The following is a 57,671-nucleotide window of genomic DNA, read 5'->3' as shown; positions in this document are numbered from 1 at the left end:
AGGGCTATACCCGGGCCGCGCACGGCAATATCGGCGTGTGCATCGGCACCTCCGGCCCGGCCGGTACCGACATGATCACCGGCCTGTATTCGGCCATCGCCGACTCGATTCCGATCCTGTGCATCACCGGGCAGGCGCCGACCGCGCGGCTGCACAAGGAGGACTTCCAGGCGGTCGACATCTCGTCCATCGCCGCGCCGGTCACCAAGATGGCGGTGACGGTGCTGGAACCGGCGCAGGTGCCCGGCGCGTTCCAGCAGGCATTCCACCTGATGCGCTCCGGCCGTCCGGGTCCGGTGCTCATCGACCTGCCGATCGACGTGCAGCTCGCCGAGATCGAATTCGACCCCGACACGTATCAGCCACTGCCGGTGTACAAACCGGCGGCGACGCGCGCGCAGGCCGCCAAGGCGCTGGACATGCTGACCGCGGCGGAGCGCCCGCTGCTGGTCGCGGGCGGCGGCATCATCAACGCCGGCGCCGAGGACCTGCTGGTGGAACTCGCCGAGCTGCTGCGGGTTCCGGTGGTGCCGACCCTGATGGGCTGGGGCATCATCCCCGACGACCACGAGTTGCAGGCCGGCATGGTCGGGCTGCAGACCTCCACCCGCTACGGCAATGCCACCCTGCTGGCGTCGGACTTCGTCATGGGCATCGGCAACCGGTGGGCCAACCGCCACACCGGCGGGCTCGAAACCTACCGCAAGGGACGCACTTTCGTGCATGTGGACATCGAGCCCACCCAGATCGGCCGGGTGTTCCCGCCCGACTACGGGATCGCCTCCGACGCCAAGGCGGCGCTGGAGCAGATGCTCGCGGTCGCGAAGGAACGCGAGCAGGCCGGAACCCTGCCGGACTACTCGGGCTGGGTGGCCGACTGCACCGAGCGCAAGCGGACCCTGCACCGCAAGACGCATTTCGACAATGTCCCGGTGAAGCCGCAGCGGGTGTACGAGGAGATGAACCGCGCATTCGGGCGCGACACCCGCTACGTGTCCACGATCGGGCTGTCGCAGATCGCGGGGGCGCAGATGCTGCACGTCTACAAGGCGCGCAACTGGATCAACTGCGGCCAGGCCGGACCGCTGGGCTGGACGGTGCCCGCGACGCTCGGCGTGGTCGCGGCGGATCCGGAGGCGAATGTCGTTGCGCTGTCGGGTGATTACGACTTCCAGTTCATGATCGAGGAGCTCGCCGTCGGCGCCCAGTTCAACCTCCCGTATGTGCACGTGCTGGTGAACAACTCCTATCTGGGCCTGATCCGGCAGGCGCAGCGGGCCTTCGACATGGACTACTACGTGCAGCTCGGCTTCGACAACATCAACGCCGACGATTCGATGGGCCAGGCCAAGGGCTACGGCGTCGACCACGTGCGGGTCGCGGAGGGCCTGGGCTGCAAGGCCATTCGAGTCGACAGCCCCGACGAGATCGCCCCCGCCTTCGATCGGGCCAAGCAGATGGCCGCGGAATTCCGGGTGCCGGTGGTGGTCGAGATCATCCTCGAGAAGGTCACCAATATCGCGATGGGCGCCGCCGATATCGACAAGGTCACCGAGTTCGAGGATCTCGCCGAGACCGCCGAGGATGCCCCGACGGCCCTGCTGCCGCTGGCGTGATCCGGCGTTGCGGTCACCGACCACCCCCGAGCCTACCGAGTGAATGTATGTTCGAGTGCGTATGCTGATGGCGTGAATCTCCGACTCCGTCCGGGATGTCCTCGTGGCAACCGTGGGTAGGCGACGGCGCAACCCCCCTCGGGTTGTCGGTGCCCCAGCGGGCGCGCGGATCCGTACTCGGTTGCGTCTAGGACCTGGGGAAGAGGCAGCGCTGCGCGAAATCGGCCAGTTCAATGGTCGGTTGTATCGCCGCGAGCTCGCCGCACGGATCGCGCAAGGCACCCTGGACCGCACACGGCAAGCCGACTACCGCGCCGACCGCAAGCGGGCCCTGACCGCCGAGACGTCGTCGCGGTGGGCCGGGGCGATCACTCGATCGGTGGAGGACCAGTACCAGTCGGGTATGCGTGCGTTGGCTGCACACGCGCGCAGCCTGGATTCAGCTGTCGCGACGCTCGCGGCACGGTGCACGCTCGCCCCGAACGAACGCGATGGGAAGGTCGCGGGCTATCGAGACACCGCGGAACGTTTCGCCAAGACTCGACGCCTCGCGGCCCTGCGTGTGGTCGCCGAGCGCGCTCGGCGCAATCTGGCCGAGGGACGTCCGTCGATTGTGGTCGGCGGGAAACAGTTGTGGCGCAACCGTAACCATCTCGCCGACGTACCCATGTCCGAGGCCGGGTGGCGACAGCAGTGGGATGCGGCACGAATGTTTCTCACCGCCGACGGGGAAGCTGGCAAGGTGGGTGGGAACGAAACCATCCGTGTCGCACCCGAAACACGGCGGCTGCGCGTCAAAGTTCCCGCCGCCCTGGCGGATCGGTTCGGGACCCACCTCGAGATCGCCGCTCCGGTGACCTTCTGCCATCGCAGCACCGAGTGGACGGGGCGCATCGCAGCACGCCAGGCCGTGCGCTACGACATCGTGTTCGACCCGACCCGGGACCGCTGGTACCTGGATGCGTCGTGGTCGTTAGCGCCCACACCGACCGTACCGCTCACTGCGATCCGAACCGGGCCGGTGCTGGGGGTTGATCTCAACGCCGGGCATCTGGCCATTTGTGTTCTCGACCGGTATGGCAACCCCGTCGGCGAGCCCGCCACGATCGCCCTGCCAGGACATGGCCTGTCCTCGTCGCGGCGGGACGGGCACCTACGTGCTGCGCTCACCGCGCTGTGCGATCAGGCCGTACTCACCGGGTGCACTGCGATCGTGATCGAGGATCTCGACTTTGCCGATGCCCGCGGCACAGGCCGGGAAACCATGGGTCGCGGCCGCCGCGGCAAACGATTCCGCCGTGTGGTCGCCACCATCCCCACCCGCCGGTTCCGAGAACGACTGCGTGCCATAGCCACACGGCTCGACATTGCCGTCGTAGCGGTCGATCCGGCCTACACCAGCAAGGTCGGTGCCAAGCATTGGCGCACACCGCTGCAGGAGCAGACCCAGACTTCCGATCGTGCGGTGACCGTCCATCACGGAGCGGCGGTCGCGATCGGTCGACGCGGACTCGGGGTGAAGCTCTCGCGCCACTCGAGCGGCCCCCGCCACGCACAGCGGAGCGTGGCGGGCCAACCGCCGAGCCTGGCGAGAGCCACCGCCCAGAGACGCGTGGCGTGTGAGAAGCCCTGCCCCGCCCTCGACCCCCTCGGGAGGCCGGACCGGTCCGGCAGCAAGCACCACACACCTGCGGCCAAGACCGTTCGGGCCGCAACCGAGAGATATCCTCTATCACTCACGGATTAGGAACGGTGCGATGCACTGGGATCAGATGACTGCCACGGCGCACGACCTGCGCAAACGCGCTACCCGGCTGCGTCGCGGCGTCGGCCAGCTCGGGGTGATCGAATCGATCCTCGACGCGGCGGACGGGCCGTGGCTCGGGGCGATGGATGCCGACGGGCGCGGCACGGCGGAGCTGCGAATGCACCTCGCCGGGCGCTATCGCCTCACCGCCGTCGTGACCAGCGCCGGAAAACTGAGCCTCGCGCAGATGAACGCCCCCGTTTCCGGACCTGCCGCCGAACGCGTGCTCTCGTCGAAGCCCGCGCTCCGGCGCGGCTGGGACGAATCCATGCCGATGCCGAAGCAGCCCGAGTGGCTCGATCACGTCGTGGAATGGGTGTCGAACGCGAGCCTGCACGTGGGCCGCCGGGCGGTCCTCGAATGGCAGCTCGAGGGCGCCGACCGGAAGCTGACCTCGATGAACGACACCATCGACAGCCTGCGCATCAGCCTGCTGGAACGCGAGCAGATGCGCGACGAACTGGCCGTCGAGGTGGCGGAAATGCGCGCCGAGCTGGAATCCCTCGAGAGCCGGGAGCCGACCGATGACCAGTGACAATGCCACGCGGCTCGCGGTGCTGATCGATGCGGACAATGCGCAACCCGGAATCGCCGACGGGCTGCTGGCCGAGGTCGCCACGTACGGCACCGCGCACGTGAAGCGCGCCTACGGCGACTGGACGAGTTCGAATCTCAAGGGCTGGAAGGAACAGCTGCTGGAGCAGTCGATCCAGCCGATCCAGCAGTTCGGCTACACCACCGGGAAGAACGCCACCGACTCGGCGATGATCATCGATGCGATGGACCTGCTCTACACCGGCAACCTCGACGGATTCGTCATCGTCTCCAGCGATAGCGATTTCACGCGGCTGGCCAGCCGCATCCGCGAATCCGGCCTGACCGTCTACGGTTTCGGCCAGCGCAAGACGCCCAAGCCCTTCGTCGCCGCCTGCGACAAGTTCATCTATACCGAAAACCTCACCGGCACAACGGAAGAGGTCGCCACCGCCAAATCCCGCAAGACCGCGGCCAATCAGCTGAAGGGCGACGCCAAACTGATGAACCTGCTGCGCAACGCCGTGGACGCGGCCTCCGACGACTCCGGCTGGGCCATGCTGTCGGGCGTCGGCTCGATCATCAACAAGCAGCGCCCCGACTTCGACCCCCGCACCTTCGGATACACCAAGCTCGGCGAGTTGTTCACCGCGACAACGCTGTTCGACCTGGAGGGCCGCAGCCCGGGCGAGGGCAAGCCGGAGGTCACCTACGTCCGCGACATCCGGCATCGGCCCGAGAAGTAGGGACCGCACCATCGTGCGATGACGCGATGGCAACGCATGCCCCGATCACTTGGGGGTCCCTCGGCCGAGGTGTAGTGGCATAGGCTGCGCAAATGGTCTTGTCGGGCGCACGAATTCGCGCGTTGTGTGTCGCTGCCGCCATGGCGGTCTGCGGGCTCGCGGCGGCCCCGGCGCAGGCAGCCGCGGAGTGCGGCGGGTGGCAGGTCGAGACCGTGGCGCACGGTTTGGGGGAGCTGGAGAATCTCGAGCCCGACGGCCGGGGTGGGTTCTATCTGTCCGGGGCCTCGAGCGTGACGCATATCGATGCCGCGGGGCAGGTGGGCGTGGTGCTCGAGAATATGGGCGTGCCCCGCGGCCTGCGGCTCGACGGCTCGATCCTGTCCGTGGTCGGCGGGCGGGACGGCAGATTGTGGCAGTTGGACACCGCGACAGGCGAAGTGACCAAACCTGCGGCGTTCGCGGGCAACGGGCTGCTGCGGCTGCCCGGCGGCGATCTGCTGACGACCTGGGTCGGCACCGAGGGTGGCCCGTCCCAGGGACTGACCCGCTATCTGCGCGACTCCGGCACGGTCGTCCCCAACTGGTCGCCCGTGCCGCGTTCGGAAGGGCTGGCGCTCAGCCCGGACCACCGCGCCGTGTACACCGACGACCTGCTCACCGGCGAGATCATCCGCGTCCCGCTGGACACACCGGATCGGTGGACGATCGTGACGAGGCTACCCGGGGTGTTCGCGGGCGTGGACGATCTGACCATGTCGCAGGCCGGATCGCTGTATGTCGCAGCCCATTTCGAAGGCGCGATCCACCGTGTGGACCCGGACACCGGCGCTTCGTGTGTCATTGCCTCGGGCCTGTCGAGCGGGTGGACCGGGCCGAGTTCGGTGCGCATCGCCCCGGACGGCGAGGGCTGGGCGCTGTACACCACGGGTTTTGACGGCACTCTGCGCCGCCTGCGACCTCCCGCCGACGTGGACCTGTCGCCGGTCCGATCCTGAAGCATTACGGCACAACAGGTCTAGATCCTGCTCGGCTGACCTGGCCGCTGGCCGACGCCGCCGCCGAGCGGCGCAGGTCGAGCGGTTCTTCGGTCGGCGCTGATCCGCCCTCAATCTCCCAGCGGGAAGAGGCGTTCGGCGTCCGGACGGAACGTGAAACGACGTCGATCGAAATCCCAGAACCGGTAGAGCGGCCACTGCGCAGTGTGCGACACCAGGGCACCGGCGATGATCACGTAGTGCGGCCACCGGATCGGGATCTCCTGCCGCCGCGCCGTGCGCAGTCCACCCCGGTGGAACTGCAGGCACCGCCGCGGGGCGAGCCTCCGGCGGCGAGACGAGGTCCGCACGCGCATATTCACGAGCTGGTGGATGACCTGCCCGTGTTTGACCAGGCAGATCGCCAGGTCCAGATCGTCGACGACATCCGGCCGGGTCGATGTATCGCCCCGGACCTTCTCCCACGCCGTGCGCCGGATCGCCATCGACGGGCCGTACATATTGCCCACGCGCCCACCGAGTTTGCCGAGTTTCCGCTGCAGCAGAATGCCGAACTCGAGCAGGCCGCCGACCGGCGAATCGTGATAGGTCGCAATACCCGTCACCGCGGCGCAATCGGGAGTGTCGTCGAAGTGCCGCCGTATGACCTCACCCCAGTCCGCGGCTACCAGCGTATCGGCGTCGGTGCGCGCGATGTATTCGCCGCGCGCCTCGTCGAATCCGGTGTTGCGGGCCCGGGCGACCCCGCGCCGGGATTCCGTGACGACAAACACTTTCGGATGTTCGCGAGAATATTTCTCGACGAGCTGACGAGTACCGTCCGTGCTGCCGTTGTCGACCACCACGATCTCGTCGACGGCCGCCTGTACGGCCAGTTTGTCCAGTGTTCGAGCGATGCTCTTCGCCTCGTTCAGTACGGGAATCACAACAGTGAGCACGATTGGCGGATTGGCATCTACCACAAAACTGTCCACATCTACTTGCAGGTCGATCATCGCTGGCGGGATAGCCGAATCGAAGTCCTTCGATTATCCGAGGTTATCCCGGCTGGTAAGCGGTATCCTATTCCCGCTGTAGATAAACACAAACATTTACGAAAATTACTGCGCCATGTAACATTTCCGTGTGTCGCAACTCGGCCATCGTCGCAATTGAGCTACTTTTCGATGATGCTCACCGAGCGGGTCGCCGTGTCGTCGCTGTAACCACCACGACGACGGCCGCGACGATCGAGGCGGCACAGGCGATCATGGCGGCGGCGGTGATGCTGGTGGTGGCGTACGGCGAGGGGCGGGCGCCCGGCAGCACCAGGTCGCCACCGGCGACGGCCCACTGGATCCACGAGCCGATCTGGCCGCCGGCGTCCCAGCCGCGCTGCGTCATGTCGTACAGGTCCGAAGCCCGGCTGTTGAGATGACGCAGCGTCAACAGCACGAACAGCGCCGTGGCCACACCGGAAGCGGCGGCGACACGCGACAGCGCCCGCGAGCGAATCCCGAGGTTGATCCCCACCACAGTCACCATCACGATGATGGCGGCGGTAGTGAGAATCGCCCACGTGCCGTTGATATTCGCGGTGGTCGGGCCCGATTTCGACCAGCCCATCATGTAGCTGGTGGTGGCCTGGATGCGGCCGAAGGCATTCGCGCGCGCCACACCGTCCGGTCCGGTGACGGTGAGCCAGGGCACAAACAACAACCCGAACGTCACGACATTCGCGCCGGCGGCCGCCAGATAGCCCCCGTGTCCCCGTAGCCGGACTGTCCAGCGCCCGGCACGCGCCGAGTGCCGTTCGCGCAGCAGGCCCGCCCAGCTACGCGGGGTCGCCGGTGCCCGGGAGTTCCCACGACCCGTCAGCGTCGACACCCGTTCGCGCAGTACGGCTTTCCACCCACCCTCGCGGCCCGGATCGCACCTCGGGTGGTCGGGAACCTCACATGTCGTCGACCCGGAGGGCTCGGCCGGTGCCGCGGTTTCGGAACGAGGATTTTCCTTCAGTTGCCAAGGAGTCGGGCGGGTCATCGCCGCCACCCACGGCGGACATCACGTGCCGAACCGTCCCAAATATGTTTCTGCACAACGGATGTCATAGACCGGACCCCACGACAGACCATTCCGGCATGGTAGGCAGCACATTCCGGTTCGATCGCCGCTCCATACGTCCCTTTAACGCTTGCGGCCCCGCACCGTTCGTTTCCCACACGGAATCTTTGCGGCCGACCTCGCCACCTCACACGGTCGCGAGCACATCCTCGAATGCTGCCTCCGCGGCCCCGAGCAGCTTCAGATCGCCCCCGAGCGACGACTTCTCGATGCGCACCCCGCCGAGCGCCCGGCTGACCATGCTGCGCTCCCGGACCTCCCGCCGGGCGCGCTCCACCACGGCATCGGGCAGCGCGGTGAACAGGTCGCCCAGCACCACCAGCTCCGGGCCGAGCACGTTGACCACATTGACCAGGCCGAGGATCAGCCAGTCCACGTACTCCCCGAGCCGGGCCACCGGATTCGAATCACGGTGCAGCTCTCGCAGTTCCGCGACGATCGCACCCCTCGGACTCCCCGCCGCCAGCCCGAGCGCGCGGCGCAGCGCGGCCTCCCCGACCTCGGTCTCCCAGCATCCGACGTTGCCGCAGTGGCAGTCGCGCCCGCCCGGATGCACGGTCATATGGCCGATTTCGCCGAGATATCCGGCCGATCCACGCAACAGCGCGCCCTGGGCGATGATGCCGCCGCCCACTCCGACATCGGCGGAGACGAACACCGCATCCGAGGCCCCACGCCCCGCCCCGCGCACGAACTCCGACAGGGCACCGAGCTCCGCGTCGTTGCCGACCACCACCGGCACACCCAGCGTGGCGGCCATGTACCGTCCGAGCGGCACATCCAGCCAGCCGAGATTCGCCGCACCGTGCACCATTCCGTCGGATCGGCGCACGATGCCCGGCACCGACACCCCCGCCGCCACCGGACGCAGCCCCAGATCCTGCGCCAGCAGCGCGGCGGATTCGGCGACGTGGCACACCACCTCGTCCGGATCGCGTTGCCGCCCACGCAGATTCCAGCTGTTGCGCCCGAGGATCTCACCGCCCAGCCCGACCAGCGCGATCCCGGCATGTTCCACCTGCACATCCACCGCCAGCACCACCACCGCCTGCGGCTGCGGCAACACCAGCAGCGAGGGCCTGCCAGCCCCCTGCGCGAGCCGCGGCACCCGCTCGGCCACCACACCGTCCCCCGCCAGCCCGTCCACCAACATCTTGATCGTCGACCGATTCAGCCCGAGCTCCGCCGCCAGCGCGGCCCGCGTCGCGGGCCCGCCGGTATGCAGCCGCCGCAGCAACGAGGCCCGATTGAACCGCCGCACCTCATCCGGCCGCGCAACGGTCATCGCCCGATCATCAGCACAGCCACCCTCCCGCACCCCGGCGTTCGCGCACTCCCCACTGGCTAACGCACCCTTCGCAGCGTGTGCGGGGACGTGCACGGGGTGCGACTCGAGCTGGTGCACCACTGCGAGGTGCGCCCGCAGGTGTGCTCCCTCGTGTTCGCGCACCCCCCATTGGCTCACGCACCCCCTGCAACAGCTGCAGCGGGTGCGAGAACACGCAAAGGGTGCGACAGGGCTGGGACACCGTTGGGAAGTGCGTCCACAAGTGTGTGCCCTCGTGTTCGCGCACCCCGCATCGGCTCACGCACCCACTGCGACGGTTGCAGAAGGTGCGGGGAGGGTGGGGCCGCGGGGAGGTGCTCATCGGCCCGATGCTGCGGCGCGGCGGCGGGAGACGGCGTCCACTGTGGCGGCGAGGAGCAGCACCAGGCCGGTGACGATGGAGACCACCGCGGCGGGCTGGCGCAACAGGCCCAGGCCGTTGGAGATCACCGCCAGCACCGCGCCGCCAATCACGGCATCGGCTACCCGGCCCTTACCGCCGAACAGCGAGGTGCCGCCGATCACCGCGGCACCGACGGCGAACAGCAGCGTGTTCAGCCCGCCCGCCTGCGGATCCACCGACCCGACCTTGGACGAGTAGACGATGGCGCCGACGGCCGCGCATCCGGAGCAGATCACGAAAACGCTTGCCCGCAACTGGATCACATTGATACCGGCCCGCCGCGCCGCCTCCCGATTGCCGCCGGTGGCGTACGCGTGCCGCCCATAGGTGGTGCGGTTGAGCACGTAGGTGCCGATGACGAGCAGTACCAGCACGATCGGCACCACATACGGCACACCGGAGATCTCGATCAGCGGGCTCGGCGAGCGGTTCACCGTGAGCAACGCCGTCGCCACCACCGCCAGCACGACCAGCACCGCCACCCGGCCCACCACCAGGGGGGTCGGCTGCGTCACCAAACCCTTTGCCCGCCTGCGGAAATGACCTCCGAGAGTCACGACGGCCCACCCGCCGCCGGCCACCACGCACAGCACCCAGCTGCCCAGCACCGACAGGTTCCCGTTCGCCACCTGGTCCAGCACGTGGGAGGAGCTGATCCCCAATACCCCTCCCTCGCCGATCAATTGGAGGATCGCACCCTGCCAGGCCAGGAACAGCGCGAGCGTCACCACGAACGACGGCATCCCGATCCGGGCCACCAGAAATCCGGTGATGCAGCCGATGGCGATCCCCACACAGACCGCCAGCAGCATCTCGATCCACGGATCGGCGTGCATCCCGGTCACCGTGATCGCGACGCCGAGCAGCGACATCGCCACCCCCGGCCAGATGCGCAGCAGCGCCGCGAGCACCGCGGCCAGCACCAGCAGCCCGTTGAAGACGATGAAGACCGAATTGCCCATGCCCGCCAGCAGATTTCCGTTCTCGACGTAATGCATGGCCAGCACCGCGCCCGCCACCCCGGACGCGGTGCCCGCGGACAGGTCGATCTCGCCGAGCAGCAGCACGTACACGATGCCCATCGCGATGATGGTCTGTCCCGCCCCCTGCGCGAGCAGGTTCGCGATGTTGTTGAGCGAGAAGAAGACATCCGACAGCGACGCGAACAGCACGACCAGCACCACCAGTCCCAACAGGGCCGGGAGCGAGCCGATCTCGCCGCCCCGTACCCGCGCGAGGTAGCCGCGCACCGCCTCACCCGTGGATACGGTCGTGGTGTCGATGCCGAAATCGGACACCGCCGCATTCGAAACTTGCGTCATCACATCGTCTTCCTGCTACAGCACCGCGGATTCCGGCCGGGCCAAACCCAATTCGCCGGAGCGGCCCGCGGTGATCAGTTCCACCACCTGGTTCTGGGTCACCTCGGCCGCGCGCACCTGGGCCGCCGTCCGGCCCAGGTACAGCACCGCGATCCGATCGGCGACCTCGAACACATCGGCGAGGTTGTGGCTGATCAGCACCACGCCCAGCCCCTGCTCGGCGAGGCGCCGCACCAGATCGAGCACCTGCCGGGTCTGCGCCACGCCGAGCGCCGCGGTCGGCTCGTCGAGCAGCACCAGGGTGCTGTTCCACAGCACCGATTTCGCGATCGCCACGGTCTGCCGCTGTCCGCCCGACAGCGCCGACACCGGAGTGCGCACGGATTTCACCGTGCGCACCGACAGCGACGCGAGGGTGCGTCGCGCCGCCTCCTCCATGCTCGCCTCGTCCATGAACCACGGCCGCCCCCGCTCGCGGCCGAGGAACATGTTCTGCACGATGTCGAGATTGTCGGCCAGCGCCAGATCCTGGTACACGACCTCGATGCCCAGCGCGGCAGCGTCTTTCGGCCCGCGAATCTGCACCGGCTCGCCCCGGAACCGGATGGTCCCGGACTCGGCACCGTGAATGCCTGCGATGCACTTCACCAGCGTCGACTTCCCCGCACCGTTATCACCGACCAACGCGGTCACCTCACCGGCCGGTGCGACGAGTTCCACATCATGCAACACGTGCACGGCCCCGAAACTCTTGTTGAGCCCGGAGATCTGCAGCAACGGTTCACTCATTACGCAATCCCGAGTTGCGTGCAGATCTGCGCGACGTCACCCGTGCACAGCTCGCTCGCCTTGACGTATCCCTGGTCCACGACCTGCTTCACCTCGGTGCGGGTGATCGAATGCGGGTCCAGCAGTACCGATTTCACCTCGCGCTTACCCTTGGGGTCCTGGCTTGCCGCCGTGGCCAGGGCATCGGCGGCCGCCTTGTCGCCCTTGGCCAGCGCCACGGCCAGCTTCGCGGCCGCGTCCGCCTCGTCCTGGATCGGCTTGAACACCGTCATGTACTGATCGCCGCGCAGCACCGCCTTCAGGCCCTCGGTGGTGGCATCCTGGCCGGTCACCGGCACCTTTCCGGCGAGGGCGTTCTTCTTCAGCACCGTGATGATCGCGCCGGCCAGGCCGTCGTTGGCGGCCACCACGCCGTCGACCTTGCCACCGTTGCCGGTGAGCAACTGCTCGAAGGTCTGGCCGCCGCGCTGGTTGTCCCAGCCGTCGATGGGCTGGCTGTGCACCAGCTTCAGCGCTCCCGAATCGTAAAGGGGTTGCAACACCTTGCGCTGGCCCTGCGCGAACAGGGTGGCGTTGTTGTCGGTCGGAGCGCCCTCGATCTCGATCACCTGTGCGCCCGGCTTGTCCTTCAGCGCATCGGCCACCCCCTGGCCCTGCAGCTGACCCACCCGCACGTTGTCGAAAGAGACGTAGTAGTCGGAGGATCCGCCGAGATTGAGCCGGTCGTAGTCGATGGTGGGGATGCCCGCCTTCTTCGCCTTGTTCGCCACCGCGGTGCCGACCTCGCTGTTGATCGCGGCAATCAGCAGCACCTTGACCCCCTGCGCGATCATGCCGTCGGCGAGGGTGGAGAACTTCTGCACGTCGCCCTGGGCGTTCTGGACGTCGGCGTCGAATCCCTGGGCGCGCAACGCCTTCTGCAGCATCGGGCGGTCGAAGCCCTCCCAGCGGGCCGAGGTCGCGGTCTCCGGCAGGATCACGCCCACGGTCCCCTGGCCCCCGCCGCCACCGGGGCTCGTGGTGGTGTCGTCACTGCGCGTGGTGTTGGAGCCGCACGCGGCGAGCGTGAGCAGACCGGTGAGCGCAATCGCCACGGCCCCACATGTTTTCGTCCTCATCAGGTGAACCTTTCGAGCGGCGGCCGCCCGAGTGCCCGGCTCGGGGTGGGGCCCGGCGACGGCGGCCATATGTTGTAGGCAACAACTTATGGCACCGATAATGCGACCGGGATCACAATTGGACAACGGTACGAATCAGTCGCTCCGGACAACGGCTCAGCAACCGCCCGGTATCACTTTCGGAACACCCTCGATTCCCGAATCCTGTTGTGAACGCAACTCTATGGCCGTAGCGTGACTTGGTTGTGCGCGCCGATCCTCGTGTCTACCTGTGCCTGGCGGAGGCGGGTTTTCGCAGGCAGTGGCACTATCGCCTCGCCATGTTCGCAGGCATGTTCACCAATGTGGTGTTCGGGCTGGTGCGTGCCTCGGTGCTGCTGGCGGCGGTGCGGTCCACGACCGAATTCGGTGGCTACACCTCGGATTCGATCGGCGCGTACGTGTGGCTGTCCCAGGGGTTGCTGGCCGCGCTCGGGGTGATGGGCCCGCCGCTCGAGATCGTCGACCGGATCAAGAACGGCGACGTCGCCATCGACTTCCTGCGGCCGGTCGATATCCAGTTCTCCCATCTGGCCGCGGATCTCGGCCGCGCGGGCTGCACCCTGCTGCTGCGCGGGCTGCCCAGCGTCGCGGCGGGCATGTTCACCATGAGCCTGGGCCTGCCGCACACCGGCATGCCGTACCTCCTGGGCGCGGTGAGTGTCGTGCTGGCGGTGACGATTTCGTTCCTGCTGCTGTTCGCGGTGAGCCTGGTCGGCTTCTGGCTGGTGGAGACGCGCGGGATCCGGCTGCTGTACCAGATCGTCTCGACCTTCCTGGGCGGGTTGTTCCTACCCGTTCACCTGTTTCCCGGCTGGCTGTACGTGTTCGCGAACCTCACCCCGTTTCCCTCCCTGCTGCAAACTCCGATCGATGTGCTGTCCGGGCGGGCGAGCGGATCGGCGGCCGTGCACGTGATCGGAATCCAGGTGCTGTGGGTGATCGCCGGAATCACCCTGGGCCGACTGCTGCTGCGGGCGGGGCGGCGGAAGCTGGAGGTCCAGGGTGGCTGATTCGGACCTAGCACTCGGAACTTCCTCGGAAGCTCGTGTGGCACATGGCAATTGGCTACGACCGTATGCGGCGGTACTGCGCTCGCGCATGCGATCGCAACGTGCCTACCCGCTGTCCTTCGCCGCCGATCTGCTGTCCTCACTGCTGATCGGCCTGGTGGAGTTCGCCGAGGTGTGGGTGATCTACCACAACGTCCGGGTGCTCGGCGGACTCGATCTGGACGCGATGCTGCTGCTGTTCGGGATGTCCAATCTCGCCTTCGCCCTGGCGCAGATCGCGGTGGGGCACACCGACACCCTGCCCACCTACATTCGGATGGGCACCCTCGACGCCTTCCACCTGCGACCGCAACCGCTGCTGCTGCAGCTGATCACCAGCGATATCTCGCTGCGCCGCCTCGCCCGCGCCGGAGTGGCCGCGGTGGTGCTGTGCACGGGCCTGGTGGTCAACGACATCGATTGGACGGCAAAGACATTCATACTCCTGCCGCTCTCACTGGCGACCGGGGTGGCGATCTTCGCCGGGCTGTTCGTGTGCGCGGCCGGGCTGCAGTTCTTCCTCATCGACGGTTCCGAGCTGACCAACAGCTTCACCTACGGCGGTTCCTTCGCGTCGCAGCAGCCGTCCGCGGTGTTCTCCTCGCCGATGAAGCTGCTGTTCGGATTCGCGGTGCCGGTGGCCTTCGTCGCCTACCTGCCGACGATCGCGATTCTTCGGCTGCCCGGCCCGCCCTGGCTGCCATCGGCACTGGCGTGGGCGACGCCGATCGCGGCACTGTGGATTTGGATTCTCGCGCTGACGTGCTGGCAGCTGGGTGTACGGCACTACCAGGGAGGCGGCGGATGAACGCGATCGAGATCACGGATCTGACCCGGCAGTTCGTGCTGCGGCGCAAGGAGGACGGGCGCTGGCGCCGCCGCCGCGAGGTGCTGACCGCGGTCGACCGCATGAGCTTCCGGGTCGAATCCGGTTCCGCCGTCGGCTATATCGGCGCCAACGGGGCAGGGAAGTCGACGACCATCAAGATGCTCACCGGCATTCTCGTGCCCACCTCGGGCTCGGTGCGCACCTGCGGGCTGGAACCGGTGCGGCAGCGCCGCGAACTGGCCGGTCGCATCGGGGTGGTGTTCGGACAGCGCTCGCAACTGTGGTGGGATCTGCCGCTGCGCGAATCGTTCCGGATCCTGGCCGCCATCCACCGCCTCGATCCGGACGCCGCGCGCAAGCGCATCCACGAACTCGTCGAACAGCTGCAGATGGCCGACACCCTCGACACACCCGTGCGCCAGCTGTCGCTGGGGCAGCGCATGCGCGCGGAAATCGCCGCGGCCCTGCTGCATTCGCCCGAGCTGCTGATTCTGGACGAGCCCACCATCGGACTGGACGTGCTGGCCAAGCAGCGGTTGCGCGAATTCCTGTCCTACGAGCGGATCCAGCGCGGCACCACGCTGCTGCTGACCACCCACGACATGGGCGATATCGAGCGGCTGTGCGAGCGGGTGCTGGTGGTCGACCACGGACGGCTGGCGTACAACGGTTCACTGACCGGATTGGCCGCGACGGTGGGGATGCGGCGCGTGCTCGTGGTCGACCTCGCCGCACCCACCACCGATCTCGTCGGCCTGCCGGGCGCTCAGCTGGTGTCGAGCGAAGGCGGCGGCATCCGGCAGCGGCTGGCCTTCGACCCCGAGTCCACCACCGCCGCACAACTTCTCACCGCCGTCTCCGCCCGCACCGAGGTCCGTGACCTGTCCATCGAGGAGCCCGACATCGAGGATGTGGTGCGCCGAATCTACGACGCCGCCCCGGGACCGCTGGGACCCTGGCCCGGCTCCGGCTCGCTCGGCCCCTGATCCGGCGCCGGCTCGCTCGGCCCCGGTTCCGGCGCGGGCTCGCCCGGCCCGCGCAGCGGCGCACCCGCACTCGATGCCACCACCGGCTCCGGCTCGCGCGGGCCCTGGTCCAGGCGGAACGGCGGGTACTCGTCGCGCATCAGCGTGGCGTAGGAGTACACCCGGATCATCCACCGGTTCAAGCCCATCACGAAGGCGAACAGGCCACCCGGGTACCGGCCCGTGAACAGCAGGCCGACGACCGCGATCAGGAGCAGGATCGTCAGCAGCCCGATGAAGCCGCCGCCGCCGTAGTCGCCGTCGTCGCCGCCCCACGATTGCCAGCCCCCGCTGAAGGCCCAGAGCACCAGATAGTGCGGAATCGCCAGCAGCCACCATTTGATCAAAACCAGTCCGCGGCTGAGCCGTTCGGGATAATCGACCTCGAGATCGGCCGGATAGTCGTCCCGCGACTGCAGACTGAACGGCGGATAGCGATCCGTGCCGAGCGCGGACAACGCATAGAACTCCACGCGCCAGGACCACCGCAGCACACCGACGTTGAAGTCGAAAAGCGCACGGGGATAACGGCCCGTGAACAATATGGCAAAGAAGGCGATCACCGTGACGACGGCGAACGCGATGTGCAGAAAGAACAGCACGATGTAATGCGGAATGGCCAGAATCCATTTGACGATCCACTGCCACCGCGACAGACCGGGGTCGAGGTCACCGCGCACACGAACCGGGTACGCGGGTGCTGAAGAATTCATGATCACGCTCCTTCCGGGCGTTCTCGGCTCATGCCCGAGCCGTATGCGATCAATTGTTTCCCATCCGCCCGAAAATCTATGGGACTTTCCACGCTGGACGTGTCAACAGCGGCGCGCCGCGGGGCGTGTCGCATTCGCGCCACCTGGTGCCGTAAGGCGCGATACGTGTTGCGGAACCGTGCCGGGTATGCCAGGTTGCTTCTGATTCTCCGTGGCGTGCACCGGAGTGTCGGCGTCGAGCGGAAAGCGAGGAGTACAGGTGCGATTCCGCCGAACGCGGTTGTTGCCGACAGGTAGCAAAAAGCTCACAGCGGCGGCCCGGTTGCTGCGGCCGCGCACAATTCTCGGGCAGTTGACCCGGGTCCTGGTGGCATCGATCGCGCTGGCGCTGGTGCTGCTCGGGGTGATCGTCGCGCGCGAGGTCGGGTCCTATCGCGACACCGACGCCACCGCCCGCGCGGTCTCGCTGGCGCTGTCGGCGCAGGATCTGATGCACGAACTGCAGCGCGAACGCGGCCTGACCAACGGCCTGCTCGGCGGCGACGCGACGCTGCGGCCGGCCCTCGACAACCAGCGTGCGGCCACCGACGCGGCGCGGCGGTCGCTCGATGCCGCCCTGCTCGCCGACGCGCCCGGCGCGAGCCGCGTCCGTACCGCGCTCGGGCAGCTCACGGCCCTCGGCGGCACGCGGGACGGGGTCGACGCCCGCAACACCGACCGCCCCGGGGCCTTCCAGTTCTATACCGGCGCGATCGGGACACTCGGTCAGGCGCGACCGGGCCTCGACCATGCCCGCGACGAGAGGGTGTGGCGCGGGCTGCAGGCCCTGTACTCGCTCGGCGACGCCAAGGAATTCACCGCGCAGGAGCGCGGATTCCTCAACGGCGTGTTCACGGCGGGCGGATTCGGACCGGGCGAATACTCGCAGTTCCTCAACATCCGCGCGGCCCGGCAGGCCGCGGTGACGGCCTTCGAGCAGAATGCCGACCCGAACCAGCGGGCCGGATTCGACGCGGTGGCACAGTCGGGCGACGCCGTCCGGGCCGCCGAGACCGAAGCCGTGGCACTCGCCGCCGACCACGGCCCGCTGCCGCGGCCGGTCGCCGCCGCCGACTGGTGGACGCAGATGACCTCGGTCATCGACGCCCAGCGCGGCGTGCAGAGCACCGTCGGCACGGCCATCGAGCGCCGGGCCGATCAGCTCCGCACGGACGCCGCGATCAAGCTCGGCGTGTACACCGGCGCGGCCGTCCTGGCCCTGCTCGCGCTGGTCGTGCTGGTGGTCGCCAGTGCGCGCGCCATCGTGCGCCCGCTGGCCGCGCTGTCGACCGAGGCCGACGACGTGGCCTCGCGACGGCTACCCGGGCTGATCGACGCCTGGCACACGACCTCGGGCGCCGAGCCCGATCCCCCGCGTCCGGTGCGCACGCCCGCCGGCGCCAGCACCGAAATCGTGTCGGTGGCCGAGGCATTCGACCGCGTGCAGGCCACCGCCTACGAGCTCGCCTCGCAACAGGCGCTGCTGCAACGCAATACGACCGAGTCGCTGGCGAATCTGGGGCGGCGCAACCAGAATCTCGTGCGGCGGCAGCTGGCTCTGATCAGCGAGTTCGAGAAGGAAGAACTCGACCCGAAGATGCTGGCCAACATGTTCGAGCTCGACCACCTGGCCACGCGCATGCGCCGCAACGCCGAAAGCCTGCTGGTGCTCGTCGGCGAGGCCAGCCCGCGGCGGTGGGCCGAGCCGATTCCGCTGACCGATGTCGTGCGCGCCGCGCTGTCGGAGGTCGACGACTACCGGCGAGTGGCGCTGCGGCGCGTCGACGACATTCCGGTCACCGGCGCGGTGGTCAGCGAACTGGCGCACATGCTCGCGGAACTCATCGAGAACGGGCTGGCGTTCTCGCCACCGGATCTCGAGGTCGAGATCTACGGCCGCCGCCTCGGCCAGCAGTACCTGCTGGCGGTCGTCGACCACGGCGTGGGGATGTCGGCCGAGCAGCTGGCCGACGCCAATGCCCGGCTGCGCGGCGAGGCCGATTTCCTGGTGGCGCCGACCCGATTCCTCGGCCACTACGTCGTCGGCCGGCTGGCTCGCCGACTCGGCATCGAGGTGGAGCTCATGGTGTCCCCGGTCAGTGGCGTGGTGGCGCGGCTACTGCTGCCGGGCGGACTGCTGGCCGACCCGAACGCGCCGCGGCAGGAGCCGAAACAGGAGGTGGAGCACGCCGTGCGGGACGCGCACGAATCGAACGGACACGAACCCGACCGGCCGGTGCCGGGCGGACCGGTGGTCGACCAGGTGGCGGCGCCGCGCCCCACGCTGGGCGCGCCCGAACCCGCGGACCGAAGGCCCACCGCCCACGGTGCGGCGACGCCCGCCGATGCGAACGGCATCGGCGCTGCACCCGCCGACGGCGCCTCGTCCGTCGTCGATGCGAACGGCCGCGCGATCGCCCGCGGCAGCGGCGCCGACGGACCGTCCACCTCCACCGGTTCCGTGCTGCCCTCGGTACTTCCGGCCAATGGCGAGAGCCGCGGACGGGCCTCCGGCGGTGCCGCGCAGGATCGCCCCGGCGTCCCGCCCGGACGCGAACGCCTCGGCAGGCACCGCCTGGCCGCGGACCGCGCCCAGCACTCCTCCGAGCCGCATCCCGACCCATTCCCGACCCTGCCGCCCGGGCCGATGAAGGACTCGCTGTATGCCGCGCAGCGGAACCGGCCCGGTGGCGGTTCGTCACCCGCCGCGGGGAGCGGCCCCGACGAATCCCGGCGTGCGGCACCGAATTCCGGCTCGTCACAGTCCGATTCGAACGCCACGCACACGAGACCTCACAGCGCCGAGGACACGGCCGTAGCAGAGGTTCAACGCACACGAAACGGTCTCGTCAAGCGCGCCAGGAAGACTCGCGATGCCGGAGCCCGCCCGGGACCCGCGCCCCGGCCGCCGACGGCACCCGCCGCCGACCGCTCACCCGACCAGGTCCGGAGCATGCTGTCGGGCTTCCGCGCCGGACACCAACGCGGCGAATCCGATGGGCAGCAACGGATTCCGGCATCGACCACACAGGAGGAACCCAGGTGACCACCCACCTGCCGGACACCGGCCCGCACACCTTCAACTGGATGCTCACCGACTTCGTCCGCACCACCGACGGCGTGCGTGACGCCGTCGCGGTGTCCTCGGACGGGCTGCTGATGGCGATGTCGGACGGCCTGGACCGCACCGACGCGGATCGGCTGGCCGCCATGGTGTCCGGCCTGGTCAGCCTGTCGCGCAGCGCGTCGCGCAGCTACGACTTCGAGGGCCTGAAGCTCATCATGATCGAGATGCGCCGCGGATTCCTGCTGGTGTCGGCGATCGCCGACGGCAGCAGTATCGGCGTTATCGCAGGCAGCGATTCCGACGTGGGCCTGGTCGGCTATCAGATGGCGGTGCTCGCCGACCGGGCCGGTGCGCTGCTCACTCCGGCGCTGATCACCGAACTGAGAGAATCGCTGCGCAGATGACCGAGCCGCCCCGGCTGCCCGACCGCCGGATGATCCCGCTGAACCAGCCGGCGCCCTGGTCGGATCCCCTCGGCGCGGCGCGGCAACCCGACGCGGACGGCGCCGCCGACGAGCCCGTGGTGCGCCCGTTCCTGATGACCGGCGGCCGCACCACGCCGCTGATCGACGGGCTGCGCATCGAAACGCTCGTGCACGCCACCCCGGCCGCACTGTCGGCGCCGCTGCGATTCGAGCAGCAGACCGTGGTGCGGCTGTGCCAACATCCGCATTCGGTCGCGGAAATCGCCGCCGCGCTGCGCGTTCCGGTCGGAGTGGCCCGGGTCGTGGTCAGCGATCTGGTCGCCGCCGGGCACGCGTCGGTGCACACGGCCGATGAACTGTCCACCGCCGCCATCGAGAGGATCAGGGATCTTGTTCGGGCACTCTGACGGCTTACCGTCCCCTGAAAGTACCGCCGCGCCGGAGCCGTCGCCGTCCTCGGTCAAGATCGTGGTCAGTGGTGGGTTCGGGGTCGGCAAGACCACCTTCATCAGCGCGATCTCGGAGATCGAACCGCTGTCCACCGAGGCCGCGATGACCGAGGTGTCGGTAGGTATCGACGATCCCGGCCGCCGCGAGGACAAGACCACCACCACCGTGGCCATGGACTTCGGCCGCATCACGCTGGACCGGACGCTGGTGCTGTATCTGTTCGGCACCCCGGGCCAGGAGCGGTTCGAATTCCTCTGGGACGACCTGCTCGACGGCGCCCTGGGCGGGGTGATCCTGGTCGACACCGCCCGCGTCGAGGACTGCTATCCGGTGCTGGACTATTTCGAGCAGCGGAACACGGCATTCGTGGTGGCGGTCAACCGCTTCGAGGACGGCCCGCGCTTCGAACTGGACGAGGTGCGCGAGGCGCTGGACATCGACGAATCGATCCACCTGGTCGAATGCGATGCCCGCGACCGCGAGTCGGTCAAGCAGGTCCTGGTGGACCTGCTGGAACAGGTACTGCTGCACCGACTTTCGCACCCGGTGGCCAGCTGATATCGCCCAGCGCCAGCTCACACTGCTGTCATCCCGGCATGCTCACCGTCGTCATCCCGGCATGCTTTTCGCCGGGACACGACACCGCCCCGGCGCAATACATACCGGGGCGGTGCGAGGAGAGTATGGTCGACGGGGCTCAGCCGCCGAAGGAGCCTGTCCACAGAGTGTTCAGGATGCCGTGGAAGGCAGCGCTTCCGGTGTTGAGCAGACCGCCGAGCGCAGCGCTACCAGTATCGATGATGACCGGGATCATGGTCGAACCTCTCTGTAGGGAACAGGTGTGGCGCCGAAGCTCCTTGTCGGACCTCCGACCGGAACCCACGATTCCCAGGTCTGCTTAAAGATCACTGGCCTGTAGCTGAGACTGCGCTGAGAGCGCCTGTGTCAAACGTCATGCTAACGAGAACGCTTGCGGCAGCGATGGCTTCATGCCCCACGATGGGCCGTCACCTGCGAAATTCAGCCGGGTATGCTGCCCTGCGACGAATACAGGCTTACCCCGCCCTCGTCGTCGAGAAACGCGTTCACCAGCATCGTGCGATTAGCCAGCAACTCGTCGGGCTCCGGAGCGGCGGTGGTTATGGAGATCTGCGGAATGGCGGCCCAGTTCACCACATAGCGCTCCGGCGGCCCCGCGGCACCGGTGACGTGCGCCAGCCGGAATACCGAGACGGTCCGGCGTTCCATCAGGTTTCGCACCACCTCGGCGATTCGCTCGGGGTCTTCCAGGGCGAACAGGAAGCCGAAGGTCAGCTCCGGGGACGACACATAGGCGGACACGAAATACCAGGCTATCGGACGGCGGGCGCGCGCGGGCGTCCGCATCGCCGCGATAGCTCCCGGGTCGCGGTGGCACAGGAGAGACATCCTGGGCGCCACCGCGTTTCGGGCCCGCGGCGCCCGGGTATCTGTACACCGACCATGCCGTGTCGATCACCGATCTTCGCGATCATGTGACCGCCTTGTAATGATGTATAACGATTGTCCGGCAGCTTCGATGTTTGGGCATCAGCCGGTTGCGCGGGTTCTTCCGACGCGCTTTCCTGAATATGTCCCGCCTTTCCCGGACAGTCTTCTATCGCATCGTCGCGGATTTCCCGGTTTCTTCACCGTGAGCGTTTGTGGTGGGCTGTGATGTCCGGGCTGCGGGGCTGCGCCGGAGCCGAGGGGAGCCCCTCCCCGATACCCCCTCGGCCCTGGCGTATCCAGTCGAGCGCACGAGGGTGGAGGGATCATGGCGTCCGAATACGCCGGTGGCCGTAACGGATTCGGTGAATTGCCGTCCCCGGCGGAACTACTCCGAGCCTTCCGCGCCGACCCCGCCGGGCGCGATCACGCCGTGCTCGAGGCCGCGCACGCGCTGGTCCAGTGCCACGAGCGGCGCCGGTACGCCCAGCAGGCCGCGCACGCGCCCGACGCCTCCAGCAGCCGGGTCGCCGCGTGCAGTCAGATCGTCGACGATATCGACGTCACCCGGGCGCGGCTCGTGGTCCGCATCAACACCTGGGTCACCGACAATATCCGGCATCGGACCGGGGCCTCGCTGCACACCGAGACCCTCGGCGACGTCATCGATCGGATGGCGGCGAAATGGGTGGCCGCCCAGCACGCCCTCGGCCTGCCCACCCCCACCGCGCGGATCGACACCCGATCCCGCATGAGCGTGCTGTCCCACCAGGGCGTGGACAGCGAGGCCCACCTGCAGTGGGTGCGCCTCGCCGAACTGGCCGACGGCTACCAGGACCTGATCACCGACGTCGCCGAACACCGCCGCCGCCTACCGGTCTTCTGACTTTTACTTCTCGTCGGGGTCGACGATCTCCACATCGGCGTCGATGTACGGCTGCTCGGCGGAGGCGTGCGGGGCCTGGCGTGGCTCGTCGATCAGCACGTCGGGCTCGTCGCGACCGGCGTTCACATCCGCGGCGGCCTCCGAGTCGCGCTGGGCCGCGGCGGCCGCCTCACGCATCTCGATGGCGTCGGTGACCCATTCCCCGATCTCGCGCGTCACGTCCGCGACCGTGCCGGTGATAATCGTTGCGATATTGCCGACATGCCGTGCCCCGGACGACGTCAGTTCCTGGATCAGATCCTTGTTGCTTTCGAATTTTCCGATCATTCACACGCCCGCTTCGCTCGGCTGTCGCTCCCGCATCACGATAACACCGGGCTGTTCACTCTTCCCCGCAAGCGCGGGTGGCAATGCGTACCGGAACAGTTTCAGCCACACCTGCCCGACCTGCTTACTCAGCGGGCCGGTGGTGTAGGGCAGGCCGTATTTCTCGCACAGCTCGCGAACCTCGGGCGCGATCTCCGGATACCGGTTGGCGGGCAGATCCGGGAACAGGTGGTGCTCGATCTGGTGCGACAGATTACCGGACATGATGTGGAACAGCTTGCCGCCGGAGATGTTGGCGGAGCCGAGCATCTGGCGCACGTACCACTCGCCCCGGGTCTCGTCCGCGGTCTCCTCCTCGGTGAACGTCTGTACGCCGGACGGGAAGTGGCCGCAGAAGATGATCGAGTAGGCCCACACGTTGCGGACCAGGTTGGCGGTGGCGTTCCCGGCCAGCGTGGACAGGAACAGCGGCCCGCTCAGCAGCGGGAACACCACGTAGTCCTTGAGCACCTGTTTACCGGCCTTGCGCAGCTGCCCCTTGGCCAACTTCTTGATGTCGGACCACTTGCGCTTGCCCTTGACGATGTTGTCGGCCTCGAGGTCGTGCAGCATCACGCCCCACTCGAACAGCAGCATCAGCAGGAACGCGTACGCCGGGTTGCCCAGGTAGTACGGATTCCACTTCTGCCCCTCGTCGATGCGGAGCACGCCGTAGCCGATGTCGCGGTCGCGGCCGTGGATATTGGTGAAGGTGTGGTGCATGTAGTTGTGCGAGTGCTTCCACTGGTCGGCCGGGCAGACCGTATCCCATTCGAACACACGGGAATTCAGCCCCGGCTCACGCATCCAGTCCCACTGGCCGTGCATGACGTTGTGGCCGATCTCCATATTGTCGAGGATCTTGGAGACGCTCAGCGCCGCCACCCCGGCCAGCCAGAACGGGGGCAGGAAGCCCAGGTACATCAGGCCGCGCCCGGCGATCTCGAAACCGCGCTGCGCCTTGATGATCGAGTAGATGTATTCGCGGTCGCGCTCACCCAGGTCGGCGGTGATGCGCTCGCGCAGCTCGTCGAGCTGGCGGCCGATCTCCTCGACCTCCTTCGGGCTGAGGACCAGCGGGCCGTCCTTGGTTTCGGTGAGGATCGTCATTTCCGTTCTCCCCTTTCAGATTTCGATGTCGACGTCGCCGACGGCGGCGTTGATGCAGAGCTGGATGGGCTGGTCGTCGTCGGCATCCAGCTCACCGGTGCGCAGGTTGCGGGTGCAGCCGGACCGCCGGACCGCGGTGCAGGAGAAGCAGATCCCCATCCGGCAGCCGTACTCCGGTGTGAGACCGGCGGATTCGGCCTGATCGAGCAGGCTGGCGCCTTCGTTGGCGGACTGCACGCCGCTCGCCGAGAAGGTGGTGGAGCCGGTGACGTCCGCCGCATCCACGGGGACGGTCGACAACGTGAATTCCTCGGTATGCAGCCGATCATCGAGCCCCTCGGCCTCATAGACCCGACGCACCGCATCCATCAGCGGACCGGGTCCGCAGACGAACGTCTCCCCGGCGGCGAACCAGGGCGCGATGTGCTCCAGGGTGTCGTAATCGAAATGGCCGACCGGGCGTGCGGGCGCCGCACACGACCACAGGGCGTCAGCCCCACCCGCAGCACGGGACGCGCCATCCGGGTCCGCAGCACCGGACGCGCCCTCCGCACCCCCAGCGCCGGACGCGGCACTCAGTCCGGCGACACCGGGCGCACTGGTCCCCGCCCTTCCGGCACGCCCTCCGGTCATTCCGGCATGCTCTTCGCCGGAATCTCCCCCCGGCAAACCGAGCCGCTCCCCCACACTCAGACTCGGATACCGCAGCTCGATGTGGAAGTTGTTGTGCCGCTGGGCGATATCGTCCAGCTCCGCCCGGTGCGGTACGGCCTCGGGCGACTTGGCGTAGTGCAGGAACACCAGGGTTCCCCGGTAGTCCTGGTCGGCGAGGGTGCGCAGCATCGACAGCACCGGCGTGATGCCGCTGCCGCCGCTGATCAGCAGCATGCGCTCCGGGACGGACTCGGGCAGCGCGAACGTGCCCGCCGCGGGCGCCAGGTCGACCACTATGCCCGGCGCCGCGTGCCGATGCAGATACCGCGATACCAGCCCGTGCGGATGCGCCTTGATCGTCAGCTGCAGGTGCCGGTCCCGGCGCCCCTGCGGATCGACCGGCGAATAGCAGCGAGTGTGCTTGACGCCGTCGATCACCACGCCGATCTGCACGTACTGTCCGGCGCGATGACCGGACCACTGCCGGGTCGGGCGCAGCGTCAGGGTCACCGAGTCCGACGCCGAGCGCCGCACATGGGTGATCTCGGCGCGCATATCGCGCACGGTCAGCGTCGGCCGCACCAGTTCCAGATAGCGATCGAGCGGGTGCGGCGAGGTCAGCGTCTGCACCAGGTCGATGAGTCCCACTGTCGGTTCTCCAAACCTGCTAGTCGGGCCGTGCGTGTCACCGCGGTCCGTGGCCCGTTCCGTGCGTCGTCACAAGCGCCGGAACAAGGGCCACGTTTTCGGTGCACATCTGTACACTGAGATAGTGTGCCCGCTGGTGCCATATAAGTTCAACCAGCAGATGCTGTGACCGAGGCAACATCCTTAGGAGAAGACGAATCGTGAACGGATGTATGCTCAGCGATGAGCGTGAGCGAGCGCAGCGAGTGAGCAATGGATACAGCGAGCCACTGCTCGGTCATGGCGGAACCGAGCGCCAGCGAGGAGGAGCCATGAGTGAGCAGGCGGAGTCGCGTGTCGAGCGCAAGGAGCGCACCCGGCAGGCTCTACTGGAGGGCACTCTGACGCTGGCCGCCGACCGCGGGTTCGCCGCGCTGTCCCTGCGTGAGATCGCCCGCTCGGCCGGCATCGTGCCGACGGCGTTCTACCGCCATTTCACCTCGCTGGACGAGCTGGGCACCTCCCTCGTCGACGAGGGCGTGCGCCAATTGCGTTTGGCCCTGCGGGAAATGCGCCGCACCCCGGATTCCCGGCTGGCCGAGACCGTCCGCTTCGTCTTCGGCCAGGTCGCCGGGCGGGAGGAGCTGTACGGATTCCTGATCCGCGAGCGGCACGGCGGCTCGGCCGCGCTGCGCGGCGCCATCGTCGTCGAAATGCAGCTGATCACCCGGGAACTGGTGGTGGACCTCTCTCGGGTAAGGGCCCTGGACACCTGGTCGCCAGACGACCTGGAACTGGCCGCGGACCTGATCGTCTCCACGGTCGCCGACCGCATCGCCGACTACGTGGCCGCCCCCCACCGCGACCGCCCCGACATCGTCGACCGAACCGTCCGCCAGGTCCGCCTAATAGCCCTCGGCATGGGCACCTGGCGCTCCACCCCCACCCGCTGAGCACCCGGCCTCGCCCAGTTCCCCCGCCCCGCCCCACATTCCCGCCACGCCGCAAAACCAACACGCCCCCACACTCCCGGCCCACCCCACACTCCCGGCGCTCACCCCACATCTCCGGCACGCCCACCCCACATCCCCAGCATGCTCACCCCGTATCCGGGCACGCTCACCTCACATCACCGGCAAGCTCACCCCGTATTCCCGGCACGCTCACCCCACATCCCGGCACGCCCACCCCGCATTCCCGGCATGCTTTTGGCCGGGATCAGCGCGCCTCGGGATCCAGGGCGAGCACACTCCGCCCACCGTCCACCGGAATGCTCGCGCCGTTAATGAAGCTCGACTCGTCGGACAGCAGGAACTCCACCGCGGCCGCCACCTCGTCACTGGTCGCGACCCGGCCGAGCGGGTGCAGGGCCGCCATGTCGCGCTCCACCGAGGCCGCCGCGGCGGGCGCCAATCCGGCCAGGTATTCCGAATAGCGTTCGGTGGCAACGGAACCGGGCGCGACCGCATTCACCCGGATACCGCGCGCGCCGTATTCCACGGCCAGCGCCCGCGTAAGGCCCTCGATGGCGGCCTTGGAGGTGCTGTAGGGCAGCGCGCCCGGCACCGCCCGCCGAGCCTGGTGCGAACTGATGTTGACGATGGACCCACCGGTGCGGGCGGCGAGGAAATGCCGCACGGCCACGGCGGATCCGGCCAGCGCCGGACGCAGATTCGCCTCGATCAGCTCGAGCACCTGCACCGCCGAGGCCGAATCGACCGACGCGTCACGAAACACCGCCGCATTGTTCACCCACCCCGACAGCGTCCCGGCCCGCTGCGCCACCGAGGCGGCGTGCTCGGCCACCTCCTCGGCGCCCGCATCCCCGGCCACCACCTCGACCCGCTCCTCCGCCCAGGCCATCGCCTCGGCATCCCGCTCGACCACCACGACATGCCCGCGCTCCAGCAACCGCGCCACAACGGCCCGCCCGATCCCCCGATCGCCTCCGGTAACCACAAACGATTGCGCCATCAACCCATGGTAGCCAACGCTTTTGGCATCACAGGCAATAACGCCGCAATCCCCCCGGCGGACACAGCCACGCGGGCCAGGTTCTGGACGACGGGGCCCAGCAAATCCTGGTGCCCGATGGGCATGCGTCGACCCGACCACCGACCGGACATGGCCCTCACCCTCAGGCGCTGGCCCTCGCATGGCATCGCTCGAAGTGTTCCCGCCAGGGCATGTCCCCTTCCTCCGGGTCATCGCGAGCAGGTCGTGCAGCTGGCCCTATGCAGAATCGTCTGCGGGAGTAGAGATCTGCACCCATGCGCCGGTGGCGCCGATCGACCTTCTCGCCTGTGGGGAGGGGGTGAAACCTCCCACGAGAGTTGCTGGTCCGGGCGAATAGCTCGGTGTGGCCCGTGTGTGATCGTAATTCGTTTCAGGACAACATCAATGGGCGATCGATGTAATCACCTGGGCGTCGGTCGAACGGATGAGATCGGAGGCGCACGGGTGCGAAAGTTGTTCCGCTATCTCACATATCGCGGATTCGGACTGGTAGCATCCGCGCCCGTGATTCCACGATATGCACGTCGCACTTTGTTGTCCTGCGCACCCGTCGTCGGCGCCGTCGTTATGGCGCTTGCGCCTGTCGCCGGCGCGGATCCTGACCAAGGCGCATTGCTGCCACCGGACGTCGAGTTCAGCAAGGCGAACGGAGGGAATGTGAATGCGAAAATCCACAACCCGAACGACCGGGGTGTGTGTTGGGCAGAGAACGCGGATACCGGAGCGCTCTTCGACTACAGTTACACCGCCTTCAACGTCAGGGTGGGCCCGGAACAGTACTTGGCACGTCCGGGTAAAACGAGTTTCGTTGGGCTGCAAGGTTTGAGCAATGGCACCGTGCATGTGGTCGGCCGCTGCGCCGACCAGTATCCGGCAGCCGGCGACGATCCCTCGGCCTCGGCCACGGAGGTGTCCGCCTTCGAGGTCACGGATGGGGGCATCTCATTGCCAGGGACCAATAGCGCCGGCTGAGGTTCAACGCCTTGAAATTCGTTGGGTAATTGCAGGATTCGATGGCGGGCTCCCGTGGGGTGCAAGTTGATCGGGGGTTCGCCCGCCGGGAACGGTAACGTGCGCGGTCGAGGTGTACTCGGCTTGGACCTTGTAGTACCGGTCGTTCGGGCCGTAGGCGGTATAGAAGGTGAGGCCGCGGGGTCCGGTTCCAGCGTAGGGTGCGCCGGAGACGAAGCGGTCCAAAACGGGATCGAGGTGCCTCGGGAAGCTTGTGTCGTCATAGCGGACCGGGAAGCAGATGCGTTGCATCCGTGGGGAAGTCCAGGAGAAGGTGCGGTACAGGTCGAAGGTCTGGCCGAGCAGCGCGAGCTCCTCGTCGGTGGCCGCGACGAAGTCGAGGTCGGCCAGGATCGTGCTGATGTCGGCGGCGGTGAGCTCACCGGGGGCGAACGGCTGCGAGTAGAGGTTCATGGTGCGACTGGTGAAATCCAGCGCCAATATCCCGATTTGGCCGCCGTAACGGCTCAGGTGCGCGGCGTGCGCACGCGCCGCCTCGGGGATGCCCGCGAATCCGAGTATGCGTTCCACGCTGATCAATTCGGGGAACATGAGCCAGATCTTCTCCACTCCGCGAGCGACCCCGACGTCGACACCGAAGGACGCCGGCACGGCCGCGGGAATGTCGGTGAGCAGCTGTTCCATCGGATGCCCGGTGAACTCCAGCAGCCCGGCTTCGCGGAGCGCCGTCACCGGATCGGTGCCCGGGCCGGAGTTCATCAACCGTACGTTCAGTCCCCGCTGCGCGACAGGATGCGTGGTCGTGCGAACGCCGATCACGGAGGTGGTCCACAAATCCTCGAGCGCCGCTAGCACCGGATCCATCACCGCCGGGTCGTATCGGACCTCGGCCAGGCGTGCGAATTCCTGCAGATCCTGTCGGATCCGATCGAGCGTCACGACAACGGACATGTCCAATTCCACCTCGATTGTCTCCATCGAACTGCCACTGACGGTTATGCGTAGCGCAGCTCAGGATAGCCGGGCCGCGCCCGTCGGACATCGGGCTCGATGAATCCGCCGACCGTCCCGGCATAGCACAGAGCTTGATCTGCGCACCGGACATGGTCATTCCGGCGCACGGTATTCGGCATGTGCGCGCATCGAGAAGTGCTGTCAGCCAACCATTTCGGGTGTCCGGCCAACGCGCGGGTCGCGGCAGGACAGTGCGTTCTGGTTCGGGCTTCGCCGGTGGTGTCAGCTGCGGAGTTGCCGGAAGAAGCCGCGGATGTCGTCGACGAACAGGTCGGGGACTTCGAAGGCGGGGAAGTGTCCGCCTTCGGCGTGTTCGCGGAAGAAGGCGACGCTGTCACCGGCCCCGATCGCCTTGCGCACGAGGGGATCGCTGTAGAACAGGGACTGGCCCTGCGGGACCGGGGACGCGCCACCCCAGCCGGTGTTCTCGGCGTGAGCGATCTCCCAGTAGAGGTCGGCGGCCGCGGGCCCGGTGCGGGTGAACCAGTACAGGCTCGCGGTGATCAGGATGTTGTCACGGCTGATCGGGGTCGCGGGGTTGGCCCACTCCACGAATTTCTCCGCGATCCAGGCCAATTGCAGGATCGGGGAATCGGCCAGGCCCGCGGACAGGGCGTTGGGTTCGGTCGAGTGCAATACCCGGTAGCCCTTCATCCGCGCCCAATCACGTTGCGCCGCTTCGACTTGCTTGCGCTCGTCGGCGTCGAGGCCATCCGGGAAGGGCAGGTCTTCGCCGACCATGCCGAGCTGGAGCCGGTCGCCGTGGGTGTGCGCGCCGATCACGCGCTCGGGTAGCAGTGCGGTCACCCGGCCGGTGACACCGGCGCCGATGTCGCCGCCCTCGACCCCGAAACGGTCATAGCCCAGCCGGGTCATCAGCTCCCCGAACGCCAGCGCGGTCCGTTCGAGGTTCCAGCCACGCGCGGACAGCGGGCTCGAGAACGCGAAGCCGGGCAGCGACGGGATCACCAGGTGGAACGCGTCCGCCGGGTCGCCGCCGTGGGCGCGGGGATCGGTGAGCGGCCCGCTGGCGGCGAGGAACTCCACGAACGAGGTCGGGTAGCTGTGGTTGAGCAGCAACGGAGTCGCATCGGGTTCGGGTGAGCGCAGGTGCAGGAAGTGGATGGTCTGCCCGTCGATCTCGGTGACGAAGTGCGGCAGTGTGTTCAGCTCGGCTTCGTGGGCGCGCCAATCGAATCCGTCGGCCCAGTACGCGGCCAGCTCGCGCAGGTAGTCCGGGGCGATGCCGTGGTCCCACTGCGCGCCCGAGCCCGGCACCGCGAACGGTGAGCGGGTACGGGCCAAACGGTCACGCAGATCATCGAGCTCGACCTGCGGGATCTGGATCCGGAAGGGAATGATGTCAGCGTTCATGCAGATCAACCTAGATGCGGGCCAGGTCGGAACCTGTCCTAGTTCGCTCGAACGCGAGCGTGTCACCCACCACATCTGATCACCGCGAACCTATCGAGCCACTGCACGCGGCGCGCGATAGACCCGGAAACTCAGAAGGACACCCCGCGGACCTCCCGGCTTCGCGAGGTGCCCTTCCCGTATCCGAGATGGTGCGAGCACCGAGATTGATGCTACAAGGCGTCTCGAATAATTTCTCGATACTCTATGCACCAAGTTGCATAGTACACCGAGTATCGGTTAATCTCGCCGCATGGCCCTCGAGCACGCGCTGCTGGTATCGCTGACCGAGCGCGCCGGCTCGGGCTATGAGCTGGCGCGCCGCTTCGACAAGTCCATCGGCTTCTTCTGGAGCGCCACCCACCAGCAGATCTACCGCGTGCTCAAGCGCATGGAGGAGCAGGGCTGGGTGACCGGTGAGGCCGTCGCCCAGGAGGGTCGGCCGGACAAGAAGGTCTACAGCGCCAGCGCCGCCGGACGCGCCGAACTGGCCCGCTGGATCGCCGAGCCCAGCGAGGATGTCGGCCCCCTGCGCAGCGAGCTCGGCGTCAAGATCCGCGCCGCCGCGCACGGCGATCTGCCCGCGCTGCTCGCCGAGGTCGTCCGGCATCGTGATCGGCACGCCCAGCGGCTCGACGTGTACCGGCTCATCGAGAAGAAGGATTTCCCCGCCCCGCGCCGCCTCACCGGCACGGCCCTGCATCAATACCTGGTGCTGCGCGGCGGCATCCGGGTGGAGTCGGGCTTCGTCGAATGGTGCGACGAGGTACTCGAGGCGTTGCGCCCACCCTCCCGCCCGGATGCCCCAGCCCGGCATCCGCGTACCGCTACCGAAAGGTGAACCGATGACCGCGAATCCCGATTCTGCGGCCGCACAGTCGAATTCGACACCATACCCGCACATGTTCGAGCCCCTGGATCTCGGCCACACCACGCTGCGCAACCGCGTGGTGATGGGGTCCATGCACACCGGACTCGAGGACCGGGCCTGGGACACCAACCGCCTCGCGGCCTACTTCGCCGAACGTGCCCGCGGCGGAGTCGGTCTCATCATCACCGGCGGCTACGCGCCGAACCGCGAGGGCTGGCTGCTGCCGTTCGGCGCCAAGCTCACCAACAAGACCGAGGCCTACCGGCACCGGGCGATCACGCGGGCCGTGCACCGCGAGGGCGGCAAGATCGCGCTGCAGATCCTGCACGCCGGACGCTATGCCTATGTGCCGTTCAGTGTTTCGGCGTCGTCGATCAAGGCGCCCATCAACCCCTTCCGGCCGCGCAAGATCTCCGGCAAGGGCGTCGAGCGCACCATCGACGACTACGTGCGCTGCGCGGAGCTGGCGAAGTTCGCCGGATACGACGGCGTCGAGGTGATGGGCGGCGAGGGCTACCTGATCAACCAGTTCCTGGCCCCGCGCACCAACAAGCGCAAGGACAGGTGGGGCGGTTCGGCCGCCAACCGCCGCCGATTCCCGCTCGAGATCGTCCGCCGCATGCGCGCCGCGGTGGGCGACGACTTCGTCATCGTGTTCCGGCTGTCCATGGCGGAATTCGTGGAGCACGGCCAGACCGAATCCGAGATCCTGGCGCTGGCACGGGAATTGGAGACCGCGGGCGTCAGCATCATCAACACCGATATCGGCTGGCACGAGGCCCGGGTGCCGACCATCGTGACCTCGGTTCCCCGTGCGGCTTTCGTCGAGTACACCGCGAAAGTCAAGGCGCAGGTGAGCATTCCGGTGTGCGCGTCCAACCGGATCAACATGCCCGAGACCGCCGAGGAGATCCTCACCCGCGGCGACGCCGACCTGATCTCGATGGCCCGCCCGCTGCTGGCCGACCCGGACTGGGTGAACAAGGCGCGCCAGACCCGTGACGACGAGATCAACACCTGCATCGCGTGCAACCAGGCCTGCCTGGACCACGCCTTCGTGCACAAGACGGTGTCGTGCCTGCTCAATCCGCGTGCCGGGCACGAGACCGAGCTGAAGCTGCTGCCGACCCGGCGGATGAAGCGGGTGGCGGTCGTCGGTGCGGGCCCGGCCGGGCTGTCGGCGGCGGTCAACCTGGCCGAGCGCGGCCACAAGGTCGACCTGTTCGAGGCCGACGACAAGATCGGCGGTCAGTTCGATATCGCGCGGCGCATTCCGGGCAAGGAGGAGTTCAACGAGACCCTCCGCTACTTCACCCGCAAGCTGGAGGTCAGCGGGGTGCGGGTGTTCCTGAACCGGCGGGTCACCGCGGCGGAACTGGTGGAGGGCCGCTACGACCACGTGGTGCTGGCCACCGGCGTGCGCCCGCGCATCCCGAACATCCCCGGCATCGACCACCCGAAGGTGCTCACCTACGCCGAGCTGGTGCGCGAGGAGAAGCCGGTCGGCAAGAAGGTGGCGGTGATCGGCGCGGGCGGAATCGGTTACGACGTCAGCGAATTCCTCACCGTCGACGGCCATCCCTCGCTCAAGCTGGACGAGTGGAAGGAGGAGTGGGGCGTGAACAGCGACGACCCCGAGGCTCCCGGCCAGCTCGCCAAGCCGAAGCCCTCCCCCGCGGCGCGGGAAGTCGTACTGCTGCAACGCAAGTCGACGCCGTTCGGCAAGAGCCTGGGCAAGACCACCGGCTGGGTGCACCGCGCCGCGGTGAAGGCCAAGGGCGTGGAGCAGGTCGGCGACGTCAACTACGAGCGCATCGACGATCGCGGGCTGCACATCAGCTTCGGCGAGAAGCGGCTGCGTCCGACCGTCATCGAATGCGACAACGTGATCCTCTGCGCCGGACAGGAATCCGTGCGCGAGCTGGAGGAGCCGCTGCAGGCCGCGGGTGTGGAGTTCCACCTCATCGGCGGCGCGGACCTGGCGGCCGAGCTCGACGCCAAGCGCGCGATCAATCAGGGCACCCGGCTGGCGGCGGCGCTGTAATGCCGATACTCACCCAGCTCGGGCTGCCGGGCGAGGAGAAGCTCTGGGCGGCACTGGGTTTCGACGTCGAGGACCGCAGGCTGCAGATCGGTGACGTGGCCTGCGTGGTCGGCATGCAGCCGAGCTGGGGCTTCGACGAACTGCGCGGCGACGCATCGGCCCTCGGGATCCCCGAACTGGTGAACGAGGGCGCGACCGGCTCCGACGACAGGGTCGATCAGCTGCTCGAGCATCTCTCGGACCCCTCCTCCACAGGCCTGCCGTCCGCCGAAAGCCTGTCCGGTGCAACGCATCCCAACGGCGTCACCTTCGTCGATCACATCGTGTACACGGTGACCGATCTGGACGAGGCGGTCGCCGCGCTGGCCGACACGCTCGGCACCGCGCCCCGCCGCCGCTTCCAGCCCCGCGGCCCGTCCGGCCCGGAAATGGCCTTCTACCGGGTGGGCGAGGCGTTCATCGAGGTCGTCGCCACCGGTCAGGCCCCGGCGCTGATCGGAATCGCCTTCGGCACACCCGACCTCGACGCCACGGTCGCCGCCGTCCGCGCCGCGGGCGGCCCGATCAGCGACCCCAAACCGGCCGTCCAGGGCGGCCGCATCGCCAGCGTCTGGACCGGCCACGTCGGCTGGGGCATCGCGTTCATGGAACCGAAGCCGCGCTGAGCCCGGCGCGATCACGGCCGGTAGGCTCGCCCGCGTGAGCCTGCCTGCACCCACCTCCGAAAACCGTGCCGTCGTCACCGGAGCCTCGTCCGGGATCGGATCCGCGCTGGCCGAGGAGCTCGCCCGGCGTGGGTACTCGGTGATCCTGGTCGCCCGCCGCGGTGATCTGCTGACCGAACTCGGGCAGCGGCTGACCGACAGATACGGGGTCACCGCCGAGGTGCGCGCGGTGGACCTGTCCGACCGCGAGCAGCGCGCGCCGCTCGCGCAGGAGCTGTCGTCCCGCGATATCGCGATCCTGTGCAACAACGCCGGCGTCGCCACCTTCGGCCCGGTCTCGGACCTCGACCTCGACTTCGAGCGGTCGGTCATGGAGCTCAATGCCGTTGCCGTGCACGACCTTACGCTCGCCGTGCTGCCCGGCATGATCGCCCGCGGGGGCGGCGGCATCCTCGTCACCGGCTCGGCGGCGGGCAATATGCCGATCCCGAACAACGCCACCTACGCGGCCAGCAAGGCCTTCACCAACAGCTTCTCCGAATCCCTGCGCGGCGAACTCACCGGCACCGGAATCAACGTCACCCTGCTCGCGCCGGGCCCGGTCCGCACCGACAATCCCGATCAGGACGAGGTCGGCGGCAAGATCCCGGACTTCATCTGGGTCTCGGCCGCCTACACCGCCAAGATCTCCATCGATGCGCTGGAGCGCAACAAGATGCGCGTGGTTCCGGGCCTGATCAGCAAGGGTATGAGCGTCGCCGGACAGTACGCGCCGCGCGCGCTGACAGCGCCGATCGTCGGCTCGTTCTACAAGAAGCTCGGCGGTAGCTGACCGGCGCGGCAACGAGGATTCCGGCGACGTCTCGGCAGGCCCGCACGTGCCTCCAGGTGCCGCTGATCACAGCGGTGTCAGCAGCACGTCAAGATAGCCACGACCGCTGTCAAGGCCGTGTATCCGAGCGGTTGAGCGCCCCCGAACCGGCGTAGTCCTGTCGGTGGCCCCGCAGCACAGGCGAAAGCGGGGAACACAGCAGGAGAGACCGTGACGCTGCTCGAGATATTCCCCTCGTTGCGATCGGGAATGCCGTCCCCGCGTGTGGACACGACCGTCTGGCCGTGCGAAACCCACTACGACGACCTCGGACGCATCACCGTCGGCGGAGTCGCCCTGGCCGACCTCGCCGATCAGTACGGCACCCCCACCTACGTCCTGGACGAGACCGAGGTGCGCCGCCGCTGCCAGGCCTACCGCAAGCACTTCCCCGACGCCGAGATCATCTACGCCGCGAAGGCGCTGCTGACCAAGTCGGTGGCCGGCTGGGTCGCCGAGGAGGGCCTGTCGGTGGACGTGTGCTCGGCCGGTGAGCTGGCGATCGCGCTCGCCGCGGGTGTCACCCCGGAGCGGATCGTGCTGCACGGCAGCGGTAAGCCGTTCGCCGAACTCGAGACCGCCGTCGCCGCCGGGGTCGGGCGGATCGTGATCGATTCGCTGACCGAGATCACGCTGCTGTCGGCGCTGGTGCAGCGTCCGCAGCGGGTGCTGCTGCGGCTGTCGCCCGGCATCGACGTGCACGGGCATCCGGCCGTGAAAACCGGTGTGGCAGACCAGAAGTTCGGCTTCCCGCTGGGCAGTGCGCAGGCGGCCGAGGCGGTCGAGCGAATCCTGCGACAGCCCGGACTCGAGCTGGTGGGCTTCCACTGCCACCTGGGCTCGCAGATCCACGACCCGGATTACTACGGCGAGGCGGTGCGCCGGATGGTGGCCGCGATGGCGCACGTGCGCGACGAGCACGACGTCCTGCTCACCGAGCTCGATCTCGGCGGCGGGCACGCGGTGGCCTACCGCTCCGGCGACGCCGAGATGAATCTATACGTGCTCGCCGACATCCTCGACGACGCCCTCGACGCCGCGTGCGCGCGCCACGGATTCCCCCGCCCACATCTCGCGCTGGAGCCGGGCCGCGCCATCGTCGCCCGGGCCGGGGTGACGCTGTACCGGGTGATGACGGTCAAGCACATCGAGGGCGGGCGCACGTTCGTCATCGTCGACGGCGGCATGAACGACAATCCGCGGGTCGCGCTGTACGGCGCCCGCTACGACGCCGTCGTCGCCAACCGCCACCCCACCGGCCCGCACATGACCGCCACCGTGGCGGGCCGCTACTGCGAGGCGGGCGACATCCTGGCCACCGACGTCCGCGTGCCCGCCGACCTGCGCCCCGGCGAAATCCTCGCCATCCCCTGCACCGGCGCCTACCACCACAGCCTCGCCTCCTCCTACAACGGCGTAGGCCGCCCACCCCTGGTCTCCGTCGACAAGGGCCGCTGCCGCGAACTGATCCGCCGCGAAACCCCGGCAGACCTCCTCACCCGAGACCTCGGCTGAGTTCCGACAGCGCCCCACGGCCTCCGGTTACTCTCCCGGAGGCCGTGTCCCGCACACCAACTACAGTCTCCGGGTACTTCCCCGGAGCTCGCATCCCGGCACACCAACTACGGTCCCCGGGTACTTCCCCGGAACTCGCATCCCGGCACACCAACTACGGTCCCCGGGTACTTCCCCGGAACTCGCATCCCGGCACACCAACTACGGTCCCCGGGTACTTCCCCGGAACTCGCGCCCCAGCACACCACCTTCGGGCGCACCATATTTCCCGCACCCCCTGCATGCTCACGCACCACCTACATGGCCGCGCAGGGGGTGCGGGAACATGCAAATGGTGCGGGAAGTCGACCTCAGCGGCGACGGGTGCCGAAGATGCTGCGGCTGATTTCGCGGCCCGCGGCGGTGGCGGCGGAGCGGAGGAAGCTCTTGACGGCGGGGTTCTTCATGATGCGGTCGGCGGCGGAGTCCTCGGCGGGGGCCGGTTTCGAGCGGCGTTCCGGCTCCGGTTCCGGTTCCGCCGCAGCGACTTTCGCGGCCATCAGCTCGTACGCGGACTCGCGGTCGATGGTTTCGCCGTACTTGGCGTGCAGCGGGCTGGACTGCGCCGCCGAGCGGATGGCGTCCTCGCCGATGGTGTCCATCAGCGAGCGCGGCGGGCGCAGGCGGGCCCACGCGACCGGCGTCGGGGCGCCCTTCTCCGACAGCACGGTCACCACGGCCTCGCCGATGCCCAGCGAGGTCAGCGCCTTTTCCAGGTCGTACGCGCCGGTCTTGGGGTAGGTGCGCACCGTCTTGGTCAGCGCCTTCTGGTCGTCGGGGGTGAAGGCGCGCAGCGCATGCTGAATGCGCGCACCCAGCTGCGACAGCACCTGATTCGGGATGTCGGTGGGCAACTGGGTGCAGAAGAACACGCCGACGCCCTTGGAGCGGATCAGCTTCACCGTCTGCTCCACCTGGTCCAGGAACGCCTTCGACGCGTCGTTGAACAGCAGATGCGCCTCGTCGAAGATGAACACCAGCTTCGGCTTGTCCATATCGCCGATCTCGGGCAGCGTCTGGAACAGATCCGCCAGCACCCACATCAGGAAGGTCGAGAACAGCACCGGCCGCGACGCCTGCGCGCCCAGCTCGAACAGCGTGATCACGCCCTGCCCGCCGGCGGTGCGCAGCAGATCCGACGGATCCAGCTCCGGCTCGCCGAAGAACGTGTCGCCGCCCTCGCTCTCCAGATTCACCAGCGCCCGCAGGATCACCCCCGCCGTGGCCGCCGAGACACCACCGATGCCCTTCAGATCCTCCTTGCCCTCCGGGCTGGTCAGATGCTGGATGACCGCGCGCAGATCCTTCAGGTCCAGCAGCGCCAGCCCCTGCTTGTCGGCCCAGTGGAAGATCAATCCCAGTGTGGATTCCTGGGTTTCGTTGAGCCCCAGCACCTTCGACAACAACACCGGGCCGAACGCGGTGATGGTGGCGCGGATCGGCACCCCGATCCCCTCGGTGCCCAGCGAGACGAACTCGGTGGGGAAACCGGCCGGGGCCCAGTCGGTGTCGCCGGTTTCCCGGGCCCGCGCGGTGAGCTTGTCGTTGGACTGCCCCGGCTGCGACAGCCCCGACAGGTCGCCCTTCACGTCGGCCAGCACGACGGGAACCCCGGCGGCGGACAGCTGTTCGGCGATGCCCTGCAGGGTCTTTGTCTTGCCCGTACCGGTGGCACCCGCGACGAGCCCGTGGCGATTCATCGTCCGCAGCGGAATCCGTACCCGCGCAGTCGGATCCACCGCATCGTCGATCACCACGGTGCCCAGCTCCAGCGCCGCGCCCTCGAAGGCGTACCCGGCGGCGATCTCCTGGGCGACCGGGTTCGCACCGTCGGAGCCGGGCTCTGCCGCAGATTTCTTCGTACCGGAGTCCGAGTCTGCCCCCGCTGCAGAGGTTTTCGCTCCGGAGTTCGACTCGGCCGCAGCGGCATTCTCATCGGAATCCGAACCTGCCTGCGCCGCAGAAGCTTTCACACCAGGGCCCGTGTCTGCCTCGGCCGCGGCCTTGCTCGCCTCCGCCTGGGTAGCCTCGGCCTCGGCCTGCGCCTTCTCCGCGGCGGCCTTCTTGTTCTCGGCCTTGGCCGTCTGCGCCTTGGTCGCCTCGGCCTCGGCGGCCTCGCGCTCGGCGGCCTCCGCCGCCGCGGCCGCTTCCGCCGCGACGCGGGCGGCCTCCTCCGCTGCCTTCCGCGCCGCCTCCGCCTTCTCCTGAGGAGTACTCATCGCCGACCCTCCGTCTGCCCTGCCAACTTCCCGCCAACATTGCCGACCGCCTGAGCGAAGCACGGATCTGCGAAAACCTTATCCCCAACCATCCGGTTAAGGGCGGCAACCGCCCGCAGCAACTCTGTGGTGACATGACAAACCCTTCCCGCACCCCGTGCCAATTCCCGCACCCTCTACAACGCATGCAGTGGGTGCGGGAACCGGCGCGGGGTGCGTGAGGGCGGCAGTGCTGCCGGTTCGCCGAACGACCGGCGGCCGCGTTGTAGTGTCGTCCGAGTGTCGGACAAATACATGGTGTGGATGGATTGCGAGATGACCGGCCTGCGGCTGGACAGCGACAAGCTGATCGAGGTGGCCGCGCTGGTGACCGACAGCGATCTCAATATCCTCGGCGAGGGCGTGGACATCGTCATCCACGCCGACGATGCCGCGCTGGCCGCGATGCCGCCGGTGGTGCAGGAGATGCACGCCCGCTCCGGCCTGACCGACGAGGTGCGCCGCTCCACCGTCACCATGGCCGAGGCCGAGCGTCAGGTCCTCGACTACATCAAGGAGTACGTGCCGTCCCCGCGCACGGTCCCGCTGGCCGGTAACTCCATCGCCACCGACCGCGGCTTCATCGCCCGCGACATGCCCGAACTCGACGCCCACCTGCACTACCGCATGGTCGACGTGAGCTCGATCAAGGAACTGTGCCGCCGCTGGTACCCGCGCATCTACTTCGGCCAGCCGGAGAAGGGCCTCACCCACCGCGCGCTGGCCGACATCCAGGAGTCGATCCGCGAGCTCGAGTACTACCGTCGCACCGCGTTCGTCACCGCACCCGGCCCGTCCACGGCGGAGATCGCCGCAGTCGCCGCCTCCCTCACCGACGGCGAGACCAGCGCAAAAGCCTCCCAGCAGGGAGCCGATTAGGTCACGCGCCGCGGTACGAGTTACGATCTAGCCCGGCCGGTTCACGAAACCGGTCATGGTGGGCGTAGTTCAGTTGGTAGAGCACCAGGTTGTGATCCTGGCTGTCGCGGGTTCGAGTCCCGTCGTCCACCCTGAAGGGGCAGGTCACGGATATATTCCTGACCTGCCCTTCGCCTTGATTCGACGTTTTCCAACTCTATTCCAAGTATTCGCGCCAACCGATCACGAGGCGTAGGCGTTCAGCACGTCACGGTTGTCCGGCACCTCCGGCGCCCGTTCGACGTAGTGCTGAGCAGTCACCCGGGACCCGTTCGCATGGTTCAGCTGCCGTCCGGCAGCGTCAACGCCCTTGGCCTCTGCGGTCGCCGTCGCCACCGTCTTCCGGTAAGTGCGGAGTGTGATGTCGGCGAACTCAGCGCCCCGCGCCGAGCGCCATACCCGGTTGAAGTTGTTCGGGTTCTTCACACGCCCGTTGCGCGAGGTGAAGATCAAACCCCGGGTAGGCCGCCCAGCAGCCTCCCACCGGCGGCGCAGCACCTTCACTGCGTACCATGGGAGCAGCACCGTGTATGCCTTGTCGTCGCCCACCTTCAGCCACGACTGCCGCACCCAGCCTTTCCCCTTGAGCGGCACCACGGTGCCGGAAATCGTCAGCCTCACCTCCGGACCGTCGTCGTAGTCCTCTTCCAACTGCCACAGAGCAGTATCGAAGTCCAGGCCGTCGACTTCCTCCCACAGGAACGCGAACACCTCATGCGGACGGACACCACCAGATCCAGCCGCCATGTCCATCACGTCCAGCAACTCTTGCGCGTTGCGTTTCGGGCCGAACGTGTAGGCGGGAGTTCCGGGAATCGCTTCGCCGCGTCCCCACTGCTGTACCTGCGTCCGGAGTGCCTGCAACCGCTCCCACGCTGCCGCTCTCGGGTTGGACCGCTTGCGGCGCATCGCGCGCTTGCTTACGCCGTTCACCGGATTGTCGCCCTTGATCGCCCCGTGCCGTTTGCACAGGTCCAGGGTTTCTCCGACGATCGTCTTGTGCCAGCGGGCTTTTCGCTTCTGCCCGAGGGTGGTGATCGAAGTGAAGTAGGTATCCAGCACCGGGGTATCCAACTCGCGTATCCGGTAGTGCCCAAGGCTCGGTCGGATCTTGATGGCGTCCGGGTCAGCGCGCTTGTCATCGGATTTCTCAATCTGGCGTCTATACCCGTCTATGGTCTGCTGGGCCATCGTCTCGTCTCGCTCCAACTCCTCGAGATACTTGTCCAGAGCGACACCGAAGCGTGTATCCCGCGTAAGGCGACCCTCTTTCGCTACCTTGCTGGGCATCTGGCGGTCGTCCAGCTTTCCTCGTAGCTTCGCGCGTGCTTTCGGTTCAGTGGTGTCCCAGGAATCCACCGGGCGACACACACCGTCGATGTCCCGGTACGTTGTCCACGCACGGGCCTTCTTCTTGGCTGGGTAGTACTTGCTGGTGATCTTGCCGTACTGGCCGATCTCTAGTCCGACCTGGGGCATTGGCGGCTCCTTCTGATCATGGCGGGGCAAGTTGCGCGGCTTCCCACTCGAAGTAGTCCTTCGCCGGATAGCGGACGCGCCCACCTTCGACATGGACGAAGCGCGGCCCTTTCGGTGGCTCCATAGCCGCCCAGTTCCTCAGCGTCTTCTCCGACAGCTTCAGTCGCCGAGCAATCTCCGCTCGCGTGAAGACCTGATCTGTGTCGTCGGTGGGTACTACGAATCTCCTTGGAACGGTGCACGATTGGCAAGCGCAAGAATGTTTGCCACCAGATAGCTCAGCGCTGCTGTGCATCATCCGTGCTCCCGATTGCCGAAGCATTCGCAGCCCCATCACCACTCGGAGGTTCAGCGGCCCGCACAGCCCGGTCGTATTCCTCCTGCCACGCGATGCGTTCGGCGATTGCCGACATCAGCAGATGCGCCCGAGACGGCACCCGCGTGCCCGCCGCCAGCGTCGACCACGTGTAGCGACGCGGGTCGGGCTCAGGTTTGTCGATCCCACCGGCAGCCAGTACTCGGCGCACGAATTCCATCCGGTCGGCCTTGTGATCCCCGAGCGTCTTGCCCGTCCACTTCTCTGAGGTCAGCACCCGGTTACCCGGCAGGCCGAGGGTTTCGCGGCGATGGGCACGCGCCTTGCACCTTCCCGGCTGCATCCGCGACCCAGCGCTCTTTGGGACGATGCCGTACAGCAGCCACACCGCGCACCGGTCCGAACACGGTGTTCGGCACAGGGTTTCGTGCAATCGGCCGTAGTGGTCCTGCTGCCGGGCGGTGGTGGCCTCCAGCACCTCATCCACCGACTTCGTGAGGTACTTGCACAGGTACCCGATGTGGCGGTTGGCTTCCTCGCTACCGCCCAGGATGCCTTTCGCGTGGACCTGTTCGCCGAATTGCGCGACGTGCGCGGGTTCGTCACCATCGAACGTGGCTTCCATCGCATCAGCCCACGATTGCAACGGCTCGCGCGTGTTCGGATCCACGAACGTCTTGGCCTCGCGGTCCCACAGCGGCACCTGGTCCCCGTCGTAGATCATGCGTTCGGGGCGAGGCCACCACACCTGGTGGTAGGTCGCCGCGGTGACTTGCCGAAGAATCCGGTTGGGAACCGTCCCGCGGAGCGCGATGTGCGCGTGTGGTGCACCGCGTTTCTGCGGTTCGATGCTGGCGAAGTACTGCACATTCCAGCCGACCGCGCGCCGCAGATTCTGAATCCACCGCGACAGCAACCGCGAGAACCAGACCGCATCCCACGCCGCCTGCCGGTAGTCGTAGCCGTCAGGGTCGACCGGCGTGCCGTCGTCACGATGCACGCGCCCGTAGCTGGGCATGGTCAACGTGATCATCATCGACGGCCGGTACTTCCCCGCATACTCGCGCCCCACCGTCCGCGCCGCCACCGGCAGACGAGGCAGCTCCGGCACATCCTCCCGCCGACGCGTCGACCGCCGCCGCGACCCGTCTTCCTTTCCGTCGTCGTCGCAGCTGTCGACGTTCCCGCCGTCGTCGACAGGGTCGGCGCCGGCTGTGGTCGCTGACTCGATGACCGGGGATTTCCCGCGCATGCCGAGCGCGGTGAGTTGTTCGTCGGCCCAGGCGATTTCCTCCCGCAGCTCGGTCTGTTCGGCGGTGTTGCCGTCGCGTTCGGCGTCGGCGAGTGCCTTGACGAGGTCGGAGCGGTAGTACATGAGCCCGGTCTGATCGAACGTCGGCTCAGCCCTTGGTATCTCCGGTTCGTGGTCCAGGTGCCAGCCCTCCCGGCACTGCGCGGTGCGCAAGGCTTTGTGCTTCTTCGCGCACGGCGGGCACACCGACTCACGAGTGTGGCCGCACGGCACCGGCACCAATTCCCTTGCGCCCGTGACGGTGTCGCGTCGTTCCAGCACGACCGGCCGGATACACACCCCGAACCGCAGCGCGGTAGCGACGGCGACATGATCGAACGACGGGCCTCTGCCCGCCGCGCCTGACTCTGACATATCGGAAATCTCCTGTCCGACAGTGGATCAGGGCTCACGACAGGAGCGGACGACACGAGAAGAGGGACGGACGCGGCAACCGGCCATGAACCCGAAGGCCGCCGGACGAGAATCAGAATTGGTGTGGCACCGCCGACTTCGGTACCTCGGGCGCTACACGCGCAGGGGCCGCAGAATTGTGAGTGTCAGATATTAGCTACGCGGCGCTATCCACAGTACGCCCCGTCCCACTCGACGGGGCGTCTGTGCAGTTCGACGGCGTTACTGAGTGCCGTCCTCACCGTGCAGGCGGGCAGTGTCACCGCGACGAGGCCCGCGCGGCTTGTACGTCTCCACCAGCCAGCGGATATCGTCGTCTGTCACGTTGTAGGCACGCACCCGCGTAATCTCCACGGACTCTTCGTGTTCCACGTACGCGACACCCGGCATGGTTTCCGGGATCTCGTCACACAACGCGCCTCGCTCCCGGCCGCCCTCACCGAACAGCATCTTCGGATGGGTCGGCTCTCTCATCCGCAATCCGACCCGGTAGGAGTAGAGCTGACGGATCTCGAGGACGTCTTTCGATGGATCTTGCAGGCAGCCGACCGCCGACACCGCAAGGGCCCGCATCTGGGTCAGCAGCTCACCCAGCAGTCGGTTGATCTCGTCTTTGACCTTGCGGTCGCTGTAGTAGGAGGTCAACGTGGCGGCCTCGTCGATGATCAGCACGACGAGGGGTTCGTCCACGCTCGGAGTGATCTTGCGTTCCCACCGGCCGCGATACTTCCCGCCGCGCATCTGCATCAGCGCTACCGCGTCCCGCAGCATCGCCACCGCCTCAGGCCCCTTGTCGTAGACGAACCGCGCGAACAACTCCTCAGCAGCGCCCATCTCCATGCCGCCCTTGGGATCAATCGGCCACAGCTCGACCATCCTGGACCGGATCAACGGCCCCAAAGCGGCGATCAGCGACCACACCACCGAGCCCTTGCCCGAGCCGGTTTTCCCGGCCACCAGCAACTGATTGCCGAGCAGCCGCACCGTCCACGGCTCGCCCAGTTCGTTGAGCCCGATCGTGAGCGCTTCCACGTCCACATTCACCGGTTCTCTGCGTGGTAGAGGTATCGGTTCGGTCAGCACGTCGCGGTGAATCACTTGCAGCCGAACGAATTGCGACTCCGCCGACCGCACCCGCACACCGACCGCCCGCAGCGCATGCCGCAGCGCATCGGACTGCCGCGCCCAGTCCTGCACCGTCTGCCCCTCCAACAACCGCACCGTCAACTCGTCGGCCACATCCCCGATAACCACCTTCTCCAACCGAGGAGTGAGCACACCACGGTCGAGGACCGCAGTCAGCCCGTGGTTCGCCGTGAGGGTCTTCCAGCGCCGCCGGTACCGGTAGTACGACCAATACTGCTGCCGGATACGGCCCGACACCCACCGCTCCCACGAGCCGGGCGCGTACTGCCACCACAGCAGCCACCCGACCAGCGACGCCAGCCCCACCGCCACACCGACCGGCCAGCCCAGCCACCAGCCCAACGCCACCGCGGCCACCACCGGCAGCGACAGCATCGGATACAACAACGCCCACCACGTCCACAGCAGCAGCGCATACACCGCCATCCCCGCCCCCAGAAACAACGCCATCGCGAACTCGCCCAACGCATCCGGGCGTTGCTGCCTGTTCCTGTCGTTCGAGTACTCAGAACGCGCCATGATCAGTAAGAAACCTTCCATCAGGTCAATCGAAAATTGTTACCCCGCAGCCGATTACGTCGGTTCGGGAAGTGAAGTGGGGCGGGCTCGATCAGGCTCAGCCGAGCCCGCCCCGTGAACTCTCGCGAGTCAGCTCGCGGTCTTGCCCGAGGCGGACCCACCCGCCGAGCCGGAACCGCCGGACCGACCGCCCGTCGACGGCAGCTCGGAGAACCCGGTCGCACGGACCACGTACTGGATGAACTTGTATTCACCCTGCCCGCCGATGCGCGGCTGCACCGTCACGCCCTCCAGTGCGATCGGGCGCATACCCCGCCCGAACTCCTGCGTCCCCGGCACCGGATCGGTGTCCGAGAGCAGATACACGTCGTAGGACGCCCGCCGCGAGTTCGGTTCACCCGCATCGGTCACCGGCAACCGCCAGATCGGCAGACCGGTTTGGTCGTCTCGTCGCTGCGGTCCCGGACGATTCGGGTCGCCGCTGTACTCGGTATCCGGCACTACCGGTTTGATCTGGTACAGACCCCATTGGAAGAAGTCGGCGAACTCCACCTTGATCCGGTAATTCCTGCGGCTGTCGTCGTTGTTCTTGTTCTCAGCCATCACGGCCTTGTCTCCTTGCGTGATCGATGTCTTGTTGCGCACGGCGACCTCACGGCCGACCCGGTCACTCGCCTGCCTGCACTCCCGGTGGACTCTTCAAAGGCGACTGACCTGCACAAACAGGAGGACCACGCTCCCAGCGACACCCCCACGACCACGCACGGCGGCCCCGTCGCCGACGTGCCGACGACCCGACGACAACCCGGTTCATCGCGTACTGATACGTACCGATCCGGTTTGCAGGCAGCCCGGCATGAACTAACCTGGACATGGCAGAACCCCTGTTCTGCTTGGGGAAACCGACTCCGCTATGGGGTCCAATCCATGTGCGCGGAGCCGATTTCTTAGCTGGCCGCCCCCTCGTTCCCGCGAGGGGGCGGCTCCCAAAACGATCTTGGTCACCGGCTACGGGTGATCACCATCCGACCAATCGGAACCTCCTCTCCAAAGTCGTTGTGCCCCATTGTTCAGGCCCGTTACCAGGCCTGTCCAGCGCCGATGTGTTCTGACGGGAAACCGGGGGCAAACTCGCCCCAAAAAGCCCGTCAGAACACTCATCTGACCGTCGAAACGTCACACCCCGGAACGTTTCTCACGCTCGAACCTCAACGCACACAGCCATTCCCGGCCGATCCCGCCGGGCCACTGCTGCCCGCAGCTGGCGTCCGCCGCCACGCATGTCGCATCACCTCCTTCCGACATCGATTGTCCAGCAACCACTACCGGCACTGTCAACATCAACGGACCACACTTCTTGTGCGGCCTACCTGCACCAACAGCGCTCGACGTAGACACCTTTCCCCAGCGGCAGGCAGGCGTACGGCACTTAACCGGATACGCTGTGCAGCAAAGATTCTGGCGTGCACAGGACGAGACTCGTTGCCTACCAGCGTAATTCAGAGGTCTGCGCGCGAGGACCCACCAAGGCCGCGCACTGAAGCACGCCGGGGCGTTCGACGAGGGTGCTTGAAGAAAGTCCACGGGGTCACTCCATCAATGGTTGATACATCACATGCCGTAACCCCGGTACAACCCATGATCCCCACGCACCCCAGTGATCTTCAACAATCTCATGTGATGCTGTTTGCATCACATGAACGCAATGCGCCCCCACCAGCACAAACGCTGATGCTCGTGTCCGAATTGTTATGAAAGTCGGCAAAAGCCATGCCGGGCAGCAACCAATACAGCTCTGAGCTGAACGGGTGCCGCCCTGGCAGGTATGTCACGAATCGGCGAACGGGTGTCGGCTACCAAAGACTTCTTCGCGGCAGCCGTCGATTAACTAAAGCGGCGCTACGCCACACCGATTGCCTCAACCGGACAGACAGGCGGTCTTCTCCGAGTGCACAAGCGAACCCGAGCCGGGCCGACATCTCATGCTCGCAAAGCCAAGCCCCGCACCCACGCCGAGCTCATGACTGACCGAGCGAACCACCTCTCCCCGAAATCCGTTCGGAGAGAGGCCTTTCGTCTACCTACTACTCGTCGTGGCTACCGGCCGTACCCAACGCCCCCAGCCTGCCCATCGTCCCCCGAAGGACTCAAGCCAAATCGTCGAACTCGCCAGCCTTCACGCCTTTGATCCAGGCTGCCATCTCCGCTCGGGTAAACCCGATGGTTCCGGCATCGCGCCTGTTCGAGTTGCGGACCAGGATCTCACCGCTGGGAGCTGCCGCAACTTCCACACACGTCCCGTTGTCCGTGTAGCTGGACACGCGCCATTCCAGGCCGTCAGCGCTCATTTCCTACCTCTCCATTCCTCTGCTAGTTCATCTATGAACTTTCGCGACTTGTCAACTGACAGAGATATTTTCGTTGCATGCTCGAACGCAGAGCTGAAATATCCAACTTCTTCAGCATCGGTGATGAACTGCCCGCCGCCGTACTGCTCCAGGTGGACACGCGGAGTCGACCCCCAGGGGTGCGACAGGATGCTGAATGCACCTAGACGCCGCGCTTCATGCTGCCCGGCGTCGAAGGTCACTACCCGGACGGTGACGTTCGGTAGTTCTGAGAGTTCGATCAGAGTTTCCAGCTGCTCGACCATCGTCGCTGGGTCGCCGACCTTGAGCCTCAGGGCCCACTCCGGCTGAATCACCAAAAGCCTCAGGTCTTGATTTCGAACACGCTTCTGGCGGTAGATCCGCTGTTCGACCGCACTCTGAACGTAGGTATCCGAGGCCCCCGAGATGCCGACACGACTCACCAAAGCTGCTGTGTACGAACGGGTTTGGAGCAGCCCGTGTACGGCCCGAGGCTCATAGCTCTCGATAGAGTCCGCAGACTGCTCGCCCGCCAGGTAGGTGTTCACCCAATCCGGCATCTCTCCAACTCCCTGCGGGATGCTGCTGAGCATCGCGTTCAGCTCTTGAAGGCTGACTCCTAATGCTTCAGCGTACGCGGGCCGCTGGTTCGGCTGCGGCGTGCTCTCACCGCGCTCCCACTTCCCAATCGTGGTGCGATCCACTTGGGCCGACTCGGCTACTTCCTCTTGGTTCTTGCCGGTGGCTTTGCGAGCTTGAATCAATCGCTCCCGTCGCATGGACGCATCATAGTTGCATCTTGACGTCTGTGGAGTGGGACACATTCCCAGCGCAACATAGGTGCTGGCTCCCCGGTCTGTTCAGACCCCCGTCGCAGGCCGGGGACGCCGACGAACCCGTCAACTGGTGGGAGTGACACCATGAGCCAGCAGCAAGGAAGCCTCACCACGGCCCAAGCTCGAGCGTTGCGGGCTCTCGCTCGCGGAGGAGCACTTAGTCGGCCGCAGATCAAGGCCGCAGCGAGGCTCACCAAATGGGAAGCCCGCCGAGTCGTGGCAAACCTCCACGGTCGTGGGCTCATCGCGCACGGCGGTCACCGCGACCGCTTCCAAATCACACGTCTAGGCCGGAACACCCTGGCCGCCAAGCCGTTCACCTACGGAAACCTCCACCAACGGGCCACGACAACCGGGACTCTGAGATAAGGAGGTTGAAACATGTTGCACCGCACACGAATTAACAATTTAATCACCGGTTGGCGCGTGCGTGGCCACGATGCACAGATCGTGTTCCTTCGCGACTTGCACGACCGCCGCACACCTGGCTACCGGATGCGCGCCGACGGCAGCCATGTTCCGATGCCCGCTGACACCGAGACGGGCTACGTGACCTTCGACGAGCGCATGCCGCCGGACCTAGCGCAGGCCCGCGAATGGTTCCCCGAACATCACGCCCTCTGGAACGAGGTGAAGGCCGACTACTGGCGAATCGTCAACCCTTCCAACGGATATCGCACTGAGGACCTGCCGCTGCCGCCCCACGCTCCAGCCCGGCTGAAGGGTGATTTCTACTCATGAGCCTGCACCACGCCTCTCGGTGGCACGTTGAGCACGTCACTCAGTGGGCGATCGTGACTCTCGGCCAGGGATGTAGTCGTCATGACGGGCCGTGTCCGATGGGATGGTGGGGTCCCTATTCGCGTACCGAGGCCGAAGAGGCGATCCGATTCGTCGGCCCGGACCACGACGCACACCTGGTACCGGTCATGGCCGACCGCAACCGGCATCGTTCCACCACTCCTGTCGTTCTGCCCCGGAGAGCCGGGACGTAGCAACGCCTGTTGGCACGAAAGCTGTTGCAAACCAACTACTTTCAAACCTCGGCCGACCGAGGACCGCGCACCGACTACCCACACGCGCAGAAGCGGCCGGAAAGCCTCCTGGCTGAACCCGTTTCCAGACCACCCAAACGCAGTACCACTCACCCACGTGAAGGAAACCAATGCGAATCAGTCATCGCCCGCACCATCGTGTGCACGCGACCACCACGTTTGTTACATTCACCCCATCCACGTCGGCTGGTCGAAAGGGTGGGGATGCGCCGAATCAAGCTGGTACTGGTCGCTGCGGCGGCAGGGGCGGCACTCGTAGCCACGGGTGGATGCATGGATAACCAGCCAGCAGACAAGACCACGACCAGCGCTCCGGCACCTGCCTTGTTCAACCCGTGCACAAGCATCCCAGACGACGCCTTGCGTGCCGCGGGTGTCGATCCTGCCACCAAAGACAGCGGCATAGCGGGCGTGCATCAGTCGGGCTTCGAGATCTGCGGATGGAGGGGCCAGCAGTACTCGATCACCGTGTACTCCTCCGCGCGCACCGTCGCGGACTACGAGAGCCGATCCGACTACGGCGACTTCCGTGACGTAACGATCGCCGGGCGCGCTGGTCGACAGTTCCGAGACAAGAGTGGCGGTGCCAGTCATCTCGCGTGCGATGTCGTCTTCCCTGCTGCGCAAGGGAGTATCCAGATCGAGCTGCTCAACAAGGCAAGCGCCGACAACCCTCCCGAACCCTGCGCAGCGTTGAACCAAGCTGCCGGAGCTTTGGTACCACATTTGCCGAAGTAACACCGCTACCTGTAGGAGGGGCCGGGGCGATGAGCGCGGAAGACGCAGCGAAGTGGAAGGGCCTCGCCGAGCAAGCGCGAGCAGGGGATCTCTACCTCGATGACGAGGCGGTGGCCCGTGAGTGCCTCAAGGCCTGCACAGATCGCATCGCCGACCTCGATGAGATGCTCATACAGGTACGCCGTACCAAAGTGGTGTCTGGCTTTGGGGACTTCGTGATGGCAGGCGATCTCACCAAGAAGTTCGCCGAGCAGGGCGCGGACATCGAAACTTCGCTACTCGAGCACATCGAGACAGTAAAGAACATGCAGGAAGTCATGCGCCTGTCCATCTCGAAGCTTGTCGGCCAGGATGTAGACAACGCAGGCAACATCAAAGCGACGCCGTAGCCTGCCAACCTCGAAGCATCAGGCTGAAAAATGGATTCGAGAACCGGTGCTATTGACGTTGCGTAATCCCAGTTTCACCTCAAGTCGAACCACATCCTCGTCGAGCTGAAGTGGCCCATAGAGCGGAGAGGCAAGCAACGCTTCGTCGTCGGGGCCCATTGCACCGATTCGTCGAATCTGATCGAGTCGGTTAAGATCACTCTTCTCACAGACTCCGGTCATTGCCATAACCATTGGTTCATTCTCCCGCGTAATAGCTCCGTTTTGAAGCTCAACGACCCGTCCGCCTCCAGGAGCAAATAGTAAATCGTTCTCATTGAACGGGGTTTCATCATCCGATAGCACAATCCGGTGCTTGGATAACGCTCCACCCGCCAGAATCTCCCAGCCACCCTGCATAAGACCGCTCGACATGTGGCCAATATTCGTCCGTTTTTCAAGCAGGTTCAGAACATACGTGGACAACAGCTCTAATGAACGCTGAATCGAATTGCGACTACTGAGGTCCTGCGGGATTATATATCCCCGGCTTGCCTTCGCATGCATGAGGCCAGATCTCTCGGGTCTGTACATGTTGTCATAGATCCAGTCAATTGGATCAGGCGTTCCCGACGGAGCCAGAAATGAGACAGGCTCTATCTGGTTGGCCTGTCTTAGTGCATCTTTGAACCAAGCTACCTCTCCCCCTCGCGTATGTGCGTGAATATCATCGAGTACAGATTCAAGTGCCAGGAACATGTATCGATACGCATCATGCAAATAATCGGAAGTACGCGACATACGAACAAACCGAAACGCATCGCGCTGTAGCGGAGTGGGCGGTGCAGTTCGCACCAAGTCCCCATTAGCATCGTGGACCGTTACGGTAGCCGTTGAGTGCGACGTAACCGTATGAATGAGGTTCGCATGCATTACCACGCCGGCAGGTCCGGGCCACCAAATCAGGAAGTCATCAACGGCATCAATTATTGTTACGTCCGCCAATCCTCTGAAGGACATATAATCTAACGCATTATTTGCCGCTTCAAATGCCTCTACTAACGTGCTCGACAAGTCCACACCGCTACCGTCTCCGTGCACAACAACTGCGGGTACCCCACGCCTCACGTGTGCCGACCAGCCTTGAAGCTGAATAGTTACGTCCTGAACAGGCGAGCGTCGAAGCACGAAGACGGCACCATACTTGTCGGTGTCCGTTTCGTCCTGCAACGGCATCTCCGCGTATCGACCCACCTTCATTCCCAGATAGTAACTCGCATCGCTACCGTGAGTGCCGGATTCGGTCGCCCCACTCCTAGAGCCCTGCGTGCGGGTGCCAACCCGGGTTGCGCCGCGGATTATACGGGTTGACCGATCAGTCTCACGTAACCTGTTGTGCTGCAGCCTTGATGACTCATGTAGCTGCAGAAAGATTTGGATTCCGGATAGAGAAAAAGAAAAAGGGAAGGGAAAACGGAATCCCAGAAGGAGGAACTTGCCGAATTTTCCTCTACAGAATCAAGAGCGGCGCGCTACGCGCGCCGCCCGGTGCGCCCGCCCTCCCGCTCCGCTCCCGGGCGGGCACCCGGCGCCAGACCAGGGTGGGAGCGGGACCCACACCGCCTCGGCCCAGGACTGCTGCCGCGCCACCCTCAACGGGTGGCTTGCCATGTTTCCTGTCCGCCAGATATCGCAAAAAACCCTCCAGCAGAAGTTCTCTCGGCGAAAATCGAGCAATGCAGGGAACCATACGTCGCATCGGCACACGAGGACGCAAGATACCGACGTCTATCTCACGATGGTCTAACCGTATGGCGCTGTCGACGGCCGTAGGACTTGCAGTTCTTGGGGGTGTAGCACTAGCTGCGGCCGCCGAGATAGTCCTAATCCTCGTCTTCCATCCGAGCCGGGCAGGGGGAAGCCCGATCGACGTCACAAAGCTCGCGTTAACAGTGGTAGGTGGGGTCGGTGGCGTAGTCGCCCTGGTGATCGCGTACCGCCGACAGCGTGATCTTGAGCAGGGGCGATTTGTCGAACGGTTTAGCGCCGCAGCCGCACAACTCGGTGCTCCCGATGTCGCCGTACGTATAGCTGGCGTGTACGCGATGGTAGGCGTCGCCGACGAATCCGTCAGCCTACGCCGCCAACAGTGTATCGATGTGCTTTGCGGCTATCTCCGCCTTCCCTACACACCTGAAGTGGGTGCCAATCACCAAACCAAATACGTCCAGACGCGCAAGAACGCGGACGGCGTCGAGGAGAATGAGAGCACCTTCGAATACCGGCAGAACGACAAAGAAGTCCGCCAAACAATCGTTCGAGTCATCGCCGACCACCTCCATCCTGATTCTCAGTACAGTTGGTCCTCCAGTAACTTCGACTTCCGCACTGTCAATTTCGAAGAGGCGCGCTTCAGCAAGGCTATCTTCTCAGGTGATAGCCACTTCGAAGGCGCGACTTTTGTTGGCGAAGCATGGTTCGATCACGCTTCATTCTCTCACGATGCAACCTTTATGGGAGCAACTTTCTTAGGTAACGCCCATTTCGACGATGTCACTTTCCACGAAAGCGCCTGGTTTACCGATGCGAATTTCTGCGGTAATCACACCCAGTTCGGAGGCGCGACATTCGGCTACCTAGCCTGGTTTGACCACACGACCTTTTGCGACAGCCTTGCACTCAGAGAAGCCACGTTTTCCAATATGGCCTGGTTCGAGGGCGCGGAGTTCAGTAATTCTTGGCTCAACGACACGACGTTCTTTGGTGACGCCGTTTTCCGAGGCGCAACCTTCTCAGGCAGGACCTCATTTGAAAAGACCACATTCTCCCACAGCGCTGTGTTCGACGAAGCAGCCTTTTCTGGCACCACACTGTTCGCCAGTTCCATATTCCAGGGCGACACCAGCTTCGGGGGTGTGACATTCTCCGGTGCCACTTTGTTCAAACATGCCAATTTCGGAGAAAGTTGCGTCTCCTTCGTTGCTCCTCAACAGTGGGGGCCACCAGCACCAGTATTTGACTGGGATACGGACATCTCCCTCAAACCTCCTAATATCAAGCCATCTCAGTGGCCACCTCGCGCGGAGACGTCACGACTAACCTCCTAGCAGCGATCACGACGCACAGCAGCGCAGCAACAAGCATCTGTCGATATCCAAGCAATGCCCCGACGACCCCAGTGGGGGGGTGTGTCCTTTACGAATAGCAGTCGCGTCCACCCTGCCGGGTCCCGACCACCAATCGACCGGAGGTTGCTACATGGTGTCTGAGAATCGAACTTCCCCGGCGTGTCCTGAACTCGACACGCCGGAGAGTCGCACCAAGATCATGCAGGCAGGGAATCGAGCTTTCCAACCGATGACCAAACTTTCGGCGGGACCGCCCGGGACGCAAAATGACGTCCCCGGCCCCCAAATGAGCTACATAGGCCCACGTCACAGCGATATCGCGGATACTCCAGGACAAGCAAGGACACCCGACTGTTCGGTCGACCCATGCCTGGCTGTCGCGGGTTCGAGTCCCGTCGTCCACCCTGAAGGGGCAGGTCAGGGAAGCATTCCTGACCTGCCCTCTGTCTTGTTTCGAGCTTTTCGATCACCTGAACCCCGGCCGAAGAGCCGGTTGTGTGCCTCAGGGCAGGACCTGGGGGACCACGTTCGGGTTCGTGGCGCCGACCACGGCGCCGATCAAGGCACCGAGGGCAGAACCGGCGGAACTGGTCACCGAACCCGTCGCCAGGCCGACGGCCGAACCGATGGCGGAGCCGACCGAGGCACCGGCGGAGGCGCCGTTCAACACAGGATCGGGGATCAGAGCATCGGGATTGGTGGTGACGTCCTCGCTCTGCAGCGGGATACCGGCCACGGGTTCGGCCTGCCCGGATTCGGCAGAGGCAACCCCGGCGAACACAGCCGCCGCAACCATCGGCAACCCCACAACCACCACCAAGCGCCGCGACCTGACCAAGGAATCTCGAAGCATTCTTCCCCCTACCTTTTCCAAGGGGTGCAACCACACCCGCATCACCCGAGAGGCAGCAGGCCATCAGCCGCTGACACCCAACAGTACTGCGACACAAGCAAACTCGTGGCCACTTCGGCAGAAACCTTAGCGCAGAGGAATTTCGACACCCTCCGCGGACCGACCTATCCGGCAACCAACGATCGGATCAGCACGTCGAACTGTGGCGCATCGGGCCAGTGTGGACGCATAGTACCGACACGACGCCAGCCCCAGTTCCGGTAGCGCCGGTATGCGCGGTCGTTGTCCGGCTCGACCAGCAGAGTTGCACGAACCTCCGTACGGTTGCCCAGCAGTTCGTCATGTAGCGCACGAGCCACCCCGCGTCCCGCGTACTCAGCGCAGACCATGATCTCGCTCAGGGCGAAGGTGCGGGCACCGTTCTCGGCCGTGAACGCCGTCCGATCGGTAGCCGAGTCGTCCAAGACCAATGCTTCCCACCAACGCGTACTCGGCCGCAGCGGCCATCCCCACGTCTGCCCTGCCGACGCATCATCGATCTGCGCCAACACCAATTCGAACCCCGGACTGCCGGTGTAGGCGTCGAACCGGTTCATGAACTGAGTCGGCGAATCGAAGGGATCGCCGGAGGCAATGGCCTCAACATAAGACCTGCGGTAAATATCCTCGACCACTCCGCGATTCTCTTGTGCCCGTTCGGAATTACAGTGCACGAACTTCAGACCGCCAGGCAGGTCGATAGTCATGAAGTCATGGCTCCCTGCGAGAGCGCATCGAACCGATTCCGGAACTCGTCGCCGGCGGCGGACCCATATCCACGCCGTACGGGCTCAACGGACATATGGTTGGTCCTCACGACAGCCTCGTGCTCACATACGCGCGGCCCGGTCGCAACTCCCCTCCTGCCGACCCCGATGCTATGCGGCCAGTAGCACGCGGGCGCGCTCATTGAAGTCCACGACCAGTGGATGTGGACCGAACGACATCATCTTGCGCTGGACGTCGCGGACCGCCTCCACCGACCGTGAAGACTTGACCTTCCGGGACAGATCGACAGTTCGCACCGCCGCGACGTACGCCGCCTCGAGATCTCGGGTCTGAATGTGAGTGACCGCAAGAGCGGCGTGGGACAGCGCGCCACGACGGGCGCGATTCTGGTTGCGCGCGTAGGCAATCGATCGGCGCGCGTGTGGCTCCGCATCCTCCGGCAGTCCAAGGTCACGGAATGCATTAGCCCATTCCCCACAGATGTATGCCGGGTCGATGAAGCGTGCCCATTCCGGTTCCGCGGCCGGATCGATCTGGTCGAAAGCGCGTTCTGCTTCGTTGATCGCGTGCGCGGTGTCGCCCTTGTCACCCATCATCGCAAGTGCACGGGCTTCGAGGGTCCACAGATCCGCAAGGCACGCAGGTGAATTCGCCTTGGCGAGCCCCTGACGACCAGCCTGCGCGAGCCGCTGACCTTCCCGGGGGTGACCGAGTAACGAGGCTTGGTCCGCCATTCCAGCGAGAACGTGAGCGCCGAGCGCGACGTCCTTCGACTCCTCGGACAATCGCAACGCCTGGATGAGGTACCGCTGCGCCGCACCGTGCTCGCCGTTGTCGAACGCCATCCACCCCAGCAGGTACGTCTGCTCGGCAGCAGCGCCGGACAGCGCTCGCCGAACTTCCTTGGTATACGTCTGCCGCAGCAGCGGGTGCACGTGTTCGTTCATGTACGCCGCCAGGACAAGCCGACCGCTGCCGCCGCCCTGGAAGATATCCATCTCCTGGAAGTGGGTGAACATATTCTTCACGGCGGTAACGTCTTCGAGCCTGACCCGCTGCCCACCGTCTGGCAGCTGATCCAGGGTGTTCAGCAGCCAGTCACGAGACGGTCCTATCGCCGCCGCCGCGGCAAACGGCGCGGCGGTGAGGAACTTCCTGCGGTCCACGTCGGCTCTCCCGAGATCTGCTACTGCTTCGATGGTTGCTCTCAACGATGGGTTGTACACCAGCGCCCGGTCAACCGCCGACGCATCGCCGAACCCGAGGTCGTACGTGGTCACTCGGTACCCGAACCTTGCGGAGAACAGGTCGGCCAGGATCTCCGGGACAGGTGAACGCGGGCATCCGCCTTCGGCCACCCAGCGGCGTATCGTCGAAGCGTTCGGCCGCACGTGCGGCTCTCCCCATTCGACGGCCGTGACCTGGATGCGGCGGGCAAGTTCGCCGTTGCTCCACCCCGAACGCTCCAGCCAGTTCGAAAGCTGCATATTCCGAGCATTCACCGCGCACCCGCTCAGGTCTCGTCGACGGCCGATTCAACACCTTTCAACACCCTCGACGAACTTACTCCGACGTGACCTCCGTCACCAGACTTCCAGGTGTGCCCGGAGGCGTTGCCGCTGACCTCTCTCCGCTGGATCTCGCGTCACCCTTTCGATATCCGGGCGCTCCCAACTGGATCTGCACGGAAGGCGTCCGAAATGTGCGACGGCAATACGCCATGGATTCTGTTGTCTCAGTGCGGTATTGGCCTTCTATCTGCCGATACCGGCCAGCTTGTCAGCGTCGCCTGCCCATCCTGGCTGTGCGATGGCCTCATTCCGTTGGTGGACGGCAAGATTGCCTCGCACAGAGTTCAAGACGGCGAACGGTGCCCGTGGTCGGGTACGCGTGTACACAACGACCGCTCGATGCGTGCCGCGATGGGCGCGACGGTCCAGCCATGAGGGCACATCCGACGGCGTTCGCTTGGGTCGACGCGGACGTCAGCCCGTGGGGCGAGTGGGAGAACGCCAGGATTCGCCAGCTCGCGCGGCGGCTCGGCTATGTGCTGTACTGGCCGAGGCCGTCCGCGATTCCGCTGGTCGACCAGGTGCGCGCCGCCGATGTCGACGCCGTGATCACGCCGTCGCCGAGCCATCTGGACGTGATTCAGTTACATGCGCTGATGTGCATCGTCGATGTCGAGACCGCCACTCCACGAATGAGTTTCGCTCGATGGATGACCTTCCCCTGCCAGGTGGGGCAACCATGAACACCGCGGTGGGCTGGTTGGTGTTCGCGGCA

At 66.2% G+C, this 57,671-nt stretch carries 51 protein-coding genes and 1 tRNA gene (1 of these 52 running past the window's edge); 27 read left to right on the top strand and 25 right to left on the bottom strand.

The genetic code is table 11. The features are described 5' to 3' along the window. The 5 genes from gcl to NM1_RS18925 all read left to right on the top strand — a co-directional run. Nucleotides 1-1,616, top strand: the 3' portion of a protein-coding gene (gene gcl / locus NM1_RS18945) for a glyoxylate carboligase (protein WP_068021351.1). 175 nt of this gene lie to the left of the window's left edge; 1,616 of the gene's 1,791 nt are visible here — the last part of the coding sequence; the start codon falls outside the window, past its left edge; the stop codon is at nt 1,614-1,616. Nucleotides 1,617-1,857: 241 nt separating this feature from the next. Beyond that, nucleotides 1,858-3,363, top strand: a complete 1,506-nt coding sequence (locus NM1_RS18940; RefSeq protein WP_084519772.1) for a hypothetical protein — start codon at nt 1,858-1,860, stop codon at nt 3,361-3,363. Between the two features lie 25 nt (nt 3,364-3,388). Next, nucleotides 3,389-3,958, top strand: a complete 570-nt coding sequence (locus NM1_RS18935; RefSeq protein ID WP_147288890.1) for a hypothetical protein — start codon at nt 3,389-3,391, stop codon at nt 3,956-3,958. Then, a complete protein-coding gene (locus tag NM1_RS18930) occupies nt 3,948-4,703 on the top strand; it encodes an NYN domain-containing protein (RefSeq protein WP_068021346.1) in 756 nt (251 codons plus the stop codon). The genes NM1_RS18935 and NM1_RS18930 overlap by 11 nt, the downstream gene beginning before the upstream one ends. A 92-nt stretch (nt 4,704-4,795) precedes the next feature. Next, complete coding sequence (locus tag NM1_RS18925) at nt 4,796-5,698, top strand: SMP-30/gluconolactonase/LRE family protein (RefSeq protein WP_068021343.1); 903 nt, start codon at nt 4,796-4,798, stop codon at nt 5,696-5,698. Between the two features lie 110 nt (nt 5,699-5,808). Here the strand turns inward: NM1_RS18925 and NM1_RS18920 are convergent, their stop codons facing one another. The 6 genes from NM1_RS18920 to NM1_RS18895 form a co-directional block, all read right to left on the bottom strand. Further along, nucleotides 5,809-6,636: a glycosyltransferase family 2 protein gene (locus NM1_RS18920; RefSeq protein WP_246010828.1), complete on the bottom strand. Its 828-nt coding sequence runs from the start codon at nt 6,634-6,636 to the stop codon at nt 5,809-5,811. 235 nt (nt 6,637-6,871) lie between these two features. After that, the gene (locus tag NM1_RS18915; protein WP_147288891.1) at nt 6,872-7,564 is read right to left on the bottom strand and encodes a hypothetical protein; all 693 of its coding nucleotides are present in this window, start codon (nt 7,562-7,564) and stop codon (nt 6,872-6,874) included. Nucleotides 7,565-7,928: 364 nt separating this feature from the next. Then, a complete protein-coding gene (locus NM1_RS18910; RefSeq protein ID WP_068021335.1) occupies nt 7,929-9,086 on the bottom strand; it encodes an ROK family transcriptional regulator in 1,158 nt (385 codons plus the stop codon). A gap of 360 nt (nt 9,087-9,446) precedes the next feature. Then, nucleotides 9,447-10,853 carry a sugar ABC transporter permease gene (locus tag NM1_RS18905; protein WP_068021333.1) on the bottom strand — a complete coding sequence of 469 codons (1,407 nt, stop codon included), beginning with the start codon at nt 10,851-10,853 and terminating at the stop codon, nt 9,447-9,449. Nucleotides 10,854-10,868: 15 nt separating this feature from the next. Continuing rightward, nucleotides 10,869-11,642 (bottom strand): ATP-binding cassette domain-containing protein, encoded by a 774-nt coding sequence (locus NM1_RS18900; RefSeq protein ID WP_068021331.1) that lies wholly within the window; start codon nt 11,640-11,642, stop codon nt 10,869-10,871. After that, on the bottom strand, nt 11,642-12,760 hold the full coding sequence (locus NM1_RS18895) for a sugar ABC transporter substrate-binding protein (protein WP_068021495.1): 1,119 nt from the start codon (nt 12,758-12,760) through the stop codon (nt 11,642-11,644). Before NM1_RS18895 ends, NM1_RS18900 begins: the two co-directional genes overlap by 1 nt. A gap of 245 nt (nt 12,761-13,005) precedes the next feature. On the opposite strand from NM1_RS18895, the gene NM1_RS18890 reads away from it, so the two are divergent. The 3 genes from NM1_RS18890 (at nt 13,006) to NM1_RS18880 (ending at nt 15,666) form a co-directional block, all read left to right on the top strand. Beyond that, nucleotides 13,006-13,812, top strand: coding sequence for an ABC transporter permease (locus tag NM1_RS18890; RefSeq protein WP_068021329.1), 807 nt, complete (start codon nt 13,006-13,008; stop codon nt 13,810-13,812). 88 nt (nt 13,813-13,900) lie between these two features. Continuing rightward, a complete protein-coding gene (locus tag NM1_RS18885; RefSeq protein WP_084519770.1) occupies nt 13,901-14,659 on the top strand; it encodes an ABC transporter permease in 759 nt (252 codons plus the stop codon). Next, nucleotides 14,656-15,666 (top strand): ABC transporter ATP-binding protein, encoded by a 1,011-nt coding sequence (locus tag NM1_RS18880; protein ID WP_068021326.1) that lies wholly within the window; start codon nt 14,656-14,658, stop codon nt 15,664-15,666. The genes NM1_RS18885 and NM1_RS18880 overlap by 4 nt, the downstream gene beginning before the upstream one ends. On the opposite strand, the gene NM1_RS18875 is transcribed toward NM1_RS18880, so the two are convergent. After that, nucleotides 15,606-16,418, bottom strand: a complete 813-nt coding sequence (locus tag NM1_RS18875; protein WP_084519786.1) for a DUF4389 domain-containing protein — start codon at nt 16,416-16,418, stop codon at nt 15,606-15,608. The two genes, NM1_RS18880 and NM1_RS18875, sit on opposite strands and share 61 nt — an antisense overlap. 352 nt (nt 16,419-16,770) lie before the next feature. Here NM1_RS18875 and NM1_RS18870 point away from each other — a divergent pair, with 352 nt between their 5' ends. From NM1_RS18870 to NM1_RS18855, 4 genes are read left to right on the top strand one after another with little or no spacing between them, the layout of a single operon-like run. Then, nucleotides 16,771-19,503 (top strand): sensor histidine kinase, encoded by a 2,733-nt coding sequence (locus tag NM1_RS18870; protein WP_246010829.1) that lies wholly within the window; start codon nt 16,771-16,773, stop codon nt 19,501-19,503. Beyond that, entirely contained in the window at nt 19,500-19,928 is a 429-nt protein-coding gene (locus tag NM1_RS18865; RefSeq protein WP_246010830.1) for a roadblock/LC7 domain-containing protein, read from the top strand. Before NM1_RS18870 ends, NM1_RS18865 begins: the two co-directional genes overlap by 4 nt. Continuing rightward, complete coding sequence (locus NM1_RS18860) at nt 19,925-20,356, top strand: DUF742 domain-containing protein (protein WP_068021323.1); 432 nt, start codon at nt 19,925-19,927, stop codon at nt 20,354-20,356. The genes NM1_RS18865 and NM1_RS18860 overlap by 4 nt, the downstream gene beginning before the upstream one ends. Further along, nucleotides 20,337-20,957, top strand: a complete 621-nt coding sequence (locus NM1_RS18855; protein WP_373864055.1) for a GTP-binding protein — start codon at nt 20,337-20,339, stop codon at nt 20,955-20,957. The genes NM1_RS18860 and NM1_RS18855 overlap by 20 nt, the downstream gene beginning before the upstream one ends. A 462-nt stretch (nt 20,958-21,419) precedes the next feature. On the opposite strand, the gene NM1_RS18850 is transcribed toward NM1_RS18855, so the two are convergent. Beyond that, on the bottom strand, nt 21,420-21,740 hold the full coding sequence (locus NM1_RS18850; RefSeq protein WP_068021320.1) for a hypothetical protein: 321 nt from the start codon (nt 21,738-21,740) through the stop codon (nt 21,420-21,422). 454 nt (nt 21,741-22,194) lie between these two features. Here NM1_RS18850 and NM1_RS18845 point away from each other — a divergent pair, with 454 nt between their 5' ends. Next, nucleotides 22,195-22,752, top strand: a complete 558-nt coding sequence (locus tag NM1_RS18845; protein ID WP_068021318.1) for a DUF4254 domain-containing protein — start codon at nt 22,195-22,197, stop codon at nt 22,750-22,752. A gap of 3 nt (nt 22,753-22,755) precedes the next feature. On the opposite strand, the gene NM1_RS18840 is transcribed toward NM1_RS18845, so the two are convergent. The 3 genes from NM1_RS18840 to NM1_RS44050 are packed head-to-tail and all read right to left on the bottom strand — an operon-like array spanning nt 22,756 to nt 25,530. Beyond that, nucleotides 22,756-23,079, bottom strand: coding sequence for a hypothetical protein (locus NM1_RS18840; RefSeq protein ID WP_068021316.1), 324 nt, complete (start codon nt 23,077-23,079; stop codon nt 22,756-22,758). Beyond that, nucleotides 23,080-24,228 carry a fatty acid desaturase family protein gene (locus NM1_RS18835; RefSeq protein ID WP_068021314.1) on the bottom strand — a complete coding sequence of 383 codons (1,149 nt, stop codon included), beginning with the start codon at nt 24,226-24,228 and terminating at the stop codon, nt 23,080-23,082. A gap of 15 nt (nt 24,229-24,243) precedes the next feature. Next, the gene (locus NM1_RS44050) at nt 24,244-25,530 is read right to left on the bottom strand and encodes a ferredoxin reductase (protein ID WP_246010831.1); all 1,287 of its coding nucleotides are present in this window, start codon (nt 25,528-25,530) and stop codon (nt 24,244-24,246) included. A gap of 311 nt (nt 25,531-25,841) precedes the next feature. Between NM1_RS44050 and NM1_RS18820 the strand changes: the two genes are divergently transcribed. Further along, a complete protein-coding gene (locus tag NM1_RS18820) occupies nt 25,842-26,462 on the top strand; it encodes a TetR family transcriptional regulator (RefSeq protein ID WP_068021312.1) in 621 nt (206 codons plus the stop codon). 265 nt (nt 26,463-26,727) lie between these two features. Here NM1_RS18820 and NM1_RS18815 read toward each other — a convergent pair whose 3' ends face one another. Further along, nucleotides 26,728-27,483, bottom strand: coding sequence for an SDR family NAD(P)-dependent oxidoreductase (locus tag NM1_RS18815; protein ID WP_068021310.1), 756 nt, complete (start codon nt 27,481-27,483; stop codon nt 26,728-26,730). Between the two features lie 546 nt (nt 27,484-28,029). Here NM1_RS18815 and NM1_RS18805 point away from each other — a divergent pair. Further along, nucleotides 28,030-28,497 (top strand): hypothetical protein, encoded by a 468-nt coding sequence (locus tag NM1_RS18805; protein ID WP_147288892.1) that lies wholly within the window; start codon nt 28,030-28,032, stop codon nt 28,495-28,497. 3 nt (nt 28,498-28,500) lie between these two features. On the opposite strand, the gene NM1_RS18800 is transcribed toward NM1_RS18805, so the two are convergent. Continuing rightward, a complete protein-coding gene (locus NM1_RS18800; protein WP_169814287.1) occupies nt 28,501-29,448 on the bottom strand; it encodes an aromatic prenyltransferase in 948 nt (315 codons plus the stop codon). A 285-nt stretch (nt 29,449-29,733) separates the two neighbouring features. After that, a complete protein-coding gene (locus NM1_RS18795; protein WP_068021302.1) occupies nt 29,734-30,885 on the bottom strand; it encodes an epoxide hydrolase family protein in 1,152 nt (383 codons plus the stop codon). Nucleotides 30,886-31,177: 292 nt separating this feature from the next. Between NM1_RS18795 and NM1_RS18790 the strand changes: the two genes are divergently transcribed. The 5 genes from NM1_RS18790 to lysA all read left to right on the top strand — a co-directional run bounded on the left by NM1_RS18790 (nt 31,178) and on the right by lysA (nt 36,890). Continuing rightward, nucleotides 31,178-31,765 (top strand): PadR family transcriptional regulator, encoded by a 588-nt coding sequence (locus NM1_RS18790; RefSeq protein WP_068021300.1) that lies wholly within the window; start codon nt 31,178-31,180, stop codon nt 31,763-31,765. Nucleotides 31,766-31,769: 4 nt separating this feature from the next. Next, nucleotides 31,770-33,839 carry an NADPH-dependent 2,4-dienoyl-CoA reductase gene (locus NM1_RS18785; protein WP_068021298.1) on the top strand — a complete coding sequence of 690 codons (2,070 nt, stop codon included), beginning with the start codon at nt 31,770-31,772 and terminating at the stop codon, nt 33,837-33,839. Next, nucleotides 33,839-34,504: a VOC family protein gene (locus NM1_RS18780; RefSeq protein WP_068021296.1), complete on the top strand. Its 666-nt coding sequence runs from the start codon at nt 33,839-33,841 to the stop codon at nt 34,502-34,504. The genes NM1_RS18785 and NM1_RS18780 overlap by 1 nt, the downstream gene beginning before the upstream one ends. 34 nt (nt 34,505-34,538) lie before the next feature. Next, nucleotides 34,539-35,336, top strand: coding sequence for a mycolate reductase (gene cmrA / locus NM1_RS18775; protein WP_068021294.1), 798 nt, complete (start codon nt 34,539-34,541; stop codon nt 35,334-35,336). Nucleotides 35,337-35,546: 210 nt separating this feature from the next. After that, nucleotides 35,547-36,890, top strand: a complete 1,344-nt coding sequence (gene lysA / locus NM1_RS18770; RefSeq protein ID WP_068021292.1) for a diaminopimelate decarboxylase — start codon at nt 35,547-35,549, stop codon at nt 36,888-36,890. A 350-nt stretch (nt 36,891-37,240) separates the two neighbouring features. Here lysA and NM1_RS18765 read toward each other — a convergent pair whose 3' ends face one another. After that, nucleotides 37,241-39,148 carry a helicase HerA-like domain-containing protein gene (locus NM1_RS18765; protein ID WP_174556889.1) on the bottom strand — a complete coding sequence of 636 codons (1,908 nt, stop codon included), beginning with the start codon at nt 39,146-39,148 and terminating at the stop codon, nt 37,241-37,243. 294 nt (nt 39,149-39,442) lie between these two features. Here NM1_RS18765 and orn point away from each other — a divergent pair, with 294 nt between their 5' ends. Both orn and NM1_RS18755 read left to right on the top strand, forming a co-directional pair. Next, on the top strand, nt 39,443-40,066 hold the full coding sequence (gene orn / locus NM1_RS18760; RefSeq protein WP_373864054.1) for an oligoribonuclease: 624 nt from the start codon (nt 39,443-39,445) through the stop codon (nt 40,064-40,066). 58 nt (nt 40,067-40,124) lie between these two features. Then, nucleotides 40,125-40,197 (top strand) — tRNA-His (locus tag NM1_RS18755). Nucleotides 40,198-40,288: 91 nt separating this feature from the next. Here the strand turns inward: NM1_RS18755 and NM1_RS18750 are convergent. The 6 genes from NM1_RS18750 to NM1_RS18725 form a co-directional block, all read right to left on the bottom strand. Continuing rightward, nucleotides 40,289-41,584 (bottom strand): site-specific integrase, encoded by a 1,296-nt coding sequence (locus tag NM1_RS18750; RefSeq protein WP_147288893.1) that lies wholly within the window; start codon nt 41,582-41,584, stop codon nt 40,289-40,291. A 278-nt stretch (nt 41,585-41,862) separates the two neighbouring features. Further along, a complete protein-coding gene (locus NM1_RS18740) occupies nt 41,863-43,566 on the bottom strand; it encodes a replication initiator (protein WP_068021282.1) in 1,704 nt (567 codons plus the stop codon). Nucleotides 43,567-43,827: 261 nt separating this feature from the next. After that, nucleotides 43,828-45,270: an FtsK/SpoIIIE domain-containing protein gene (locus NM1_RS18735; RefSeq protein WP_068021487.1), complete on the bottom strand. Its 1,443-nt coding sequence runs from the start codon at nt 45,268-45,270 to the stop codon at nt 43,828-43,830. A 129-nt stretch (nt 45,271-45,399) separates the two neighbouring features. Further along, nucleotides 45,400-45,873 (bottom strand): hypothetical protein, encoded by a 474-nt coding sequence (locus tag NM1_RS18730; RefSeq protein ID WP_068021280.1) that lies wholly within the window; start codon nt 45,871-45,873, stop codon nt 45,400-45,402. A 1,544-nt stretch (nt 45,874-47,417) separates the two neighbouring features. Further along, on the bottom strand, nt 47,418-47,618 hold the full coding sequence (locus NM1_RS41255; protein ID WP_084519766.1) for a DUF397 domain-containing protein: 201 nt from the start codon (nt 47,616-47,618) through the stop codon (nt 47,418-47,420). Further along, entirely contained in the window at nt 47,615-48,418 is an 804-nt protein-coding gene (locus tag NM1_RS18725) for a helix-turn-helix domain-containing protein (RefSeq protein ID WP_169814286.1), read from the bottom strand. The genes NM1_RS41255 and NM1_RS18725 overlap by 4 nt, the downstream gene beginning before the upstream one ends. A gap of 438 nt (nt 48,419-48,856) precedes the next feature. On the opposite strand from NM1_RS18725, the gene NM1_RS18720 reads away from it, so the two are divergent. The 3 genes from NM1_RS18720 (at nt 48,857) to NM1_RS18710 (ending at nt 50,657) form a co-directional block, all read left to right on the top strand. Then, entirely contained in the window at nt 48,857-49,216 is a 360-nt protein-coding gene (locus tag NM1_RS18720; protein ID WP_147288894.1) for a hypothetical protein, read from the top strand. 587 nt (nt 49,217-49,803) lie between these two features. Beyond that, nucleotides 49,804-50,268 (top strand): DUF3558 domain-containing protein, encoded by a 465-nt coding sequence (locus tag NM1_RS41250; protein ID WP_246010832.1) that lies wholly within the window; start codon nt 49,804-49,806, stop codon nt 50,266-50,268. A 29-nt stretch (nt 50,269-50,297) separates the two neighbouring features. Then, a complete protein-coding gene (locus NM1_RS18710) occupies nt 50,298-50,657 on the top strand; it encodes a hypothetical protein (RefSeq protein WP_068021272.1) in 360 nt (119 codons plus the stop codon). Nucleotides 50,658-50,675: 18 nt separating this feature from the next. Here the strand turns inward: NM1_RS18710 and NM1_RS42355 are convergent, their stop codons facing one another. Further along, nucleotides 50,676-51,896: a hypothetical protein gene (locus NM1_RS42355; RefSeq protein ID WP_147288895.1), complete on the bottom strand. Its 1,221-nt coding sequence runs from the start codon at nt 51,894-51,896 to the stop codon at nt 50,676-50,678. Between the two features lie 551 nt (nt 51,897-52,447). On the opposite strand from NM1_RS42355, the gene NM1_RS41245 reads away from it, so the two are divergent. Further along, nucleotides 52,448-53,743, top strand: a complete 1,296-nt coding sequence (locus NM1_RS41245) for a pentapeptide repeat-containing protein (protein ID WP_169814285.1) — start codon at nt 52,448-52,450, stop codon at nt 53,741-53,743. 523 nt (nt 53,744-54,266) lie between these two features. On the opposite strand, the gene NM1_RS18700 is transcribed toward NM1_RS41245, so the two are convergent. The 3 genes from NM1_RS18700 to NM1_RS18690 form a co-directional block, all read right to left on the bottom strand. After that, nucleotides 54,267-54,560 (bottom strand): hypothetical protein, encoded by a 294-nt coding sequence (locus NM1_RS18700; RefSeq protein WP_147288896.1) that lies wholly within the window; start codon nt 54,558-54,560, stop codon nt 54,267-54,269. A 221-nt stretch (nt 54,561-54,781) separates the two neighbouring features. After that, complete coding sequence (locus NM1_RS18695; protein ID WP_068021264.1) at nt 54,782-55,363, bottom strand: GNAT family N-acetyltransferase; 582 nt, start codon at nt 55,361-55,363, stop codon at nt 54,782-54,784. A 171-nt stretch (nt 55,364-55,534) separates the two neighbouring features. Further along, complete coding sequence (locus NM1_RS18690; protein ID WP_068021262.1) at nt 55,535-56,872, bottom strand: NsdA family TPR-like regulatory protein; 1,338 nt, start codon at nt 56,870-56,872, stop codon at nt 55,535-55,537. 455 nt (nt 56,873-57,327) lie between these two features. Here NM1_RS18690 and NM1_RS18685 point away from each other — a divergent pair, with 455 nt between their 5' ends. After that, nucleotides 57,328-57,639, top strand: coding sequence for a hypothetical protein (locus NM1_RS18685; RefSeq protein ID WP_068021260.1), 312 nt, complete (start codon nt 57,328-57,330; stop codon nt 57,637-57,639). Nucleotides 57,640-57,671: the final 32 nt, after the last annotated feature.

It is taken from the genome of Nocardia mexicana NBRC 108244 (assembly GCF_001613165.1).
GTDB lineage: Bacteria > Actinomycetota > Actinomycetes > Mycobacteriales > Mycobacteriaceae > Nocardia > Nocardia mexicana.
Note: the sequence above shows the minus strand (reverse complement) of the source record. Positions and strands in the feature narration are given on the sequence as shown.

Bases quoted from the DNA above. Each gene is read 5' to 3' on its own strand.
- NM1_RS18820 (WP_068021312.1), top strand. From the start codon at position 25,842: ATGAGTGAGCAGGCGGAGTCGCGTGTCGAGCGCAAGGAGCGCACCCGG.
- NM1_RS18695 (WP_068021264.1), bottom strand. From the start codon at position 55,363: ATGACTATCGACCTGCCTGGCGGTCTGAAGTTCGTGCACTGTAATTCC.
- NM1_RS18845 (WP_068021318.1), top strand. From the start codon at position 22,195: ATGGCGTCCGAATACGCCGGTGGCCGTAACGGATTCGGTGAATTGCCG.
- NM1_RS18710 (WP_068021272.1), top strand. From the start codon at position 50,298: ATGAGCGCGGAAGACGCAGCGAAGTGGAAGGGCCTCGCCGAGCAAGCG.
- NM1_RS18720 (WP_147288894.1), top strand. From the start codon at position 48,857: ATGTTGCACCGCACACGAATTAACAATTTAATCACCGGTTGGCGCGTG.
- NM1_RS18750 (WP_147288893.1), bottom strand. From the start codon at position 41,584: ATGCCCCAGGTCGGACTAGAGATCGGCCAGTACGGCAAGATCACCAGC.
- NM1_RS18895 (WP_068021495.1), bottom strand. From the start codon at position 12,760: ATGAGGACGAAAACATGTGGGGCCGTGGCGATTGCGCTCACCGGTCTG.
- NM1_RS41250 (WP_246010832.1), top strand. From the start codon at position 49,804: ATGGATAACCAGCCAGCAGACAAGACCACGACCAGCGCTCCGGCACCT.
- NM1_RS18795 (WP_068021302.1), bottom strand. From the start codon at position 30,885: ATGAACGCTGACATCATTCCCTTCCGGATCCAGATCCCGCAGGTCGAG.
- NM1_RS18785 (WP_068021298.1), top strand. From the start codon at position 31,770: ATGACCGCGAATCCCGATTCTGCGGCCGCACAGTCGAATTCGACACCA.
- NM1_RS18735 (WP_068021487.1), bottom strand. From the start codon at position 45,270: ATGGCGCGTTCTGAGTACTCGAACGACAGGAACAGGCAGCAACGCCCG.
- NM1_RS18690 (WP_068021262.1), bottom strand. From the start codon at position 56,872: ATGCAGCTTTCGAACTGGCTGGAGCGTTCGGGGTGGAGCAACGGCGAA.
- NM1_RS18725 (WP_169814286.1), bottom strand. From the start codon at position 48,418: ATGCGACGGGAGCGATTGATTCAAGCTCGCAAAGCCACCGGCAAGAAC.
- NM1_RS18880 (WP_068021326.1), top strand. From the start codon at position 14,656: ATGAACGCGATCGAGATCACGGATCTGACCCGGCAGTTCGTGCTGCGG.
- NM1_RS18900 (WP_068021331.1), bottom strand. From the start codon at position 11,642: ATGAGTGAACCGTTGCTGCAGATCTCCGGGCTCAACAAGAGTTTCGGG.
- NM1_RS18765 (WP_174556889.1), bottom strand. From the start codon at position 39,148: ATGAGTACTCCTCAGGAGAAGGCGGAGGCGGCGCGGAAGGCAGCGGAG.
- orn (WP_373864054.1), top strand. From the start codon at position 39,443: ATGGTGTGGATGGATTGCGAGATGACCGGCCTGCGGCTGGACAGCGAC.
- NM1_RS18910 (WP_068021335.1), bottom strand. From the start codon at position 9,086: ATGACCGTTGCGCGGCCGGATGAGGTGCGGCGGTTCAATCGGGCCTCG.
- NM1_RS42355 (WP_147288895.1), bottom strand. From the start codon at position 51,896: ATGAAGGTGGGTCGATACGCGGAGATGCCGTTGCAGGACGAAACGGAC.
- NM1_RS41245 (WP_169814285.1), top strand. From the start codon at position 52,448: ATGGCGCTGTCGACGGCCGTAGGACTTGCAGTTCTTGGGGGTGTAGCA.
- NM1_RS18780 (WP_068021296.1), top strand. From the start codon at position 33,839: ATGCCGATACTCACCCAGCTCGGGCTGCCGGGCGAGGAGAAGCTCTGG.
- NM1_RS18700 (WP_147288896.1), bottom strand. From the start codon at position 54,560: ATGGTTGCGGCGGCTGTGTTCGCCGGGGTTGCCTCTGCCGAATCCGGG.
- NM1_RS18840 (WP_068021316.1), bottom strand. From the start codon at position 23,079: ATGATCGGAAAATTCGAAAGCAACAAGGATCTGATCCAGGAACTGACG.
- NM1_RS18815 (WP_068021310.1), bottom strand. From the start codon at position 27,483: ATGGCGCAATCGTTTGTGGTTACCGGAGGCGATCGGGGGATCGGGCGG.
- NM1_RS18925 (WP_068021343.1), top strand. From the start codon at position 4,796: ATGGTCTTGTCGGGCGCACGAATTCGCGCGTTGTGTGTCGCTGCCGCC.
- NM1_RS18800 (WP_169814287.1), bottom strand. From the start codon at position 29,448: ATGTCCGTTGTCGTGACGCTCGATCGGATCCGACAGGATCTGCAGGAA.
- NM1_RS18685 (WP_068021260.1), top strand. From the start codon at position 57,328: ATGAGGGCACATCCGACGGCGTTCGCTTGGGTCGACGCGGACGTCAGC.
- NM1_RS18740 (WP_068021282.1), bottom strand. From the start codon at position 43,566: ATGTCAGAGTCAGGCGCGGCGGGCAGAGGCCCGTCGTTCGATCATGTC.
- NM1_RS18835 (WP_068021314.1), bottom strand. From the start codon at position 24,228: ATGACGATCCTCACCGAAACCAAGGACGGCCCGCTGGTCCTCAGCCCG.
- NM1_RS41255 (WP_084519766.1), bottom strand. From the start codon at position 47,618: ATGAGCGCTGACGGCCTGGAATGGCGCGTGTCCAGCTACACGGACAAC.
- NM1_RS18860 (WP_068021323.1), top strand. From the start codon at position 19,925: ATGACCGAGCCGCCCCGGCTGCCCGACCGCCGGATGATCCCGCTGAAC.
- NM1_RS18905 (WP_068021333.1), bottom strand. From the start codon at position 10,853: ATGACGCAAGTTTCGAATGCGGCGGTGTCCGATTTCGGCATCGACACC.
- NM1_RS18885 (WP_084519770.1), top strand. From the start codon at position 13,901: ATGCGATCGCAACGTGCCTACCCGCTGTCCTTCGCCGCCGATCTGCTG.
- NM1_RS18875 (WP_084519786.1), bottom strand. From the start codon at position 16,418: ATGAATTCTTCAGCACCCGCGTACCCGGTTCGTGTGCGCGGTGACCTC.
- NM1_RS18790 (WP_068021300.1), top strand. From the start codon at position 31,178: ATGGCCCTCGAGCACGCGCTGCTGGTATCGCTGACCGAGCGCGCCGGC.
- NM1_RS18930 (WP_068021346.1), top strand. From the start codon at position 3,948: ATGACCAGTGACAATGCCACGCGGCTCGCGGTGCTGATCGATGCGGAC.
- NM1_RS18935 (WP_147288890.1), top strand. From the start codon at position 3,389: ATGACTGCCACGGCGCACGACCTGCGCAAACGCGCTACCCGGCTGCGT.
- NM1_RS18730 (WP_068021280.1), bottom strand. From the start codon at position 45,873: ATGGCTGAGAACAAGAACAACGACGACAGCCGCAGGAATTACCGGATC.